Annotated in this window: 47 protein-coding genes and 2 tRNA genes (2 of these 49 cut by a window edge); 28 read left to right on the top strand and 21 right to left on the bottom strand. The window is 69.8% G+C overall.

What is annotated here, in order from left to right; translation table 11 throughout:
• Nucleotides 1-1,277: the 5' portion of a magnesium transporter MgtE N-terminal domain-containing protein gene (locus IFU30_RS11310; protein WP_079705545.1), read on the bottom strand. The gene continues 37 nt to the left of window position 1, outside the view; 1,277 of the gene's 1,314 nt are visible here — the first part of the coding sequence; it begins with the start codon at nt 1,275-1,277; the stop codon falls past the left edge of the window.
• A gap of 68 nt (nt 1,278-1,345) precedes the next feature.
• Between IFU30_RS11310 and IFU30_RS11305 the strand changes: the two genes are divergently transcribed.
• Nucleotides 1,346-1,849, top strand: coding sequence for a general stress protein (locus IFU30_RS11305; protein ID WP_191940793.1), 504 nt, complete (start codon nt 1,346-1,348; stop codon nt 1,847-1,849).
• 42 nt (nt 1,850-1,891) lie between these two features.
• On the opposite strand, the gene IFU30_RS11300 is transcribed toward IFU30_RS11305, so the two are convergent.
• Together IFU30_RS11300 and IFU30_RS11295 are read right to left on the bottom strand one after the other, a co-directional pair.
• Nucleotides 1,892-3,289 (bottom strand): aminopeptidase P family protein, encoded by a 1,398-nt coding sequence (locus IFU30_RS11300; RefSeq protein ID WP_192005226.1) that lies wholly within the window; start codon nt 3,287-3,289, stop codon nt 1,892-1,894.
• 41 nt (nt 3,290-3,330) lie between these two features.
• Entirely contained in the window at nt 3,331-4,368 is a 1,038-nt protein-coding gene (locus IFU30_RS11295; protein ID WP_192005225.1) for an endonuclease/exonuclease/phosphatase family protein, read from the bottom strand.
• An 82-nt stretch (nt 4,369-4,450) separates the two neighbouring features.
• Here IFU30_RS11295 and IFU30_RS11290 point away from each other — a divergent pair, with 82 nt between their 5' ends.
• The gene (locus tag IFU30_RS11290; RefSeq protein WP_085510529.1) at nt 4,451-5,305 is read left to right on the top strand and encodes a PHP domain-containing protein; all 855 of its coding nucleotides are present in this window, start codon (nt 4,451-4,453) and stop codon (nt 5,303-5,305) included.
• A 237-nt stretch (nt 5,306-5,542) separates the two neighbouring features.
• On the opposite strand, the gene IFU30_RS11285 is transcribed toward IFU30_RS11290, so the two are convergent.
• The gene (locus IFU30_RS11285) at nt 5,543-7,102 is read right to left on the bottom strand and encodes a DEAD/DEAH box helicase (RefSeq protein WP_192005224.1); all 1,560 of its coding nucleotides are present in this window, start codon (nt 7,100-7,102) and stop codon (nt 5,543-5,545) included.
• 136 nt (nt 7,103-7,238) lie between these two features.
• On the opposite strand from IFU30_RS11285, the gene IFU30_RS11280 reads away from it, so the two are divergent.
• A complete protein-coding gene (locus IFU30_RS11280) occupies nt 7,239-7,958 on the top strand; it encodes a ferritin-like fold-containing protein (RefSeq protein ID WP_079705551.1) in 720 nt (239 codons plus the stop codon).
• Nucleotides 7,959-8,033: 75 nt separating this feature from the next.
• On the opposite strand, the gene IFU30_RS11275 is transcribed toward IFU30_RS11280, so the two are convergent.
• Complete coding sequence (locus tag IFU30_RS11275; RefSeq protein ID WP_079705552.1) at nt 8,034-8,333, bottom strand: hypothetical protein; 300 nt, start codon at nt 8,331-8,333, stop codon at nt 8,034-8,036.
• A 2-nt stretch (nt 8,334-8,335) separates the two neighbouring features.
• Nucleotides 8,336-8,560, bottom strand: coding sequence for a DUF3107 domain-containing protein (locus IFU30_RS11270; protein ID WP_064296179.1), 225 nt, complete (start codon nt 8,558-8,560; stop codon nt 8,336-8,338).
• A 141-nt stretch (nt 8,561-8,701) separates the two neighbouring features.
• Between IFU30_RS11270 and IFU30_RS11265 the strand changes: the two genes are divergently transcribed.
• Together IFU30_RS11265 and IFU30_RS11260 are read left to right on the top strand one after the other, a co-directional pair.
• Nucleotides 8,702-11,887 (top strand): UrvD/REP family ATP-dependent DNA helicase, encoded by a 3,186-nt coding sequence (locus tag IFU30_RS11265; RefSeq protein WP_192005223.1) that lies wholly within the window; start codon nt 8,702-8,704, stop codon nt 11,885-11,887.
• Nucleotides 11,884-15,159 (top strand): ATP-dependent DNA helicase, encoded by a 3,276-nt coding sequence (locus IFU30_RS11260; protein WP_342450851.1) that lies wholly within the window; start codon nt 11,884-11,886, stop codon nt 15,157-15,159. The genes IFU30_RS11265 and IFU30_RS11260 overlap by 4 nt, the downstream gene beginning before the upstream one ends.
• On the opposite strand, the gene IFU30_RS11255 is transcribed toward IFU30_RS11260, so the two are convergent.
• Entirely contained in the window at nt 15,069-16,328 is a 1,260-nt protein-coding gene (locus IFU30_RS11255) for a phosphotransferase (RefSeq protein WP_192005222.1), read from the bottom strand. The genes IFU30_RS11260 and IFU30_RS11255 overlap by 91 nt on opposite strands.
• 63 nt (nt 16,329-16,391) lie before the next feature.
• On the opposite strand from IFU30_RS11255, the gene nudC reads away from it, so the two are divergent.
• A complete protein-coding gene (gene nudC / locus IFU30_RS11250) occupies nt 16,392-17,330 on the top strand; it encodes an NAD(+) diphosphatase (RefSeq protein ID WP_192005221.1) in 939 nt (312 codons plus the stop codon).
• Between the two features lie 25 nt (nt 17,331-17,355).
• Complete coding sequence (locus IFU30_RS11245; protein WP_192005220.1) at nt 17,356-19,089, top strand: ATP-dependent helicase; 1,734 nt, start codon at nt 17,356-17,358, stop codon at nt 19,087-19,089.
• Here the strand turns inward: IFU30_RS11245 and IFU30_RS11240 are convergent.
• Nucleotides 18,977-19,846, bottom strand: a complete 870-nt coding sequence (locus tag IFU30_RS11240; protein ID WP_192005219.1) for a TOMM precursor leader peptide-binding protein — start codon at nt 19,844-19,846, stop codon at nt 18,977-18,979. The two genes, IFU30_RS11245 and IFU30_RS11240, sit on opposite strands and share 113 nt — an antisense overlap.
• Before the next feature lie 87 nt (nt 19,847-19,933).
• Nucleotides 19,934-21,286: a zinc-dependent metalloprotease gene (locus IFU30_RS11235; RefSeq protein ID WP_082916189.1), complete on the bottom strand. Its 1,353-nt coding sequence runs from the start codon at nt 21,284-21,286 to the stop codon at nt 19,934-19,936.
• A 165-nt stretch (nt 21,287-21,451) separates the two neighbouring features.
• Between IFU30_RS11235 and IFU30_RS11230 the strand changes: the two genes are divergently transcribed.
• The 3 genes from IFU30_RS11230 (at nt 21,452) to IFU30_RS11220 (ending at nt 25,796) form a co-directional block, all read left to right on the top strand.
• Nucleotides 21,452-22,582 carry a YlbL family protein gene (locus IFU30_RS11230; RefSeq protein ID WP_159878268.1) on the top strand — a complete coding sequence of 377 codons (1,131 nt, stop codon included), beginning with the start codon at nt 21,452-21,454 and terminating at the stop codon, nt 22,580-22,582.
• A gap of 71 nt (nt 22,583-22,653) precedes the next feature.
• Nucleotides 22,654-25,578: a UPF0182 family protein gene (locus IFU30_RS11225; RefSeq protein ID WP_192005218.1), complete on the top strand. Its 2,925-nt coding sequence runs from the start codon at nt 22,654-22,656 to the stop codon at nt 25,576-25,578.
• A 144-nt stretch (nt 25,579-25,722) separates the two neighbouring features.
• A tRNA-Met gene (locus tag IFU30_RS11220) sits at nt 25,723-25,796 on the top strand.
• Between the two features lie 83 nt (nt 25,797-25,879).
• On the opposite strand, the gene ald is transcribed toward IFU30_RS11220, so the two are convergent.
• Entirely contained in the window at nt 25,880-26,983 is a 1,104-nt protein-coding gene (gene ald / locus IFU30_RS11215; RefSeq protein WP_192005217.1) for an alanine dehydrogenase, read from the bottom strand.
• 169 nt (nt 26,984-27,152) lie between these two features.
• Here ald and IFU30_RS11210 point away from each other — a divergent pair, with 169 nt between their 5' ends.
• From IFU30_RS11210 to IFU30_RS11195, 4 genes are all read left to right on the top strand, one after another.
• Entirely contained in the window at nt 27,153-27,635 is a 483-nt protein-coding gene (locus IFU30_RS11210; protein ID WP_079705560.1) for an Lrp/AsnC family transcriptional regulator, read from the top strand.
• Nucleotides 27,636-28,032: 397 nt separating this feature from the next.
• Nucleotides 28,033-29,394 carry a quaternary amine ABC transporter ATP-binding protein gene (locus tag IFU30_RS11205; RefSeq protein ID WP_079705561.1) on the top strand — a complete coding sequence of 454 codons (1,362 nt, stop codon included), beginning with the start codon at nt 28,033-28,035 and terminating at the stop codon, nt 29,392-29,394.
• Nucleotides 29,391-30,398 (top strand): ABC transporter permease, encoded by a 1,008-nt coding sequence (locus IFU30_RS11200; RefSeq protein ID WP_192005216.1) that lies wholly within the window; start codon nt 29,391-29,393, stop codon nt 30,396-30,398. Before IFU30_RS11205 ends, IFU30_RS11200 begins: the two co-directional genes overlap by 4 nt.
• Before the next feature lie 72 nt (nt 30,399-30,470).
• Nucleotides 30,471-31,367, top strand: a complete 897-nt coding sequence (locus IFU30_RS11195; RefSeq protein ID WP_192005215.1) for a glycine betaine ABC transporter substrate-binding protein — start codon at nt 30,471-30,473, stop codon at nt 31,365-31,367.
• Between the two features lie 62 nt (nt 31,368-31,429).
• On the opposite strand, the gene IFU30_RS11190 is transcribed toward IFU30_RS11195, so the two are convergent.
• The gene (locus tag IFU30_RS11190; protein WP_192005214.1) at nt 31,430-32,626 is read right to left on the bottom strand and encodes an aminotransferase class I/II-fold pyridoxal phosphate-dependent enzyme; all 1,197 of its coding nucleotides are present in this window, start codon (nt 32,624-32,626) and stop codon (nt 31,430-31,432) included.
• 158 nt (nt 32,627-32,784) lie between these two features.
• Between IFU30_RS11190 and IFU30_RS11185 the strand changes: the two genes are divergently transcribed.
• The 6 genes from IFU30_RS11185 to IFU30_RS11160 all read left to right on the top strand — a co-directional run bounded on the left by IFU30_RS11185 (nt 32,785) and on the right by IFU30_RS11160 (nt 39,979).
• A complete protein-coding gene (locus IFU30_RS11185; RefSeq protein ID WP_192005213.1) occupies nt 32,785-34,446 on the top strand; it encodes a trypsin-like peptidase domain-containing protein in 1,662 nt (553 codons plus the stop codon).
• A 121-nt stretch (nt 34,447-34,567) separates the two neighbouring features.
• A complete protein-coding gene (locus IFU30_RS11180; RefSeq protein ID WP_079705566.1) occupies nt 34,568-35,635 on the top strand; it encodes a glycosyltransferase family 2 protein in 1,068 nt (355 codons plus the stop codon).
• Nucleotides 35,636-36,463, top strand: a complete 828-nt coding sequence (locus IFU30_RS11175) for a CDP-alcohol phosphatidyltransferase family protein (RefSeq protein WP_079705567.1) — start codon at nt 35,636-35,638, stop codon at nt 36,461-36,463.
• Nucleotides 36,463-37,347, top strand: a complete 885-nt coding sequence (locus IFU30_RS11170) for a glycosyltransferase family 2 protein (protein WP_079705568.1) — start codon at nt 36,463-36,465, stop codon at nt 37,345-37,347. Before IFU30_RS11175 ends, IFU30_RS11170 begins: the two co-directional genes overlap by 1 nt.
• 68 nt (nt 37,348-37,415) lie before the next feature.
• On the top strand, nt 37,416-38,717 hold the full coding sequence (locus tag IFU30_RS11165; RefSeq protein ID WP_192005212.1) for a CDP-glycerol glycerophosphotransferase family protein: 1,302 nt from the start codon (nt 37,416-37,418) through the stop codon (nt 38,715-38,717).
• A gap of 53 nt (nt 38,718-38,770) precedes the next feature.
• On the top strand, nt 38,771-39,979 hold the full coding sequence (locus IFU30_RS11160) for an acyltransferase family protein (protein WP_124769032.1): 1,209 nt from the start codon (nt 38,771-38,773) through the stop codon (nt 39,977-39,979).
• Here IFU30_RS11160 and IFU30_RS20890 read toward each other — a convergent pair.
• The 6 genes from IFU30_RS20890 to IFU30_RS20420 all read right to left on the bottom strand — a co-directional run bounded on the left by IFU30_RS20890 (nt 39,900) and on the right by IFU30_RS20420 (nt 45,612).
• Entirely contained in the window at nt 39,900-41,375 is a 1,476-nt protein-coding gene (locus tag IFU30_RS20890; RefSeq protein WP_192005211.1) for a glycosyltransferase, read from the bottom strand. The two genes, IFU30_RS11160 and IFU30_RS20890, sit on opposite strands and share 80 nt — an antisense overlap.
• Nucleotides 41,376-41,459: 84 nt before the next feature.
• Entirely contained in the window at nt 41,460-42,341 is an 882-nt protein-coding gene (locus tag IFU30_RS11150) for a hypothetical protein (protein WP_192005210.1), read from the bottom strand.
• Between the two features lie 74 nt (nt 42,342-42,415).
• Entirely contained in the window at nt 42,416-43,174 is a 759-nt protein-coding gene (locus tag IFU30_RS11145) for an ABC transporter ATP-binding protein (RefSeq protein WP_192005209.1), read from the bottom strand.
• The gene (locus IFU30_RS11140; RefSeq protein ID WP_079705574.1) at nt 43,174-43,941 is read right to left on the bottom strand and encodes an ABC transporter permease; all 768 of its coding nucleotides are present in this window, start codon (nt 43,939-43,941) and stop codon (nt 43,174-43,176) included. Before IFU30_RS11140 ends, IFU30_RS11145 begins: the two co-directional genes overlap by 1 nt.
• A gap of 117 nt (nt 43,942-44,058) precedes the next feature.
• Nucleotides 44,059-44,751, bottom strand: a complete 693-nt coding sequence (locus IFU30_RS11135; RefSeq protein WP_064296200.1) for a phosphocholine cytidylyltransferase family protein — start codon at nt 44,749-44,751, stop codon at nt 44,059-44,061.
• 399 nt (nt 44,752-45,150) lie between these two features.
• On the bottom strand, nt 45,151-45,612 hold the full coding sequence (locus IFU30_RS20420; protein WP_192005208.1) for a hypothetical protein: 462 nt from the start codon (nt 45,610-45,612) through the stop codon (nt 45,151-45,153).
• Nucleotides 45,613-45,667: 55 nt separating this feature from the next.
• Between IFU30_RS20420 and IFU30_RS20415 the strand changes: the two genes are divergently transcribed.
• The 3 genes from IFU30_RS20415 to IFU30_RS11115 all read left to right on the top strand — a co-directional run bounded on the left by IFU30_RS20415 (nt 45,668) and on the right by IFU30_RS11115 (nt 48,722).
• A complete protein-coding gene (locus IFU30_RS20415; RefSeq protein WP_441005550.1) occupies nt 45,668-46,804 on the top strand; it encodes an ATP-binding cassette domain-containing protein in 1,137 nt (378 codons plus the stop codon).
• Entirely contained in the window at nt 46,780-48,351 is a 1,572-nt protein-coding gene (locus IFU30_RS11120; RefSeq protein WP_192005207.1) for a hypothetical protein, read from the top strand. Before IFU30_RS20415 ends, IFU30_RS11120 begins: the two co-directional genes overlap by 25 nt.
• A gap of 95 nt (nt 48,352-48,446) precedes the next feature.
• Nucleotides 48,447-48,722, top strand: coding sequence for a DUF3039 domain-containing protein (locus IFU30_RS11115; protein WP_064296346.1), 276 nt, complete (start codon nt 48,447-48,449; stop codon nt 48,720-48,722).
• Between the two features lie 43 nt (nt 48,723-48,765).
• On the opposite strand, the gene IFU30_RS11110 is transcribed toward IFU30_RS11115, so the two are convergent.
• Nucleotides 48,766-50,094, bottom strand: a complete 1,329-nt coding sequence (locus tag IFU30_RS11110) for a nicotinate phosphoribosyltransferase (RefSeq protein ID WP_079705576.1) — start codon at nt 50,092-50,094, stop codon at nt 48,766-48,768.
• An 87-nt stretch (nt 50,095-50,181) separates the two neighbouring features.
• Between IFU30_RS11110 and murI the strand changes: the two genes are divergently transcribed.
• The 4 genes from murI to IFU30_RS11090 all read left to right on the top strand — a co-directional run bounded on the left by murI (nt 50,182) and on the right by IFU30_RS11090 (nt 53,378).
• Nucleotides 50,182-51,003, top strand: coding sequence for a glutamate racemase (gene murI / locus IFU30_RS11105; RefSeq protein WP_124769036.1), 822 nt, complete (start codon nt 50,182-50,184; stop codon nt 51,001-51,003).
• 16 nt (nt 51,004-51,019) lie between these two features.
• On the top strand, nt 51,020-51,754 hold the full coding sequence (rph, locus tag IFU30_RS11100; RefSeq protein WP_064296204.1) for a ribonuclease PH: 735 nt from the start codon (nt 51,020-51,022) through the stop codon (nt 51,752-51,754).
• Entirely contained in the window at nt 51,754-52,389 is a 636-nt protein-coding gene (gene rdgB, locus IFU30_RS11095) for an RdgB/HAM1 family non-canonical purine NTP pyrophosphatase (RefSeq protein ID WP_192005206.1), read from the top strand. The genes rph and rdgB overlap by 1 nt, the downstream gene beginning before the upstream one ends.
• A gap of 77 nt (nt 52,390-52,466) precedes the next feature.
• The gene (locus IFU30_RS11090; protein WP_192005205.1) at nt 52,467-53,378 is read left to right on the top strand and encodes a cation diffusion facilitator family transporter; all 912 of its coding nucleotides are present in this window, start codon (nt 52,467-52,469) and stop codon (nt 53,376-53,378) included.
• Nucleotides 53,379-53,431: 53 nt separating this feature from the next.
• Here IFU30_RS11090 and IFU30_RS11085 read toward each other — a convergent pair whose 3' ends face one another.
• Together IFU30_RS11085 and IFU30_RS11080 are read right to left on the bottom strand one after the other, a co-directional pair.
• Nucleotides 53,432-54,178: a DedA family protein gene (locus IFU30_RS11085; RefSeq protein ID WP_064296207.1), complete on the bottom strand. Its 747-nt coding sequence runs from the start codon at nt 54,176-54,178 to the stop codon at nt 53,432-53,434.
• Between the two features lie 52 nt (nt 54,179-54,230).
• A tRNA-Leu gene (locus tag IFU30_RS11080) sits at nt 54,231-54,312 on the bottom strand.
• A gap of 243 nt (nt 54,313-54,555) precedes the next feature.
• Here IFU30_RS11080 and IFU30_RS11075 point away from each other — a divergent pair.
• Nucleotides 54,556-56,469, top strand: a complete 1,914-nt coding sequence (locus IFU30_RS11075) for an anthranilate synthase family protein (RefSeq protein WP_192005204.1) — start codon at nt 54,556-54,558, stop codon at nt 56,467-56,469.
• Nucleotides 56,470-56,537: 68 nt separating this feature from the next.
• Here IFU30_RS11075 and IFU30_RS11070 read toward each other — a convergent pair whose 3' ends face one another.
• Nucleotides 56,538-56,707 carry the end of an NAD(P)H-hydrate epimerase gene (locus tag IFU30_RS11070; RefSeq protein ID WP_124769040.1) on the bottom strand. The gene runs 574 nt beyond the window's last position, so the window shows 170 of its 744 coding nt (coding positions 575-744); its start codon lies beyond the right edge, outside the window — the gene reads right to left on this strand; its stop codon occupies nt 56,538-56,540.

Genomic DNA, 56,707 nt, shown 5'->3' with positions numbered 1-56,707 from the left:
CCGTTCGATCCGAGCCGCTGTTCCGACGCCGGGAGTTCATCGTTCTCGTCGATGCTGCGCCAGTCGTCCGGGAGCAGGTAGTCGAGGACGTCGTCGATCGTCACGACCCCCAGGAGCCGGTGCTGTTCGTCGACGACGGGCACCTGGACGAGGTTGTAGCTCGCGAGGATCCGCGAGACCTCGGCGGCGGAGGTCCGCACGCCCACCGGATCGAGGCTCTGATCGAGCAGGGTCCCGAGGCGCTCGTGCGGTGGGTACCGGAGCATGCGCTGGAAGTGCACCATCCCGAGGAAGCGTCCCGTCGGCGACTCGTACGGCGGCAGGGTGATGCAGACGCCGGCTGCCAGCGCCGGCGCCAGCTCGGAGCGTCGGATCGACGCGAGGGCCTCCGCAACGGTGGCGTCGGCGGAGAGGATGATCGGCTCGGTCGTCATGAGGCCACCAGCGGTCTCCGGGTCGAACCGGAGCAGCATGCGGACGTCCTCCGCCTCCTCCGGCTCCATGAGCTCGAGGAGGTGCTCACCGCGGTCCTCGGGGAGCTGGGCGATGAGGTCGGCCGCGTCGTCCGGCTGCATCTGATCGAGGACGTCGGCTGCGCGGTCGTCGTCGAGCTGGGCGAGGATCTGCACCTGGTCCGTCTCGGGCATCTCCTCGAGCACGTCCGCGAGGCGGTCGTCAGACAACTCCTCCGCGACCTCGATCATCCGGTCGCGCGGGAGGTCGAGGAGCGTGTTCGCGAGGTCGGCCGGTTTCAAGTCGGCGTAGGTCGCGATGAGCTGCTCGGCGGACTGGGCCTCGCCGAGCTCCTGCTCCTCGCGCAGCTCGTTCCAGGTGGCGAAGGTGGTCGGGCCCTTCACGAAGGGGGAGGCGGTGGTCTTCGGGCGGCGGACGAACAGCTGCGACACCTGCCACTCGCCGGGGCCCTGCTCCTCGATGGCGACGTCCTCGATTGTCGCCTCCTCACCGGTGGCGCGGAAGACGACGCGTCGGCCGAAGAGTTCGGCGATCACGCGCACCTCGCCACCGCGCTGCTCGAACCGGCGGACGTTGATGAGTCCCGTGGTGATGATCTGCCCGGCGCCGATGCTCGTCACGCGGCCGATCGACACGAACACACGGCGTTTCCCGGGGATCTCGACGATGAGGCCGACGACCCGCGGGGGTTTGCCGGTGCGGTAGACGACGAGCACGTCCCTGACCTTGCCGACACGATCACCCGCGGGGTCGAAGACGGTGCACCCGGCGAGCCTGGCGACGAACACTCTGGTTGCACTCACGACTACTAACCTACCCGCCGGTGGTCGGCCTGGAGTGCCCGCTCGGGGCGGGGTGAGAGGATGGAGGCATGAGTGATCCGCGACAGTTCGGCCGGAAGGGCGCCCCGGCGCTCGGCGTCATCCCGCGAGGCGAGACGGTGGCCAGCTACGAGAGTTACGAGTCCGCGCAGGCCGCGATCTCGTCGCTCGCCCACACCGATTTCCCGGTCAAGGAGATCTCGATCGTCGGCAGTGATCTCAAGAGCGTCGAACGCGTCACCGGTCGCCTCAGCTACGGCCGTGCTGCGGGAGCCGGTGCGGTCAGCGGTGCCTGGCTGGGACTGTTCCTCGGGCTCGTCCTCGTCATCTTCAATCCCGAGACGAACCTCATGCTGCTCGGAGCCGCGGTGCTCATGGGTGCCGCGTTCGGCATGCTGTTCGGCATCGTGTCGTACTCGGTGACCCGCAAGCGGCAGGAGTACACCTCGGCCACGCTCGTCGTGGCGACGCGCTACGACCTCATCGTCGGCGGTGAGCTCGCGAACCGCGCACGCAACCTCCTGGAGCGCGGCCCGGAGACCGACGCGAGCTGATCCAGCCGCGTCAGGCTCCGAGCCGTCGCCCGGCGGACGGGCTCAGCGCGCGAGCCAGGCCTCGACCTCGTCCGCGGTGCGCGGGATGCCGGCCGACAGGTTCTCCGCGCCGTCCTCGGTGACGAGGATGTCGTCCTCGATCCGGACGCCGATGCCGCGGTACTCCTCGGGGACCGTGAGGTCGTCGACCTGGAAGTAGAGGCCGGGTTCGATCGTGAAAACCATGCCGGGCTCGATCACGGCGTCGGCGTACATCTCGCGGCGGGCCTGGGCGCAGTCGTGCACGTCGGTGCCGAGGTGGTGGCTGGTCCCGTGCACCATGTACCGCCGGTGCTGCTCGTTCTCCTTCAGGAGCGCTTCCTCGGCGGTGACGGGGAGCAGGCCCCATTCGGCGGTCTTGCGTGCGATGACCGCCATCGCGGCCGCGTGCACCTCGCGGAACCGGATGCCGGGGCGGACGATGGCGAAGGCCTCGTCGGCCGCCTCACGGACGGCCTCGTAGACCCGTCGCTGGACCTCGGTGAACGTGCCGGACACCGGGATCGTGCGGGTGATGTCGGCGGTGTAGTAGCTGTCGAGCTCGACGCCGGCGTCGATGAGGATGAGGTCGCCCGGGACGACCCGTCCGTCGTTGCGCGTCCAGTGGAGGATGCAGGCGTGCGGTCCGGCGGCGGCGATGGTCTCGTACCCGACGCCGTTCCCGTCGGCTCGAGCCCGCCCGGCGAAGACGCCCTCGACGATGCGCTCGCCGCGCTCGTGAGCGAGGACCTTCGGGAGTTCAGCGACGACGTCGTCGAAGCCGCGGGCGGTCGCGCCGACGGCGAGACGCATCTGCGCGATCTCGTAGGCGTCCTTCACGAGGCGCATCTCGGACACGGCGCGCGTCAGGTCGTCGTCGACGTCGACCGTGAGATCGGCGGCGTCGGCGGTGAACGCCGAGAGGTCGGCGGTCGCGACCGCGAGGTCGGCTGCCACCTGGGCGAGCGACGGACGCGCGCCGATCCAGAACTCGCCGATCGCGGCGTTCGTGTAGAACTCGTCGGTGTCGCGGCCCGCTCGCTCGCGGAAGTACAGGGTCGCGGTGTGGCCGGACTCCTCGGGATCGAGCACGAGGACGCTGTCGGGCTCGGTGTCGGCCGCCCAGCCGGTGTAGTACGAGAAGGCGGAGTGCGCCCGGTACAGGTAGTCGGTGTCGTTCGACCGTTGCTTCATCCCGCCCGCGGGGAGGACGAGACGCTGACCGGGGAACTGGGCCGAGAGGCGTTCACGACGAGCCGCTGCGAGGCCGGCGGTCTCCCGCGGCTCCGGCAGGACCTCTGGGCGGTCGGCCCACCCGGTGCCGATGAAGGCGCGGAAGCCCTCGGACCAGGCGGCCGCCCGGTTGGAGGTCGCCTCGGTCTGGACGGTGTTCGAATTGGATGTGTCTGCGGAAGTCGCCATGCCTCCATTGTCGCACTGCGGTCGCGACAGGCACCCGACGCTCAGCTCGCCGTGCGGGGGAGCAGCGTCGCGACCACGGGCCGGTGATCACTGCCCGTGCCGTCGACGTCGGTCAGCACGTGAGCCGACACCGTGACCCATCCCGGTGTCGCCATGACGTGGTCGATCGGTGCGCCGAGGACAGCCGGGAGCCCGGTCGGCCAGGTACCGAGCCCGGCTGCCGTGTCGGCCGCGGCGGCGTCGTGGCACGCGCCGAGGTCGCCGACGCCGCGCAACCCGGCGAGGTGGTCGAGCGTCGCGTTGAAGTCACCGGCCATGATCACGTCCGCGTCGTCGGTGCAGCGGCCGGCGAGATCGGCGAGCTCCGCACGCCAGTCGTCGAGCCGACTCGGCAGTGGGGCCGTGGTGTGGACCGCGACGAGGGTCGGTCCGCGGCCGAGGACCGGATCGGCGATGAGGGTCTCCGAGCGCTCGATGGCGGTCGGGCCGGTCACCGTCGGTGCACGGACCGCGTACTCGCCGAGTCCGGTGCTGATGAGGAGGCTCGTCCCTCCTGCGTCGGCGTCGGTCGAATGCGCAACCATCGGCCGTCCGGCGGCGGTCATCGCGGCGGCGACGACCGCCGCGGTGTCGGACGAGGTCTCCGGCAGGGAGACGACGTCGGCGCCCTCACGCACCGCGATCGCCGCGATCGTCCCGGGGTCGACGGCGTCGCCGAGGGTGTTCCAGGCGAGGACCGTGACCTGATCCGCGAGATCGGTCGCCTCTCCGGCGACCATCTGGTCGTCGATCCCGCGGTTGGCGGTGACGACGGCGCCGGTGACCGAGACCGCGGCGAGGACGACCGCCAGGATGGCGGGGAGCACGCGGCGGGACCCACGGACGAGGATCGCCGTCACGAGGCAGAGCAGGGCGCCGCCCGCGGCGGCGATCGCCACGAGGAGGCGGAACGCGCTCAGCTGGACGACGACCTGGGCCTGCTCGAGACCGAACGGCCCGGGGAGGACGGCCACGACCAGCAGGGCCGTGGTCGCGATCGCGAGCACGGCCGCGATGACGCCACCGACGGTCTTCAGCACCCGCGTCAGCGTAGGCGAGCGGTCTGGGAGTCCTCGGGGCAGGACCTGCGACTAGGGTGGAAGCGTGGTGAGCGCTCGAGACATGCACGGCCCCGCCGATCTGCACACGCACTCGAGCGTCTCGGACGGCACGGAGACGCCGACGCAGCTGATGCGCGCGGCCGGTGCCGCGGGGCTCGGCACGATCGCCCTCACCGACCACGACTCCACCGCCGGCTGGGCCGAGGCGGCCGTCGAGTCGCGTCGCCAGGGCATCACCCTGCTCCCCGGAATGGAACTGAGCACCCGCTACGAGTGGCGGAGCGTGCACCTGCTCGCGTACCTCATCGATCCGTTGAACGGCGACCTGCTCCAGGAGACCGCGAAGATCCGGGAGTCCCGGCTCCGGCGGGCCGAAGGCATCGTGGCACGCATCGGCGGCGACTACCCGCTGTCCTGGGCGGACGTCCTCGCGCAGACCCGCGAAGGTGCGACCGTCGGCCGGCCCCACATCGCCGACGCCCTCGTCGCCCTCGGGATCGTGGCCGACCGCGGTGAAGCCTTCGACGGCATCCTGCATCCGCGCACCGGCTACTACGCGCCGCACTACGCGCCCGACCCGCTCACCGCGGTCAAGCTCGTCCGCGCCGCCGGTGGCGTCCCCGTGATCGCCCACCCGGTCCCGGCCGGCCGCGACCGGATGCTGCCGGAGCCGTACTTCCGCGAACTCGCTGACGCGGGCCTGTTCGGGCTCGAGATCGAGCATCGCGAGAACACCGAGGAGGGCAAGGTCGTCGTGCGGCGGATCGCCTCCGAGCTGGGCCTCGTCGCGACCGGTTCGAGCGATTATCACGGGACCGGTAAGCCGAACCGCCTCGGCGAGAACACCACGGACATCGACGTGGTCCGACGCATCGTGGCTGAAGCCACCGGCTCGGCACCCGTCCTGCCTGACTGATCTGCGGCGCGTCCGGAGTGCCCTTCGACGCGCTCAGGGACCGGGTGTACTTCTCCCGGTCACTGAGCTTGTCGAAGTGCCCACGGGGGCGCAGCGGATGTGAAGGGACGCCGGTCGGAGCACCCTTCGACAGGCTCAGGGACCGGTATCCTTCGGTCACCAACCGTGTCGAGCGCAGCGCTCGCGACATGCAGAACGCCCGCATCCGGAAGGGTGCGGGCGTTCTGCGTGGCGGACCTACGCCGTGGGAGCCGGGGGAGCGGTGCGGCGCGTCCGGCTCCGACGGCGGGGAGCGCTGTTGCCGTCGCGGTGCTCCGGACCGTGGCCGTCGTGGGTGCCTGCTGCGGGCGCGCTGCGGTCGACGGTGTCGGTCGAGGCGGCGTCGTGGGTCCGCGAGTGGGCGCGGGTGCTCGGCTGGGACTCGAGCCGGGTGCTGGTCGGCTGCGTGCGGTCGCCTCCGCGTCCGCCGCGCTCACCACCGCGACCGCCGCTGGTCCGTGAACCGTCGCGTCCGCCGCCGGTCCGCGAACCGTCGCGTCCGCCTGCGCTCCGCGAACCCTCGCGCCGCGGGGCGGGCTCGACGGCCTTGGCGGGCTTCAGCCGGCCCTTCGTGCCCTCCGCGATCCCGAGGTCGGTGAACAGGTGCGGGCTCGAGGAGTAGGTCTCCGTCGGTTCCGGCTGACCGAACTCGAGGGCGCGGTTGATGAGCGCCCACTTGTGGAGGTCGTCCCAGTCGACGAACGTGACGGCGATACCCGTCTTCCCGGCGCGACCGGTACGGCCGACGCGGTGGAGGTACGTCTTCTCGTCCTCGGGGATCGTGTGGTTGATGACGTGGGTGACGTCGTCGACGTCGATGCCACGAGCGGCGACATCGGTGGCGATCAGGACGTCGCGCTTGCCGGCCTTGAACGACGCCATCGCCCGCTCGCGCTGCTCCTGGTTCAGGTCGCCGTGCACCGCCGCGGCGTTGAACCCGCGGTCGGTCAGTTCCTCGACGAGCTTCGCGGCGGCACGCTTGGTCCGCGTGAAGATCACGGTCTTGCCGCGACCCTCGGCCTGCAGGATGCGCGAGATCACCTCGTCCTTGTCGAGCGAGTGCGCGCGGTAGATGAGGTGCTTGATGTTGGCCTGCGTGAGCCCCTCGTCGGGGTCGCTCGCGCGGATGTGGATCGGCTTGCTCATGAAGCGGCGGGCCAGGGCCACGATCGGACCGGGCATGGTCGCTGAGAACAGCATCGTGTGACGCGCGGCGGGGGTCTTCGAGAAGAGCTTCTCGATGTCGGCGAGGAAGCCGAGGTCGAGCATCTTGTCGGCCTCGTCGAGCACCATCTCGGTGATGCCAGAGAGATCGAGGAGGCGCTGGTTGTTGAGGTCGATGAGACGGCCGGGCGTGCCGACGACGATCTGGGCGCCGGCCTTCAGCTGCTCGATCTGACCCTCGTAGGCCTTGCCGCCGTAGATGGAGACGAGCGTCGTCGACCGGTTCGAGATGAGGATCTCGATGTCCTCGGACACCTGGACGGCGAGCTCACGGGTCGGGACGACCACGAGGGTCTTGACGCCGGGAGCCGGGTCGAGGCCGAGGCGCTGGACGATCGGGATGCCGAACCCGAAGGTCTTGCCCGTGCCCGTCTTGGCCTGGCCGATGATGTCCTGGCCGGCGAGCCCGAGGGGGATCGTCTGCTCCTGGATGGGGAATGGTTCGATGATGCCCTTGGTCGTGAGGGCGTCGACGATGTCCTGGTCGACACCGAGATCAGAGAAAGTCACGGAGATACCTGTCAGTGCAGTCATGGTCTACACCTTCGATTGCACACAGGTGTAGGGCCCCGATCCGACGCCGGGGCACGGCTATTCTACCCGGGACGTCCCGAGAGGCCGCTGGGCGCGCGGAACACGGCGATCGGCGCGCTGCGGATAGGGTGGTCGCATGGCTCGTTGGTTTGCACGACGTCGGCGTCCCGGCACCCAGACGCCTCGTCTGCGCTCGCGGGAGGACGCCGTTCAGGCGACCCGCGTCGACCTCCACGAGCTCGCGCCCAGCACCGCCGACTACCTCGGTCAGGTGGCGCAGCTGCAGCTCGGGTTCTTCATGACGCTGTCGTTCGCGGTCGAGCACGCTCCGAACGACGCCGACCGGGAGACCGTCGCCGAGGCCGCTGCCACGGCGCTGCGCAAGCACCAGGCGCTACTTGCCTGGCTCCGCCGGACGAGCGACGACCCGGGCGCCGTGCTCGAACCCTATGCACGCACGCGGGACGAGTTCCAGGCGATCCTGCGCACCGGCACCTGGGACGAACTCCTGCTGGGCGTCCTCGTGGCGCGGGGCTTCCTCGACGAGTTCTTCGCGCAGCTCGCGCGCGGCCTGGACGGGGCGGACGCACGCGACCTGGCCGCGATCGTCGCCCCCGGTCCGGAGGAGGACCCGCTCGTCGGGATCCTGCACCGGGTGATCGCAACGCACCCCGAGCGCGCTTCGACGCTCGCGATGTGGGGCCGTCGGTTGCTCGGCGACACCATGCTCGTCGCCAGGTCCGCCCTCGTGACCGAGAGCAAGGCGCTGCCGGACGACGCCCGGGTCGAACCGGTCTACACGGAGCTCATCGCGAACCACACCAGACGGATGGACGCGCTCGGGCTCACGGCCTGACCGGTCGTCCCCTCCGACACGACGACGCCGCCGCTCCGGGTGGAGCGACGGCGTCGATCGATCGAGCGCCTCGGGTCAGGCGGCGACGCCCTGCTGCAAGCGGGTCAGCATCGCCTCGTCCGACGAGGTGCGGACGCGGACGAGCACGAGGTCGACCACCACACTCACGACGACGGACGCGCCGAAGGCGAGCACCCAGATCCAGCCGCCGTCCCACGCCATGCCTGCCCACGTCGCCGCGACCCAGACGACGGCGGCGACGAGCGTCGCGACCGCCGGGATGAGCGCGGCCCCGTGCTGGTCGCGGCCGGGCAAGAGGTAGCGGACGGCGAGACCGAGGATGGCACCGCCGAGCACGACGAAGAGGAGTTCCATGGTCAGCCGACGAATCCGATGCGGCGGGATTCCTCGGTTCCGAGCTCGACGTAGCCGATGCCCGCGGTCGGGATGAGGTAGCTGGTGCCCTTGTCGTCCTTGAGCGCGAGCAGCTTGGCGTCCGTCTCGAGCGCGGTCTTGACCGCCTGCTCGATCTCCGACGCCGGCTGCGAGGTCTCGAAGCCGATCTCGCGAGGGCTGTTGAGGATTCCGATGCGAATTTCCACCTTGAGTGCCTTTCGGTTGCGTAGGGCAAGACTACGGGAGTCGTGGTCCTCCGACCGGCGCGGGTCGGCTGCTGTCAGCGAACAGCGGAACGCCGGTCGGCCGTCGCGGCGATGTCGGGAGGCTCCGGTAACGTGCGGACCATGACGGTTCCCGACGCCTCCGACGATCCGACGGGTGCGGTCCGTGACGCGGACCGCGCGCCCGTCGGCAACCCGGCTGTCGGCACGGGCGTCCGGCTCGACGACTCGCAGGAGGCCGTGCTGCGGCTCGCGGACGACCGGTCCGCCGTCGTGCTCGGGGCTCCCGGCACGGGCAAGACCACGACGCTCATCGAAGCGGTCGCGGAACGCGTGCACTCGCGCGGTCTGCGCACCGACGAGGTGCTCGTCATCGCCTCCTCCCGGTCATCGGCGCAGGTCCTCCGCGACCGCCTCGAGGCACGGGTCGCACGCGCCACACCCGGATCCCTGGCGCGCACCGCCATCTCCCTCGCGCTCGAGGTCATCGCGGGCTCCGGGGCGTTCGCCGGTTCAGGACGACCGCGGTTGCTGACGGGCGGCGAGCAGGACCAGACCATCGCAGAGCGACTCCTCGGTGACGAACAGGACGCGACCGGTCCGCTGTGGCCCGCGGAGCTCGGTCCCGAGGTCAGGCGCCTGCAGGGGTTCCGCACCGAGCTCCGGAACCTCATGGAACGCAGCGTCGAACACGACGTCGCGCCTGCCGAGCTGCGTCGGCTCGGTACGGAGCACGGGCGTCCGGAGTGGGTCGCGTCCGCGGGCTTCATCGAGGGGTTCCTCGCCGACGACTGGCGCGGACACCTCACGCCCGCGGCGGCCCTCGCCCGCGCCGTCCGGCTCCTCGACGAACAGGAACCGGGAACGGGCGTGCTCGGCAGCCTGCGGGTGGTCTTCGTGGACGACGCCCAGGAGGCGACCCACGGCGTCCTGCAGCTGTTCGCCGCGCTCGCCCGACACGGGGTCACGATCGTCGCGTTCGGCGACCCCGACCTCACGACGGGTGCCTTCCACGGTGCCCGAGCCGACGCCCTCGGGCGGTTCGCCGAGGTGCTCGGTCGCCCGGTGGACACGCTCGTCCTCGGGCAGGTCCACCGCGGGACACCGGACATCCGGGCGACGGTCCGCGGCGTCGCCGAGCGCATCGGCACGGCCGGTGCCGGACTCCACCGCACGGCCGCATCACCGGTCGATGACGCGGAGACGCCCGAACACTCCGTCGTCACCGTGGCGGCCGGTTCCCCGGCCGAGCAGATCGCGGTCATCGCGCGCTTCCTCCGCGAGCGCCACGTCCTCGACGGCGTCGCGTGGGCCGACATGGCGGTGGTCGTCCGCAGCGGCGGGCTGATCCCGGCGATCGAACGGGGCTTGTCCTCCCTCGAGGTGCCCACCCGGGCGAGCACCGGCGGAGCACCGCTGCGCGACCACCCGTTCGTCAGGTCGGTCCTCCTCGCCATGTCGGTGGCACTCGGGCGCACGCCGCTCGACGCCGAGGTCGTGACCGAACTCCTCCACAGCGCGCTCGGTGGACTGGACTCGATCGGGGTCAGGCGACTCCGAGCCGCGCTCCGCCACGCGGATCTCGCTGAGGGCCTCGACCGCAGCGCGGACCGCCTGCTGGAGGAGGCGTTCGCCGTCCCCGGTGCACTCATCGGACTCGAGACGCCCTCCGCCGCCCGCGCCCGCTCACTCGCCGACAGCCTTGCCGAGGCGAGAGCGCAGGCGGCGGCGGGCGCTTCGGCCGAGGAGCTCGTCTACGGCCTCTGGTCGCGGAGCAGGCTCGAGCGCCCCTGGGTCTCGCTGTCGAAGGGCAGCGGTCAGGCCGCCGAGGAGGCGAACCGCGACCTCGACGCGATCACCCAGCTGGCCGATGCGGCACGTACCTTCGTCGAGGCGGAGCCCGACACCCCGGCCTCCGTCTTCCTCGACCGCCTGCTCGAACAGACGGTCGGCGACGACTCCCTCGCGCCGACGGGCCGCCGGGAGGCGGTCACGATCGCGACGCCCGCCGCCCTGGTCGGGACCGCGTTCGACACGGTCGTCGTCGCCGGCATGCAGGACGGCGTGTGGCCCAACCTGCGGGTCCGCGACTCACTGCTCGGCGCTTCGGAGCTCGTGGAGCTGCTGGAGGGCACGGCCACCGCGACGGCGGACGCACGACGCGCGGTCCTCCACGACGAGCTCCGACTCTTCGCCCAGGCGACCTCTCGTGCGCACCGGTCGCTCATGGTGGTCGCGGTCGTCGACGACGACCACCAGGCGAGCCCGTTCCTCACGCTGCTCCCGGAACCCGATCCGCACCGGGCATCCCTGTCGCCCCTGTCGCTCCGGGGGCTCGTCGGCACCCTGCGTCGCTCGCTCACCCGCCGGATCCGCCCCGCGGACCCGGCCGAGCGTGCCGCGTCCGCCTCGGCCCTGGCCATCCTCGCGACAGCGGGAGTCCCCGGCGCTCCGACCGAGGAGTGGTACGGCGTGGCCGCACCGAGCTCGACGGCACCGCTGCACGACCCCGCCGTCGAGGAGCTGCCGGTCTCCCCGTCCCGCATGGAGGCCTTCGAGGAGTGCCCGCTGCACTGGGCGATCGCCCGACTGGGCGGCGGTGCCTCCGGGTTCGCCTCCGGTCTCGGCACGATCGTGCATGCCGCGCTCGAACACGCGGAGTCCTCCGACGAGGCCGCGCTCTGGGCCGCGGTGGAGGACCGCTGGGACGAACTCCACTTCGAAGCGGACTGGGAGGGCGCGGCGACGAAACGGCGTGCGGCGGAACTCGTCCATCGGCTGTCCGCGTACCTCCACGACGCGGAGCGCGCAGGAGTCACCTCGATCGGCAACGAGAGCCGGTTCAGCCTCCGCATCCCCATCGGTGAATTGGGCGGCGCGGCCGTGCTCGGCGGCTCGATCGACCGCGTGGAACTCGTGCCCGACGCCGACGGGACTCGACGCGTCGTGATCGCCGACCTCAAGACCGGCGGCTCGGCGCCCAGACAGGACCGGGAGGTCGCCGACATGGCGCAGCTCGGTGCCTACCAGCTCGCGCTGGCGTCCGGTGCGATCACCGGTACGGAGGGGCTGCTGAGCGGTGGCGCGAAGCTCATCGTCGTGTCGGCCGGCACGAAGCGCAAGGAGTACTACGACCCGGCCCAGCCCGCCTTCGACGACGAAGCCCTCGAGCGCTTCCGCGAGCGTGTTCTGGCGGACGCGGTCGGCATGGCGGGCGCGGTGTTCGAGGCCCGTGTCGGGACCCACTGCCACGACCCGTTCGCGTTCGGCGAGTGCGCCATCCACGTCATCCCGGCGGTGAGCTCGTGAGCACGGAGGAGACCTACTCGGCCGAGATGCTCGCCGGCCTGCTCGGCCTCCCACAACCGACGACGCAGCAGGTCGAGGTCATCGAGGCCCCCATGGCGCCCGTGCTCGTCGTCGCCGGTGCCGGGAGCGGGAAGACCGAGACCATGGCGTCACGCGTCGTGTGGCTGCTCGCCAACCGGCACGTGAGCGTCGACGGGATCCTGGGGCTCACCTTCACCAGGAAGGCCGCGGGCGAGCTGGCGGCGCGGATCGGCAAGCGGATCGCGGCCCTGCAGGACATCGGGATCCTGGATCCCGCGGCCGACGCGCTCTTCGACCGTCCCGAGGTGTCCACCTACAACGCCTATGCGAACGCCCTGTTCCGCGACAACGCCCTCCTGGTGGGCCGTGAGCCCGAGTCAGTGCTGCTGTCGGAGGCGTCCGCCTGGCGACTCGCGAGGCGCGTCGTGGTCCGGCACGGAGACGAACGGCTCGCGACCCTCGGTAAGTCCGTCGACCAGGTGGCCGAGCTCGTCCTCTCGCTGAGCCATGAGCTCGCCGAGATCGACGGCACCATCGAGGAGCTGCTCGGCTTCGTGGAACGGTTCGTCGGCATCGGCGAGCTCCCCGACGGTGGTCGCGGTGCCTACGCGCAGATCGACCAGGCCGTCGAGGTCGTGGGTGCCCTGCCGGTCCTGCTCGACCTCGCGCACCGGTACGCCGACGAGAAGCGCCGGCAGGGACTCGTGGAGTTCTCCGACCAGGTCGCCCTCGCCCTCGCCGCCTGCGAACGTTCACCGAAGGTCGCCGCCGTCGCACGTGATCGCGCGGGCGTCGTCCTGCTCGACGAGTACCAGGACACCTCGGTCGTGCAGACCAGACTGCTGTCGACCCTGTTCGCCGACCACCCCGTCATGGCGGTCGGCGACCCGCACCAGTCCATCTACGGCTGGCGCGGCGCGAGCGCGGCGAACCTCGCACGGTTCTCCCGCGACTTCGGTCGGGAGGTCGCCGCCACCCAGTTCAACCTGTCCACAAGTTGGCGGAACGACCGCACGGTCCTCGAAGCCGCGAACGTCCTCGTCCGCCCGTTGCAGCGGCAGGCGCAGACGGCGGGGAAGCTGCGAGTCCTCGACCTCGAGCCGAAGCCCGGCGCCGGGGCCGGCTCCCTCGCCGTCGAGTTCCCCGAGACCGGTGCCGAGGAGATCCGGGTGGTCGCCGAGTGGTGCGCGGACCGCTTGCTCGCCGAACGCGGGGGAGATCCGGCCGGTTCGGCCGCGATCCTGTTCCGGGCGCGTCGACCGATGCAGGAGTTCGCCGACGGCCTCGCGGCGCTCGGCGTCCCCCACCACATCCTCGGCCTCGGCGGTCTGCTCGCCTCGCCGGAGATCGTCGACGTGACGGCGGCACTGCGGGTCATCCACGATCCCGGTGCCGGCTCCTCGCTCATCAGACTCTTGAGCGGGCCTCGCTGGCGGATCGGCGTCCACGACCTCGGACACCTCGTGGAGGTGGCCCGGTACCTGCAGGCCATCGACTGGAAGACGAAGCGGTACGACGCCGAACTGGCCGCCCGGCTCCGTGAGTCGGTCGCCGACGACGACGGGCGGTCGATCATCGACGCGCTCGACTTCATCGCCGCGGACCGCGTGCCGGCGGGCCTCGCCGCAGGGTTCACCGACGAGGCGCGTTCGCGTCTCCGGGAGGCCGGACTGGTGTTCGCCTCCCTGCGGCGTCGTGCGGGCAGCGGCCTCCCCGATCTCGTCAGAGCGGTCGAGCGCGAGTTGCGGCTCGACATCGAGGTCGTCGCGAACGAGTCGACCGGCTCCGCGGCGCGCGCTCCGGCCAGACTGCAGGCCTTCCACGACGAGGTCATCTCGTTCATCCAGGCGGAGGAGCAGGTGACGCTCGGCAGCCTGCTGGCGTGGATCGACCGATCGCTCGCCCGAGACGACCTCGGACCGGCGAGCGACGCACCCGACCAGGGTGCGGTCCAATTGCTCACCATCCACGGTTCGAAGGGCCTCGAGTGGGATCATGTCGCGATCCCGCGGCTCGTGGTCGACGAACTGCCAGCCAAGCCGAAGGACGGCAAAGGCTGGGTGCGTCTCGGGACACTGCCGTACGACTTTCGAGGCGACGCGGCGGAGCTGCCGGAGTTCGCCTGGCGGACGGCCGAGACGCGGAAGGAGGTCGTCGACGCTCAGCTCGCCTTCTCGGAGGCGCTCGGCGAACGCGCGCTCGACGAGGAACGCCGGCTCGCGTATGTGGCGGTGACCCGCGCCAAGCACGACCTCCTGCTCACCGGCTCGTTCTGGTCGGGCGATCGCAAGCGGCCCCGTGCTGCGAGCACCTACCTCCTGGAGCTGGCCGCGGCGGGCGTCATCGCACCGCTCCCCGCAGCCTCCGCCTTCGAGGAGAACCCGGTCGACTCCGGTGCTGCGGTCCTCGACTGGCCACTCGATCCCCTCGGCGCGCGTCGGAGCGTCGTCGAGCGGGCGGCGGCCGAGGTCGACCAGCGGCGCGGACGGCCCGAGGCCGAGCTGCTGGCGACCCTCGGTCCCCTCGAGAACGAGCTGACGCTGCTCCTCGAGGAACGACGCCGTGCCGCGACGACGACCGCGCGCGGTGAACTCCCCGTGCGCATCCCCGCGTCCAAGTTCAAGGAGTTCGTCACGGAACCGGAGGCCGCACTCGAACGTCTGCGTCGCCCCGTCCCGCAGCGGCCCTACCGGCAGACCCGTCTCGGCACCCGGTTCCATTCGTGGGTCGAGGCGCACTACGAACGCTTCGGATTGCAGGAGCTGGTCGACGCGCTCCCCGAGGAGCTCGACGTCGAACGCCCGGGGCCGGACGCGTCCGAGGGGATCGGGTTCGACGAGCTCACCGAGCGGTTCCTCGCCTCGGAATGGGCGGACGTACGACCGATCGAGGTCGAGACCGAGATCCACGTGCCGCTCGGCGACACCGGACGGGTGGTGGTCTGCAAGCTCGACGCGGTGTTCGAGCGCGGGGACCGGTTCGAGATCGTCGACTGGAAGACCGGCGCAGTACCCACGACGCCGGAGGACGTGCGGAACGCCTCGTTCCAGCTCGCGCTCTACCGTCTGGCGTACGCGCACCACCGTGAGGTCGACCCCGAGCGCATCGACGCCGTGCTCTACTACGTGAGCCACGACGTGCAGCTCCGGCCGGAACGCCTCTACTCGGAGGAGGAGCTCCTGTCGGAGTGGGAGCGGTCCTTCGGGGAGGCCGCCGAGTCCCAGAGCTCGAACGACGAGGTGTCGATCTGATCCGTGGCGTTCGCGTCCGCGTCGGTTCCAGCGTGGTCGCGATCGTCGTCGGCCTCACCGTCGTCGGTGTCGTCATCGCCCGAGCCGCCGGGATCGCGGCCGAGGGCGCGCTCGAGCTCTGACCGGTCATAGGTGTCGGTCTGCATGGCGATTCCGGGGGAGGACGAGCCGATCGGCGTGCGGTCGAGCATGTCCTCGACCTCGTCGACGTCGAGGACGGGTCCGGTCGTGGTGCCGAGGGGGTCCGTCACGTCGCCGAGCACGCGGTCGACGAGCCCGTCGAGCATCGCGACGGCGTCGTCGACGATGGTCTCGTCATGGCTGTCGCGACCGTGCAGGAGCCAGCGGGCGATCTCGAGTTCCGCGTACAGGCGGGCGCGGAGCGTGACAAAGCGGTCGGGTCCGCGGGAGCACGAGGCCGCGTAGGCGGACAGCGCCTGCTCGCCGGTCGCGCCGAGCGTCGCGATCCAGTGGAGGTCGAGGGCCGGGTCGCCGACCCGCAGCGAGCCCCATTCGATGACGCCGTTGACCAGGCCGTGGCCGTCCTGACGGATGACGAGCACCCGGTCGGCGGCGAGGGATCCGTGGATGACGGTGGGCTGGAACTGCCAGAGTGAGTGGTCCTCGACGGCCGCCTGCCAGCGCTCCCGGACGGCGGTCGGGAGAAGCCTCGTCTCGGCGGCGCGGGACACGATGCGGTGTGCGTCCGCCCGGATGAGCTCGGTGGACAGCAACGGGAGGCCCGCTTCCGCGATGAAGGCCGTCGGGAGGGAGTGGATCGCGGCGACCGCGGCACCGAGCGAGTCCGAGAGGACCTCGTCGCGGCCGAGCGCGGTCGGGTCGAGGTGACTGCCGGCCACGAAGTCGAGCACCACGGCGCGAGTGCCGTCGACGGGCAGTTGGCCCACGACGGTCGGGGCGTCGAAGGGCAACCTGCTGCGGATACCGGGCGTGAGTGCGCGAAGGGCGATGAGGTCCGCGGACTGCTCCGTCTCGGCCTGCTGTGAGGTCGGGATGCGCACGATGAGCTCGCGCCCGTCAGCCGTCACGAGACGGGCCGCGTCGTAGTTCCCCTCGCCGCCGGCGGTGTGCGCGCCGGACCCGCGGACCTGGAGGTCGGCGACGGCCGAGGTGGCCAACGCGGCTAGAGTGAGATGGGATCTGGCCATGACATCCAGGGTACGGGGCCGTCCCGGTGAGCCGCGCTCGCCACGCCCTCAGAGAGGTTGTCCATGACGATTCAGGTTCGCGCACTCGCCGGTCTACCGCTTGCGAGAGGCGGACTCGACCGTCACGGCGAGCTCCGTTCACGACCGGACGTGCTCGACGGACTGCGGGTCGATCCGAACGCCCGAGCCGTCGTCCTCCGCGGCCGGCGCGCACTCGTGACCGGCGACGCGCTCGACCTCCTGGATCCCTCGGACCTGCCCGAGCCGGAGCTCATGGTCTACCTCGGAAGCACCGTCGAGGACACCCCGGAAACCCCACCGGGCTCCGACATCCTGCTGTGGGTCCTCGCCGACGCCGATGCCGACGCGATCACCGAGGATGAGGACCGCTGGTTCGACCTCCGCCGGAGCGGACACCGGCTGTCCGACCGCGACGTCGGGATCCTGGCGACGTCGCTGGCGATCGCCGGCTGGCACCGAGCCGAGCCGTTCTGTGCGCACTGCGGCTCGCCGACCACCGTCCGCAACGCCGGCTGGGCACGGCACTGCCCGGTCGACGGCAACGAACTCTTCCCGCGCATGGATCCCGCGGTCATCGTCGCGGTCGTCGATCCTCAGGGACGGATACTGCTCGGGTCGAACGCGATGTGGGAGCACAACCGGTATTCACTGCTGGCCGGCTACGTCGATGCCGGCGAGTCTCTCGAGCAAGCCGTCGCCCGCGAGATCTTCGAGGAGTCGGGGATGCGTCTCGGCACTCCCGTCTACCTCGGTTCGCAGCCGTGGCCGTTCCCGCGCTCGCTCATGCTCGGCTTCGTCGCCCCGCTCGCGGAGGATCAGGATCCGGAGGCGCTCGTCCCGGACGGCCAGGAGATCCTCGACCTCCGGTGGTTCACGCGGGAAGAACTCGAGGACCCGGCCACCGACGTCATCCTCCCCGGACCGTCGTCGATCGCACGAGCCGTGATCGACGAGTGGCTTCGCGGATCCTGGTCTCGATGAGGCGCGGCACCACCGAGGGGCCCCGATGAGCAGTCCGGCCGAACTGCTGGCCGGACTCGACCCCGACCAGGCCGTCGCAGCGGAGGCGCTCCGCGGACCCGTGTGCATGCTCGCCGGCGCAGGCACCGGCAAGACCCGCGCGATCACCCATCGCATCGCCTACGGGGTCGCGACCGGGACCTACACGGCGTCGCGCGTCATGGCGCTCACCTTCACCAGCCGCGCCGCTGCTGAACTGCGTGGTCGGCTCCGGGCGCTCGGAGCCGAGGGCGTCTCGGCCAGGACCTTCCACGCCTCCGCGCTCTCGCAGCTGAACTTCTTCTGGCCCCAGGTCGTCGGCGGTCAGGTGCCCGCGCTCGTCGAGAGCAAGGGCCGGGTGCTCGGGCACGCGGCCGAACGGCTCCGGTTGCGGGTCGACACCGCGACCCTGCGCGACGTGGCGGGCGAGATCGAATGGCGCAAGGTGTCCGGCCTGACCCTCGAGCAGTATGCGGCGTCGAATCGGCCGCTGCCGGCCAAGCTGTCCCTCGAGCAGGTCGTCTCGCTCCAGGAGACCTACGAGCAGTTGAAGGACGAGCGCCGACGCATCGACTTCGAGGACGTCCTGCTCGCCTGCGCCGGCATGATCGAGACCGAGCCCGCCGTCGCCATGCAGGTGCACGAGCAGTACCGCTTCTTCGTCGTGGACGAGTACCAGGACGTCTCGCCGCTGCAGCACCGACTCCTCGAACTCTGGCTGGGCGGTCGACGGGACGTGTGCGTCGTCGGCGACGCGAGCCAGACCATCTACTCCTTCGCCGGTGCCCGTTCCGACTACCTGCTCGACTTCCCGACCAGGTACCACGACGCCACGGTCGTCCGGCTCGAGCGCAACTACCGCTCCGCCCCGCCGGTCGTGGCCGCGGCGAACACGCTCATGCGGGGGCGCCCGGGGGCGTTGCACCTCTCAGCGGCCACCGCACGCGACGACGAGGGCACCCAGACCGCACGCCCTGAGACGCCGGCGGTCGGCCTGCGGCAGTACCCGAACGAGCTGTCCGAGGCGAGAGGCGTCGCCTCGGAGATCCTCGTGCAGCTGCAGGCGGGCGTCCCGGCCTCGGAGATCGCCGTGCTCTACCGGATCAACGTCCAGGCGGCGGCGTTGGAGACGGCCCTCGGCGAAGCCGGCATCCCCTACGTCATGCACGGCTCCAAGCGCTTCTTCGAGCTGCCCGAGGTACGGCAGGCCCTGCTCCAGCTCCGCGCTGCCTCCGTCTCGATCAGTGGTGAGCCCCTGTTCAAGTCCGTGAGCGACGTGCTCCGGTCGCTCGGCTGGAGCCAGGACCCGCCCGACGGCGGCGGCGCGGTGCGCGACCGCTGGGAGTCGCTCAACGCGATCATGGGGCTCGTCGACCAGGCGCCGGAGGGGACCTCGTTCCGTGCCTTCACGGATGAGCTGCAACTGCGGCAGGCCGCGCAGCACGAGCCGACGGTCGAGGCGGTCACGCTGGCGACCCTGCACTCGGCGAAGGGCCTCGAGTGGGAGGCCGTGCACCTCATCGGGCTCTCCGAGGGGTATCTGCCGATCTCGTACGCGAAACAGTTCGAGCAGGCGGACGAGGAACGGAGGCTCCTCTACGTCGGCATCACGCGCGCCAAGCGGTTGCTCAACCTGTCCTGGTCCGAGACGCAGCAACGCGGTGGTCGACGCGAGCCGTCGCGATTCCTGGCAGAGCTCGGCATGCGCACCTCGAGTGCTCCCGGACGACGCGGCGCCTGACCCCACCGGTCGCGGCGTCGACCACCAGCTGGGTGCTCGCGAGGATGGGCTGGGACGCGTCGAGGTGTCGGAGCACCAGACGGGTCACGCGGGTCGCGACCTCCGCACCGAGGAGCTGGGTGTCGAGTGGCGAGCGGTGCCCGAGAAGCTGGGAGGCGACGGCCGGCCAGGCCGGATCGTCGTCGGTGCGGTGCAGCTCGACGCAGTGCAGGCACGGCCCTGAGCCGGGTGTCACGAACGGCCCGATCCTCACGACACGATCGCTGAACACGACCGGCAGGTGCGGGACGTCGTCTCGCAGCCACCGCGTGTACCGACTCGGCGGGATGACGAAGTCGGCGACGAGGACGGCGACGTCGACCCGGCCGGGCTGCGACCCGGCTCCGGTCGACCCGGACTCCGGTGGCAGGAGTTCGACCGCCTCCTGCTCGGAGAGGAGGCGTCGGAGGAGCTCGGCCGCCAGGCTCGCGCCGTCCACGGCGACCCGGTGCGTCACGGCGTGGCCGGAGGTGGGGTCGCCGTGCTCGATCACCGCGTCGAGCGTCGAGAGGACGCGATGGATCTCGTGGGCTGGGATGTCGAAGGCGTCCGCGAGTCGTCGTTCGACCAGAGCCGGGAAGCCGGCACGCAGTGCCGCGACGACCTGCTCGGTCTCGGTCCGGACGCTGTCGAGCACGACCGCTTCATCGACTCCCACCTGCAGGCTGTGCGGGGTTCGCCAGAGCAGCGGTCTCCTGGGATCGAGGCGCGTCGTCATCCATCGATGATGGCGGGTCGACGACCGGTCGCGTCGGCACTCTCCACAGCCCGCCCGGAAGGACGAGCTGTGGAGCGTCGCCGTGGATCAGACCGGGGGGCCGCCGGCACCGTTCGGGCCGGAGGGCTCCGAACCGGGCTCGTCGTCGTGCTGGTCGCCGCGTTCCTCGCCACGGAGGAGGTCTTCGAGCGCGAGATCCATCTCGTCCTGCTCGGGACGCTCACCCCTGGCCTCAGCTTCGAGGCGCGCGATGAGCGCCTCCGGGGCGTCGATGTCGGCTGCGGTCGGCACGAGGTCGGGGTGCGACCACAGGGCGTCGCGCTGCGCGGTACCGACGGCGTCGGTGACCTGCTGCCACATCTGCGCAGCCTCGCGCAGCCGGCGGGGTCGCAGCTCGAGTCCCACGAGCGCACCCAAGGCCTGTTCGGCCGGCCCGCCGGCGGCGCGGCGTCGGCGGACGGTCTCCGCGATGGCCGCGGAGCGGGGGAGACGCTCGGTGGCTGCCGCGGTGACCACGTCGACCCAGCCCTCGATGAGGGCGAGCGTCGTCTCAAGTCGGGCGAGGCTCGCGTCCTGCGCCTCGGTTCGGGCGGGGATGAGCGCACCGCTCGTCATGGCTTCCCGGAGTTCTTCGGGGTTCGACGGGTCGAAGCTCTCGGCGAGCTCCTCGAGTCGCTCGGTGTCGATCCGGATGCCGCGCGCGAAGTCGGTGATCGAGGAGATGAGGTGCAGGCGGAGCCAGCGGGCGTGGCGGAAGAGTCGTGCGTGCGCGAGTTCACGGACCGCGAGGTAGATCTGGACCTGATCCGCCGGGATGTCGAGACCCTCGCCGAAGTCGGCGACGTTCTGGGGCACCAGGGCGGCCTCGTTGTCGTCGAGCAGTGGGATGCCGATGTCGCCGCCGGAGACGACCTCCTTGGAGAGCTGACCGACGACCTGTCCGAGCTGCATCGCGAAGAGCGTGCCGCCGATGCCGCGGACGAGCTGTCCGGCGTTCGCGATCATGCTCGACAGCTCCTCGGGCGCGCGTTCCGTGAGCACGCCGGTCAGGGCGTTCGCGATGTTCGTGGCCACCGGCTCGGCGAGCTGCGTCCAGAACGGCATCGTCTTCGTGGCCCAGCGCGTCCTCGTGTACAGGGCCGGTTCGCTCGACAGCTCGGCCACGTCGGTGACGTCGGCGAGCCACAGGGAGGCGATGTGGAACGCCTGCTCGAACGCCGCACGCTGCTCGGGCGTCGTGTCCTGGGAGCCGTCCCCGGCGATGGTCTTCGCCTGCTGGAGCGAGGTGTCCCAGTTGATGCCGTCGCCACCGGAGCGGAGTGCGCCCTGGAGCTGCGACATGAGCGCAGCGAGACTGGCCGGATCGCTGGGGAGGCCGGCGGCGCCGGCGAGCTGGCTCGGGTCGAACGAACCGTTGCCGGAGAGGAGCTCGCGGAGCATGTCGCGGAACTCGTCCTCCGGACTCTTGTCGGAATCCTCTGGCACGTCAGCCGCCTCTCAGATAGCTCGGTGCTGGGCCTTCTACGCTAGTCGCACCTCGCTGAAGAATCGCCGGGGTATGGTTGGTCGGGTTTCCGCCCACCGCGAACACTCCGGAAGGCTTGCATGTCGCTCTTCGCCGATGAGGCTCCCACCGCTTCGGCGCCGACCGGTCAGGGTCGCAATCGTCGCGCTCGGTTCGGTTGGATCGTGCTCAGCCTCTCGCTCGTCCTCCTCGGCGTGCTGTCGGCGGTTCCCGCGCCGTACGTCATCGAACAGCCGGGTCCCGTGTTCAACGTGCTGGGTACGACCGAGGGTGACGACGGCGACGTCCCGCTCATCGAGGTCCACGACGAGCAGACCTACGACACCGGCGGCACGCTCGACATGTTGACGGTCCAGCTGGTCGGGAATCCGCAACGGAGCCCGGGCTGGCTCGACATCGTCTCGGCCTGGTTCGACCCGAGCCGCGCCGTCGTGCCGATGGACCTCTACTTCCCGCCCGGCGTCACGACCGAGCAGCGCGACGAGCAGAACGCGACCCTCATGGTCGACTCGCAGCAGGACTCGGTCGCGGCGGCGTTGCGCGAGCTCGGGTACGAGGTTCCCGAGCACATCGTGGTGGCACAGATCGCTGAGGGTGCGCCCGCGCAGGGGGTGCTGCGGCTCGACGACGAGATCGTCGCGGTCGACGGCACGCCCGTGACCGGCCTGGCTGGCCTGCGGGACGCGATCAACGCCAACGGTACGGACAAGCCGGTCACGCTCGACATCGTGCGTGGGGGAGTGGCGAGCACCGTCGAGATCACGCCGACGACCGCGACCGCGTCCGACGGGACGACCTCGACCGTGATCGGCATCGGTACCAAGACCACCTACGACCTCCCCGTCGACATCACCATCCAGCTCGACAACGTCGGCGGCCCGAGCGCCGGCATGATGTTCGCACTCGGCATGATCGACCTGCTCACCCCGGGCGAGCTCAACGGCGGGAAGGACGTCGCCGGTACCGGGACGATCGACGCCGACGGGAACGTCGGCGCGATCGGAGGCATCCGGCAGAAGCTGTTCGGTGCGAAGGACGCCGGGGCCGAGTGGTTCCTGGCGCCGGAGAGCAACTGCGACGAGGTCGCCGGACACGTCCCGGACGGCTTGACGGTCTTCGCCGTGAAGACCCTCGACGATTCGCTCACAGCGCTCAAGGCCATCGCGGACGGCGCCGACACGAGCAAGCTGCCCACCTGCTCGGCCGGTTGACCACTTCGGGCGCTCTCCCAGCCCGGCCGCTTTAGGATGGGTGGGACGACCCCTATCTGAAGAGGCCACACGTGACATCCGCAGCAGCAGAGAAGCCCCTGTCCACTCAGCGCCGACGCGCCCCGATCGCGATCACGGTGGCGATCATCGCCGCGCTCCTCATCGGGTTCTTCGTGTTCTCGGGGTTCTACGCCGATCTGCTGTGGTTCCAACAGCTCGGCTTCACCCAGGTCCTGACCACGCAGTGGATCGCGGCGATCGCCATGTTCCTCGTCGGGTTCGTGGGGATGGCCCTCCCCGTCTGGCTGGCCATCGAGATCGCCTACCGGACCCGTCCGGTCTACGCGAAGCTCAGCTCGCAGGTCGACCGCTACCAGCAGGTGGTCGAGCCGCTCCGCCGACTCGCGACCTACGGCATCCCGGCGCTCTTCGGGCTCTTCGGCGGTGTCGCCGCGGCCTCGCGCTGGCAGCTGGTGCTGCTGTGGATGAACGGCACCCCGTCCGGTACCAAGGACCCGCAGTTCAACCTCGACGTGTCGTTCTACCTCTTCGACCTGCCGTTCTTCCAAGCCGTGGTCGCCTTCTCCTCGGCGGTCGTCCTGATCGCCCTCATCGCAACCGCCGTCGTCACCTACCTCTACGGAGGCATCCGGGTGGTCAGCCGTGAGGTCTGGATCTCCATGGCGGCCCGCGTGCAGATCTCGGTGCTCGCCGCGCTGTACCTGATCCTGCAGGCCGTCAGCCTCTGGCTCGACCAGTACACGACGCTGAACGACACCGGCACGCTCATCACCGGTGCCTCGTACACCGACGTCGCCGCGACCATCCCCGGTCGGGTCATCCTCGCCGGGATCGCGCTCATGGTCGCCGTCCTGTTCGTCGTCACCGCGTTCACCGGCCGCTGGCGTCTGCCGCTCGTCGGTACCGCGCTGCTCATCGTCGCGTCCCTCATCGTCGGCAGCCTCTACCCGTGGATCGTCCAGCGTTTCCAGGTGGAGCCGAACGCGAAGAGCCTCGAGACGCCGTACATCAAGCGGAACATCGACATGACCCGCGACGCCTACGGGATCGCGGATGTCGAGGAGGAGGAGTACGCGGCCACCACCGACGCGACCCCCGGAGCACTGCGTCAGGACGCCGAGACCACGGCGAACATCCGGATCATCGACCCGTCGCTCGTGAGCGCCTCGGTCGCGCAGCTCGAACAGTTCAAGCAGTTCTACTCCTTCGACAAGCAGCTCGACGTCGACCGCTACAACATCGACGGCAAGACGCAGGACGCCGTCGTCGCGGTCCGCGAGCTGAACGTCGCCGGCCTCGACAATTCGCAGTCGTGGATCAACAACACCGTCGTGTACACCCACGGGTACGGTCTGGTCGCCGCGTACGGCAACCAGCGCTCGGCCTCCGGTGAGCCGGTCTTCCTCGAGTCGGGCATCCCCACCACCGGCGCGCTCGGCGACTTCGAGCCGCGCGTGTACTTCGGTGAGCAGTCGCCCGACTACTCCATCGTCGGCGCTCCCAAGGGCGCGGACCCGGTGGAGCTCGACTACCCGTCGGGCACGCAGGGTGAGTCGCAGACCTACACGACCTTCGACGGTGATGGCGGGCCCAAGCTCGACAACGTCTTCAAGAAGCTCGTCTACGCGCTCAAGTTCCAGTCGGAGCAGATCTTCCTCTCCGACTCCGTGAACAGCCAGTCGCAGATCCTCTACGACCGCGACCCGTTCACCCGGGTCCAGAAGGTCGCTCCGTACCTGACGCTCGACTCCGACCCCTACCCGTCCGTGGTGGACGGTCAGATCGTCTGGATCGTCGACGGCTACACGACGAGCGCCAGCTACCCCTACTCGAAGACGGTGAGCCTGTCCGACACGATCTCCGACTCGGTCACGCCGGCGCAGAACTACGCGCTCGACGACGTCAACTACATCCGGAACTCGGTGAAGGCGACCGTCAACGCGTACGACGGCAAGGTGACGCTCTACAGCTGGGACGACCAGGATCCGATCCTCAAGACCTGGCAGAAGGTGTTCCCGTCGACGGTCAAGCCGATGTCGGACATGTCCGGCGATCTGATGAGCCACGTCCGGTACCCGGCCGACCTCTTCAAGGTCCAGCGTTCGGTGCTCGGCCAGTACCACGTCACCAACGCCGGTTCGTTCTACTCGAGCGAAGACGCGTGGGTCACCCCCAACGACCCGCAGTCGACCGACACGGAGAAGAAGTACCAGCCGCCGTACTACCTGACGATGCAGCTGCCCGAGCAGGACGCGCCGTCCTTCTCCCTGTACTCCACGTTCATCCCGCGTCAGGGCGGTGAGCAGTCGCGGAACGTGCTGACGGGCTACCTCGCGGTCGATGCGAACGCCGGCGCCGAGGACGGCAAGCGGAGCTCCGACTACGGCAAGATCAGACTCTTGACCCTGCCGAAGGACGACACCGTGCCGGGCCCCGGCCAGGTGCAGAACACCTTCGACTCCGATCCGAGCGTGTCGAGCCAGATCAACATCCTGAAGCAGGGTCAGACCGAGGTGCTGAACGGCAACCTGCTGACCGTGCCGGTCGGTGGCGGTCTGCTCTACGTGCAGCCGGTCTACGTGAAGTCCACCGGCGACACGAGCTTCCCGCTCCTGCAGAAGGTGCTCGTCGCCTTCGGCGACCAGATCGCTTTCGAGGACACGCTGGACGAGGCGCTCGACGTCCTGTTCGGCGGCGACTCGGGTGCGGATGCAGGTGACACGAACGTCCCGGGCGACAGCACGACGCCCCCGACGGACGGCACGGACACCGGCGGCGGAACCGACACGGGCTCGACCCCGAGCACGGGTGACCCGACGGTGGACGCGCAGATCAAGACGCTGCTCGACCAGGCGAAGGCCGCGATGGTCGAGAAGGACGCGGCCATGGCGAGCGGTGACTGGGCTGCCTACGGGGTGGCGGACAAGAAGATCTCCGACGCACTGGCGCAGGCGCTGGCACTGCTGAACGGCTGATTCCGAGCCTGCAATCCGAACGGCGTCGCCCTGACGGGCGGCGCCGTTCGGCGTTTCAAGAGGAGGGATTCGGCCAGAATCGGAGTGCTTGGCGGCACGCGATTTGCACGCCCTCAGAATGCATGCTAGGTTTATCTCTTGTGCCGCAGGGTGGAGCAGTTCGGTAGCTCGCTGGGCTCATAACCCAGAGGTCGTAGGTTCAAATCCTGCCCCTGCAACAGAAAAGATGAAATCCCGGTCTCCTCGAGACCGGGATTTCGTCGTTTCCGGGGATGGTCGCCCGCGGTCGGCGAGCGGTGGGTCAGCCCATCGTCGCGACGGGGAGGCCGAACGCCGCGGCCACGCCGGCGTTGGTGACCGCACCCGCGTGGATGTTGACGCCCGCGCGGAGCGCTGCGTCGGCCGCCACTGCTGCTCCCGTGCCCTGGTCGGCGATGGCGAGTGCGTACCGGAGGGTGGCGTTGGTCAGCGCGCGCGTCGAGGTCTCCGGGACGGCGCCGGGCATGTTGGCCACGCAGTAGTAGAGGCTGTCGTGGACACGGAACGTCGGGTCGTCGTGCGTCGTCGGTCGGGAGCCCTCGAAACATCCGCCCTGGTCGATCGCGATGTCGACGAGCACCGAGCCGGGCTTCATGTCCGCCACCATGGCGTCGGTGACGAGCTTCGGGGCCTGGGCCCCGGGGATGAGCACCGAGCCGATGACGAGGTCGGCGTCGCGGAGCTGCTCCGCGATCTCGTACGCCGATGACGGCCTGGTCTGGATCTGCCCGCTGAAGCGGTTCTCCAGCTCGCGCAGGCGAGGGATGGAGATGTCGATGATCGTGACGTCCGCCTGCATGCCGAGCGCGTTGGCTGCGGCGTGCTCGCCGGCGACCCCGCCGCCGATGACGACGACCTTCGCCTTGGGGGTTCCGGGCACGCCGCCCAGCAGGATCCCTCGGCCACCGGTGGCGCGCATGAGGTGGTAGGCGCCGACCTGCGTGGACAGTCGTCCTGCGACCTCGCTCATCGGCTGTAGGAGCGGCAGGGAGCGGTTGGGGAGCTGCACGGTCTCATAGGCGATCGCGGTGGTCCCAGAGGCGATCAGGGCGTCGGTGAGCGGACGGTCCGCCGCGAGGTGGAGGTAGGTGAAGAGCGTCTGGTCGGCCCGCAGGAAGTCGTACTCGGCGGCGACGGGCTCCTTCACCTTGAGCAGGAGGTCGCCCGCCGCCCAGACGGAGGCCGCTTCGGTGGCGATGGTTGCGCCGGCGGCACGATACGCCTCGTCGAGATTGCCGGACCCGAGGCCGGCGCCCGCCTGGACGACGACCTCATGGCCGTGTCGGACGAGTTCGTGGACGCCGCCTGGCGTCGCCGCGACCCGGTTCTCGTTGTTCTTGATCTCCGTGGGGATGCCGATTCGCATGGCTGGTTCCTCTCGCAGGCTGGGCCAAGGCTCGGCTCTCCCGCTCGTCGGTGGACGGTGTGGGACTATTCTGAGGTTGCTGCGTTTCAGCCAAATGAACACCGCAGTTTTTGCGGAATTCGTGTCTGAACTCGATGATGATTCGGCTGAAGAGGAGAGTGGGCGCAGCATGACGAACAATCTGCACGGACGCGCGGACCTCGACGACGTCGACCACGCACTCCTGCGGCTCCTGCAGGAGAACGCACGCATGACGAACGCCCGCATGGCGGAGCTCGTCGGCATCGCCCCCTCGACGTGTGTCGCCCGAGTGCGGTCGCTCGTCGACCGCGGCGTGATCACGGGGTTCTCGGCGCGTATCGATCCGGTCGCGGTCGGGCTCGGTCTTGAGGCGCTCATCAGCGTCAACATCAGGGCGGGGGCTCGCGCCCGTATCGCTGAGTTCAGCGCCGGCATCCGACAGCTCCCGGAGGTCGTGCAGGTGTTCTTCCTCGGCGGCTCCGAGGACTTCGTCATCCATCTCGCGGCGCGGGACAGCGCCCACATCCGCGACTTCGTCGTCGAGCACCTGTCGGCCGATCCGACGGTCGCCTCGACCCGCACGAGCCTGGTGTTCGATCACTCGTTCATCGGCGTCGCGGTGGGGGAGTGAGGGCGATCGGCGGCTGTACCGGCCGGGCGAAGGTCACGAACGCATAACGAAGGACTCGGGCGGAAAACCCTGACCATGTTCGGTTTTGCCATGGAGGCCGTGCGCGATGTCCGCCTTGTGGGGGATCGTCGATTAGCCAGCAGCTGTGAGTTTCGTTAGCGTTGTCGACGGCCCGCAAGGGCTGACCTACGTAACCGCGTCCCGCCCCCTGTCGCCCCGTGACGGCGTGCTGGACGTACGGTCGAACGCCACGCGGTAGCCGTTGTCGCCCCACGTGATCCGAGCCCGCGCGCTGTCCATCAGTGCGCCGATGGGGCGGATCGAGAGCCGTTCGACCCGGCCTGACGATCGACAGGAAGAGCGCACCGCGGTTCCGCGTGCGCTTCCAGGAGAACACATGACCGAAACGATTGCCGTCTCCGCGACGGGACTGTACAAGGTCTTCGGCAGGAAGCCGAAGGAAGCCGTGAAACGCCTGCAGGCCGGTGCCTCGCGTGACGAACTCGCCTCCGGCGGGACCACCGCAGCCGTCATCGACGCCTCGTTCGAGGTGAAGCAGGGCGAGATCTTCGTCGTGATGGGCCTCTCCGGCTCGGGCAAGTCGACGCTGATCCGGATGCTCAACGGCCTGCTCGAGCCGACGGCGGGCACCGTGACCATCGCCGGGAAGCCGATCTCGGGGGTGTCCTCGAAGCAGCTGCGTGCGGTCCGACAGGACAACATCTCGATGGTCTTCCAGCACTTCGCCCTGCTGCCGCACCGCACGGTGCTCGAGAACGCCGCCTACGGACTCGAGGTGAAGGGTGTTCCGGCCGCTGAACGACGCGAGCGGGCCCAGGCCGTCGTCGAGCGCGTCGGGCTCGCAGGCTGGGAGGACAAGCTCCCGGGCCAGCTCTCGGGTGGGATGCAGCAGCGCGTCGGCCTCGCCCGCGCACTCGCCTCGGACACCGACATCCTCCTCATGGACGAGGCGTTCTCCGCGCTCGATCCCCTCATCCGCCGCGAGATGCAGGAGCAGCTCGTCGAGCTGCAGGCCGAGCTCGGCAAGACCATCGTGTTCATCACCCACGACCTCAACGAGGCGATGTTCCTCGGCGACCGGATCGCCGTCATGCGCGACGGCCGGATCGTCCAGGTGGGCACCCCGAACGACATCCTGACCGACCCGGCGAACGACTACGTCGCCCAGTTCGTCCAGGACGTCGACCGCGCCCGCGTCCTGACCGCCGGTGGCGTGATGGAACCCGCGCGCTCCGTCGTCTCCGCATCCGCCGGACCCAGGGCTGCCCTGCGCATCATGCGCGACCTGCAGACCTCGACCGCCTTCGTGGTCGGTCCGGGTCGGCAGCTCCTCGGCGTCGTCCGCGACAAGGACGTGCTGCGTCTCGTCCGTGCGGGCGACCACGAGCTCGGCAGCGTCATCACCGCCGACCTCGCCACGGTCTCGCCGGAGGCGGCGCTCGTCGACCTCTTCGAGTCCGCCGTCGAGAGTGCCCTGCCCGTCGCGGTCGTGGACGAGCGGACGCGCCTGCTCGGCGTCGTCCCGCGGGTGACCCTGCTCGCCGCCGTCGGCAACGTCCCGACCAACACGGACGAGATCAGCCTCGTCGGGCCGCCGGCGACGGTGCCCGTCGAGCTCATCACGGCGACCCTGCGGTCGACCGCGGAGGACCCGCAGCACCCCGATGACGTGACCTCGTCGATCGAGACCAGCGCCGCCGAACCGGCAGCGATTCTGCCGGAAGGGAGTGTCCGATGAACGGCGTCCGTCTCCAGTCGTCCGGGTTCCTGGACGCCATCACCCGCCCCGAGATCGGTGCGTGGGTCGAAGCCTTCGTCGACTTCATCACCGACGTCTTCCAGCCCGTCTTCGACGTCATCCGGAGCGTCTTCCAGGGGCTGTACGACGGCGTCGACCTCGTGCTCAGCGGTCCGCCGTTCTGGGTGATCATCATCGTCGCCGCCCTGCTGGCCTTCGTCGCACGAGGCCCGGTGTTCGCCGTCGGCTCCGCGGTCGGGCTGTTGATCATCGTCGGCGTCGAGCAGTGGGACAACGCGATGGACTCGCTCTCGCTCGTGCTCGTGGCCGGACTCATCGCCATCGTGATCGGGATCCCGCTCGGCATCCTGGCAGCCCGCTCGAAGGTCGCGTCGTCGATCATCCGGCCGCTGCTCGACTTCATGCAGACGACTCCAGCGTTCGTCTACCTCATCCCCGCGCTCATCCTGTTCCGCATCGGCGTCGTCCCGGGCATCGTCGCGACGATCGTCTTCGCGCTGGCCCCGGCGGTCCGTCTCACGGAGCTCGGGATCCGCAACGTCGACCGCGAGGTCGTCGAGGCCGGCAACGCGTTCGGTGCTTCCTCGTGGCGGATCCTCCGCCAGATCCAGCTGCCGCTCGCGATGCCGAACATCATGGCCGGAGTCAACCAGGTCATCATGCTCTCGCTCTCCATGGTCGTCATCGCCGGCATGGTCGGCGCCGGCGGTCTGGGTGGCGACGTCGTCAAGAGCCTCTCCCGGATCGACATCCAGCTCGGCTCCGAAGCGGGCCTGTCGGTCGTCATCCTGGCGATCTTCCTGGACCGTCTCACGGCTTCCCTCGGCGGCGGTCGCAAACAGCGCGGGAAGCGCATGAAGGCTGCCCCGTCCTCGCCCGGCGGGATCCGACCGGCGCCTGCCTCGAGCACCACGACGACCGACAGCACCGCCTCAGGTGAGGAGCAGCGCACTCCCGCCGAGTCGCCGACCGCCGTGCGGTGACACACCGGCACACAGCTTTCCATCCGACGACACCGATCCCCGCGTCACGCGGGACGAAAGGAATCATCGAACATGCAGTACCGCACCAAGATCGCAACCACCATCGCAGCGGGGGTGGCGGCGACGCTCGCCATCTCCGGCTGCTCCGCGGGCGCCTCGGACGAGACGCTCGAGAACGGCGACAAGCAGGCGGTGACCATCGCCGTGTTCAGCGGCTGGGACGAGGGCATCGCGGCCTCCGAGCTGTGGAAGGCCGTGCTCGAGGAGCAGGGCTACGACGTCACCCTCGAGGAGGCGGAGCCCGCCCCGGTGTTCTCGGGCCTCAGCACCGGTGACTACGACCTGACGCTCGACGTCTGGCTGCCGACGACCCACGCGAGCTACATCGAGAAGTTCGGTGACGACGTCGTCGACCTCGGCGCCTGGAACACCGACGCCAAGCTCACGATCGCCGTCAACGAGGACGCCCCTGTCGACTCGCTCGAGGACCTCGCGGCCAACGCGGACCTCTTCGACAGCCGCCTCGTCGGCATCGACCCCGGTGCCGGACTGACCGAGGCCACCCAGGACAAGGTCATCCCCGAGTACGGCCTCGACGACTGGGAGTTCCTGACCTCGGGCACCCCGGCGATGCTCTCGGAGCTGAAGGCCGCGACCGACGCCGGCGAGAACATCGCCGTCACGCTGTGGCGTCCGCACTGGGCCTACGACGCGTTCCCGATCAAGGACCTCGAGGACCCGAAGGGCGCCCTCGGAGATGCCGAAGGCATCCACAGCTTCGGCAAGGCCGACTTCGCGGACGAGTACCCGACGCTCGCCGGGTGGCTGAAGGACTTCGACTTCGACTCGGAGCGACTGTTCTCGCTCGAGAACGCGATGTTCAACGAGGGTGACTCGAAGGACTACGCGCCGGTCGTCAAGCAGTGGATCAGCGACAACCAGGAGTACGTGGACTCGCTCACCAAGTAGCGGATCGATGAGACGACGGGCACCGGAGCGATCCGGTGCCCGTCGTCGTGTGCATCGGAGCGTCAGCTGCGGAGTCGGGCGAGGCCGTCGACGGCCCGCTCCAGCACCTCGACGCGTTTGCAGAACGCGAACCGGACCAGCGACGCGTAGTCCGGGTCGTGCCGGTCGAGACAGAACGCCGACAGCGGCACCGCCACGACGCCGGCGAGCTCGGGCAGTGCCCGGCAGAACGCCGCAGCGTCGTCGAAGCCCAACGGTGCCGCATCGGCCACGATGAAGTAGGTGCCGTCCGGCCGGAAGGTGTCGAAACCGGCGGCGGAGAGGCCAGCGCTCAGGAGGTCCCGTTTGCCGCGCAGGCCGTCGGCGATGGCCGTGAACGCGGCGTCGGGCAGTCGGAGTCCGGTCGCCATCGCCGGCTGGAACGGTGCGCCGTTGACGTAACTGAGGTACTGCTTGACCGTCGAGACGGCCGTGACGAGTTCTCGGGGTCCGCTCAACCAGCCGATCTTCCACCCGGTCGTGCTGAAGGTCTTGCCACCGGACGAGATCGTGAGTGTGCGTCCGGCGGCACCCGGCAGGGTCGCGATGGGGACGTGCCGGACGTCGAAGGTCAGGTGCTCGTAGACCTCGTCAGTCACGATGATCGCATCGTGGCGCTCCGCCAACTCGGCGACCAGGTCGAGCGTCGCGCGGTCGAGGACGGTGCCGGTCGGGTTGTGCGGCGTGTTGACCAGGATGACCCTGGTCCGATCGGTGACGGCGGCGCGGAGCTCGTCCGGGTCCGGCTGGAAGTCGGGGGCGCGCAGCTTGACCGTCCGGTGCCGGCCGCCGGCGAGGGCGATGAGTCCGCCGTACGCGTCGTAGAACGGCTCGAAGGTCACGACCTCGTCGCCGTGCTCGACGAGGGCGAGCAGGGTCGCGGCGAGCGCCTCGGTCGCTCCGGCGGTGACGAGCACCTCTCCCTGCGCGTCGGGCTGGAGTCCGTAGAACCGTCGCTGGTGCTCGCTGATCGCGGTGCGGAGGTCGAGGGTGCCCGGGCCGGGTGGGTATTGGTTCTCGCCGCGCTCAATGGCCGCGACCGCCTCGGCGAGGACCGCCTCGGGCCCGTCCTCGTCGGGGAACCCCTGGCCGAGGTTGACGGCTCCGGTCTGCAGCGCGAGCGCGCTCATCTCCGCGAAGATCGTCGACGAGACGTGTCCGTCCTCGTCAACGAGGCCGGCGCCTTCGGCGGTGCGCCGCCAGGGTCCGTCAACCACCATGTCGATCTCCCTCCGTGGCCGCGGGAGCGGGCCGCTCCCAATCTAGGACACCGTGCGCAGGTCCTTGCGGCGAAGCCCTAGCCGGCGCACAGCGGGCGCGAATGAAACACTCAGCTCAGCACGGGAAGCTGACTGCGCTTGGAAGGAGCAGAATCGCCATGACCGACACCGCAGACGGACAGCAGCCCGCCGAACACCCCCAGTCCACCCCGAACGGTGAGACCGCGCCGCAGTCCGCACCCGCTGAGCAGGCGGGCGGCACAGTGCCTCCCGCGGGCGAGGCACGGCCGTCGACCTCAGGAGCGTACTTCCCGCCCCCGACCGCGATGCCACCGGTCGCACCGCCCGCCGGTCAGCCGAGGCAGCAGCCGTACGGCGCGGCCCAGCAGGGCTCGCCGTACCAGCAGGCGCCGCAGCACCCGTCCGCAGCCTTCTCCCGTCAGCAGCAGCCGAACCCGTACGCCGCGTACCAGCAGCCCACCGGCCAGCAGCCCACGGCCCAGCCGCAGCCCGGTCAGCAGCACGGTCCCTATGGTGCGTCCCCGTACGCCCAGCAGCCGACCGGGCAGCACCCCGGCGTGCCGACGCCACCGGCAGCGCGGACGAAGAAGACCAACCGCCCGCTCGCGGGCATGGTCGCGATGCTCGCCGTCGGCGCCCTCATCGGAGGAGCGTCCGGCGCCGGGGCGACGCTCTGGGTCACGAACGCGACGAAGTCGAGTGTCTCGAGCAACGAGGCGGGCTCGAAGGCGTTCACCATCAACGACGACGCCGACGTCAGCCTGACCACGGCCATCGCCGCGACGGCCGGGCCGAGCGTCGTGACCCTCTCGGTCCAGGGCGGGCAGAGCGCCGGTACCGGTTCGGGGATCATCCTCAGCAAGGACGGTTACGTCCTGACGAACACGCACGTGGTCACCCTGGACGGCCAGGTCGCCGACCCGACCATCCGGGTCACCGATGCGAACGGCAAGCTGTACAACGCCAAGATCGTCGGCACGGACCCGATCTACGACCTCGCTGTCATCAAGCTCGAGGACGCCTCGGGTCTCAGCCCGATGGAGTTCGCGAACTCCGACAAGCTCAACGTCGGCGAGACAGCCGTCGCGATCGGTGCGCCGCTCGGACTGGCGGGGACCGTCACCGACGGCATCGTCAGCGCCCTCAACCGGAGCATCACCGTCGCCTCCTCCGCCGTTCCGGACTCCGGATCGAGTGACGACGGCGGGTCCGGCGACTCGAACGGCGACAACCAGAGCCCGTGGAACTTCGACGTCCCCGGGCAGACCACCCCGACCGCGCCGACCTCCTCGATCTCGATCGCGGTCATCCAGACCGACGCGGCGATCAACCCCGGTAACTCGGGCGGCGCGCTCGTCGACGGCACCGGCAAGCTCATCGGGGTCAACGTCGCGATCGCGAGCGCCGGAAGCACCGACTCGTCGTCGCAGAGCGGCAGCATCGGCGTCGGCTTCGCCATCCCGGCGAACATCGCCAAGCGCGTCTCGGACGAGATCATCAAGACGGGCAAGGCGACCCACGGCCTGCTCGGCGCGACCGTGAAGGACGCCTCGAGCGACGCCAAGAGCACGGTCGCCGGCGCGCTCATCGACAAGGTCACCGACAACGGCGCCGCGCAGGCCGCGGGTCTGAAGTCCGGGGACATCGTCACCGAGTTCAACGGCGTCCCGGTCACGGGTGCGAACGACCTCACCGCTCAGGTGCGGGCGCTCGCGGCGGGGGCGACGGCGAAGCTCACCTTCACCCGCGGCAACGACTCGCAGACCGCCGAGGTCACGCTCGGCGAGCTCGCGCTCTGACACCCGGGGCGTCAGGCCCCGGAGGACGCCCGCACGGCCTCCGTGCGGGCGTCCTCCGCGTCCGGGCCACCCCGACGACCGGCTGCTAGGCTCGATCGAACGAAACACGGAGTGAACCCCCATGTCGAACGACACAGGCCAGGCCGACGCACCGTCGTCGCCCGGAGTCTCCTACGTGATGCCGGTGTTGAACGACGTCCGCCACGTCCGGGCAGCCGTCGACAGCCTCCTGGCGCAGGACTACGCCGGCGACGTGGAGATCACGATCGCCGTCGGGCCGAGCATCGACGGCACGACCGAGCTCGTCCGAGAGCTCCAGGCGGCCGACCCGCGCATCCACGTGCTGGAGAACCGTGTCGGGTCGACCCCGGCCGGGCTCAACCTGGCGATCGCCGCGTCGACGCATCCGATCGTCATCCGGGTCGACGCCCACTCGGAGCTGCCCGACGACTACGCGCGACTCGCGGTCGAGACCATGCTCCGCACGGGGGCGCAGAACGTGGGCGGCATCATGGACGCCCAGGGGCGCACGAGCTTCGAGACGGCGGTGGCGCGGGCGTACGGCTCGCGCGTCGGGCTCGGTGGCACACCCCACCACGTCGGCGGTCGAGAGGGGCCTGCCGACACCGTCTACCTCGGGGTCTTCGACCGCGAGATGCTCATGCGGGTGGGCATGTTCGACGAGCGCATCAAACGCGGACAGGACTGGGAGCTCAACCGCCGGATCAAGCAGGCCGGCGGCCTCGTCTGGTTCACGCCCGCGTTGCGCGTCGTCTACCGCCCGCGTGCGAGCATGCGCGCCCTGGCGCGGCAGTTCTTCTCCACCGGACTCTGGCGCGGCGAGCTCAGCCGGAGCTTCCCCACCCGCGGCACGCTCCGTTACTTCGCGCCGCCGGTCCTGGTGCTCGGTATCGTGCTCGGCACGCTGCTCGGGCTCGGAGGCCTGGTCCAGCTGGGTGCGGGGGCGACGCCGTGGCTGCTCCTCGGGTTCGCGGCCCCCATCGCCTATGCGGCCATCGTGCTGCTCGCGAGCATCGTCGTCACCGGGCGGGACGGGGTACGCACGAGCCTCTGGATGCTCGCCGTCCTGCCGTGCATCCACTTCTGCTGGGGCACGGGGTTCGTGCTCGGCTACGGCTCGCTCGCGAAGGGCATCTCCGCGCTGCGCAATCCACCGAAGGCGGTCTAGATGTCGGATCCCAGCACGGCCGGAACCGGTCCGAGGCTCACGCCCCCGCGGACGATCGCCGAGCTCCGTGCCGTGGCGCAACCGCCGGAGGTCCGCGCGCGGAAGAACGCCGAGCACTGGACGGCCGACCTCTACCTGCGAGACCTGTCGCCGTACGTCACGTGGTTGCTGCTGCGCACGAGCATCAGCGCGAACGGCGTGACGGGTCTGATGATCCTGACCGGCTGGGCCACGGCCGCCGCGCTCCTCATCCCCGGATTCGGGGGCGCGGCCCTCGCGCTCGTGCTCGGCCAGACGCAGATGCTCGTCGACTGCTGCGACGGCGAGGTCGCGCGCTGGCGGCGGACGTCGAGTCCGGCCGGTGCGTTCCTGGACTCCGTCGGCCACTACTCCACCGAGTCGCTCATCGCGATCGCCCTCGGCATCCGTGCCGCCGCGTGGCCGGTCGATGCGCCCGAAGACCTCGTCTGGATCACCCTCGGATTCGCACTCGCGCTGTTCGTCGTCCTCAACAAGGCGCTGAACGACATGGTGCGGGTCGCCCGCGCCGGGTTCGGGGCGCCGAAACTCACCTACTCGACCGAGGAGTCGGCGCCGCGCGGCGGACTGCTCGCGACGGCGCGGACGGTGGCGCGGTTCCTCCCGTTCCACCGGCTGTTCCACTCGGTCGAGCTCACCATGGTGATCTTCGCCGCTTCCGTGGTCGGCCTGTTCGTCGGCGACGTCGAGGCGATGCGCTGGGTGCTCGCGATCCTCGTTCCGCTCGCGTTCCTGACGCTCGTCGGGCATTTCATCGCGATCGTCTCGTCGAAGCGGCTCCACGCGTGATGTCCGGCCCGATCCCGGTCACGCGCTCCGTCGGCGTCGTGGTCTTGACGCAGGGGACCCGCCCGGTCGAACTCACCGCAGCCGTGGAGAGCGTGCTCGCCCAGCAAGCGGTGGAGCTCGACGTGGTCGTGGTCGGCAACGGCTGGCAGCCGACCGGACTTCCGCACGGCGCTCGAGGCCTGGCCCTGTCGGAGAACCTCGGGATCCCGGCCGGCCGCAACCGTGGTGCCGACGCCGTGCAGGGGGAGTTCGTCTTCTTCCTCGACGACGACGCGACCATCCCGTCCACCACGTTCCTCCGCGACGCCATCGCGATGCTCGACGCGGACCGCTCCATCGGCCTCATCCAGCCCCGGCTCGCCGACGCGGACGGTGCAGCGACGCCGTCCCGCTGGGTGCCGCGCACCCGCGACAAGGACCCCGGGCATTCGAGCGCCGTGTTCTCCTGCCTCGAAGCGGCCGTCCTGTTGCCGCGGTCGGTATTCGACGCCGTCGGTGGATGGGCAGATCCGTTCTTCTACGCGCATGAGGGCATCGAGCTCGCCTGGCGGGTCTGGGACCAGGGGAGGCGAGCCTGGTACGAGGCGTCCCTCGAAGCGAACCACCCCGTGACCGAACCGACAAGGCACACCGCTTACTACCGGCTCAACGCGCGGAACCGGGTCTGGCTCGCGCGGCGGAACCTCCCGGTGCCGCTCATCCCGCTGTACGTGGGCTCCTGGACCGCGATCCAGGTGATCCGGTGGTGGCGGAAGCCGGAGGCCCTCCGTCCCTGGTTCGGTGGCTGGCGCGAGGGGTGGCGGACGGACCCCGGCGAACGTCGTCCACTGCGCTGGCGGACGGTCTGGCGGATGACGCGCGCAGGGCGACCTCCGGTCATCTGAGTGGCGGGGGCCCGTCGTGATCCCACCGTGACCTGGCGTCGTTACGCTTGACGGATGCTGGAGCTGACATGGGACTGATCACAGACGGTCGTCGTGCCATCACGCTCGCCAAGGACCTGCTCGCCAACCGCCGGGCCAGAGCCGTCCTCGCGGCGCAGATGCAGGCGGCTCCCGTGATCGAGCCGGGGCGCTACAAGGTGGCCGTGTACTTCGCGGACGGTGCCGTCAACATGTACCAGATCCGACAGTGGTACCGGCCGCTCGCCGAACTGTCGAAGCAGTGGCCCGTCCTCATCCTCAGTCGCGGTGCGACGGCTGCGGCGAAGCTGTTCGAGGAGTCGCCGATCCCGACGGCCTACGTCCGGACGGTCGTCGCCCTCGAGCGCACGCTGGCCGATCAGGACATCCGCGTCGTGCTGTACGTCAACCAGAACGCCAAGAACTTCCAGATGTTCCGGTACGGCTCCCGCTGGCACGTCTTCGTCAACCATGGCGAGAGCGACAAGATGTACATGACCACGAACCAGTTCAAGGCCTACGACTACAGCCTCATCGCCGGCCAAGCGGCGAGGAACCGGCTGGAGCGGGTGCTCTGGGACTACGACTTCGACAAGCGCGCGATCATGATCGGCCGCCCGCAGGCGGACCACTACTCGGGCGAACTGCCGTACACGCCCGACGAGCGGACCGTGGTCCTGTACGCGCCCACCTGGGAGGGCGACCGCGCGGCCGCGGCATACGGCTCGATCGCGAGCCACGGCGTGGCCCTCGTCCGAGCGCTCATCGCGACCGGGCGGCACCGCGTCGTGTACCGCCCGCACCCGAGGAGCGGTGTCGTCGATCCGGCGTACGCGAGCGCGAACCGCGAGATCATGGCCGCGCTCCAGGAGGCGAACCGAGCGGACGCCTCGGCCCAACACGTCGTCGACACGGGTGCCGACCTCGGTTGGCAGCTGGCGGCAGCGGACGCGGCGATCGTCGACATCTCCGCGATGGTCTACGACCGCCTCGCGAGCGGGAAGCCGCTCATGATCACCCGTCCCGTGAACCCGGAGGCGGAGATCGACACCGGAGGGTACCTCTCGTCGTGTGAATGGCTCGATGCCTCGGACGCAGCGGACATCGTCGACGGAGTCGACCGACTCCTCGGTGATCCCGAGACGGTCGCGCGACTGCAGCACTGGGTCGAGTACTACTTCGGCGACACGACGCCCGGGGTGACGACGGCGAGGTTCCACAGCGCCATCGAGCATCTGATGTCGGAATGGGAACGGTTCGCCCTTGCGCACGCCGATGGCCGGCCGGAGCTCGACGAGCATGAGGACGATGAGGACGAAGACGAGGATGACGATGACGAAGGACGCGCCTGAGGCGCCCTGAGCCGTTGAGTCCGCGCCCAGGAGAACCGCGTAGGGTCGGGCAGGTGAATCCGTCCTCCGGGCGACTGGCCTCCCTCGACGGAGTCCGTGGTGTCGCCAGCGTCGTCGTGGTGCTCTACCACGTGTCGTTGCTCGCACGACCCTTCGCGACGGGCCGGATCTCGGAGCCCGCCTGGGACATCGCGACCGAGACACCATTGAAGCTGCTCTTCGCCGGCACCGAGGCGGTGCAGGTGTTCTTCGTCCTGAGTGGTCTCGTCGTCGCGCTCCCGCTGTTGCGAGGCGGCGCGAGCTGGCCGGGGTTCTTCGCCGCGCGGTTCGTGCGGCTCTACCTCCCCGTGTGGGGATCGCTGCTGTTCGCCGCCGCACTCATCCTGCTCATCCCGAGGGATCCCGCCTCGGTGACCACCGGTGAGTGGATCGCGAACGCGAACGCGACGAGCGTCGACCCGCTGCACCTCCTGACGGAGGCCACCCTGACACCGGCGAGCTACACCCTGGTGAACACCCTGTGGTCGCTGCGCTGGGAGCTGATCTTCACGCTCCTCCTTCCGATCGCCGTCCTGCTCGCTCGGTTGCTGCGCCGCTGGGCGTGGCCGGTCGCTGCGTTGATGTCCGTGATCATGGTGCTCGGACGGGTCGCGGGACTGGACGCCGCCGTGTACCTGCCGGCGTTCTTCATCGGTACGCTGATCGCCGTCCGGCTCGACGACCTCCGCGCCTGGGCGGCGGATCGGTCCAGCCCCCTGCAGTGGGCGATGCTCACGGGCGGCTCCGCACTCCTGCTCGTCGCGAGCTGGCTCTCCCGACCGTTCGTCGAGTCCTCCTCCACGCTGGGTCAGGCGCTCTGGGGTCTGTCGGGCGTGGGAGCGGCCGGTCTCATCGTCGTCGCCATCGGAAGCCCGTTCGCCCGGCGGCTCCTCGAGACCCCGCCCGTCCTCTGGCTCGGCAAGGTGTCGTTCAGCCTGTACCTCGTGCACGCCCCGATCCTGGCCACGCTCGCCTTCATGTTCGGCGATGAGCGCTGGTGGCTGGTCGGCATCGTGGGCGTGCCACTCAGCCTGCTGATCGCCGCCGGGTTCTTCCAGCTCGTCGAGCGTCCGTCCCACGGCCTGGCGCGCCGCGTCGGCCGAGGGGTGCAGACCGGGGTCGCGGCGGTGCGCTCCCGGATGCTCAGCCGACGCGAGGGACGAGCGCGTTCCGCTTCTTCCGACGAGCGGCCGCGTGCAACTCCTGAGCCCACCGACGGGTGACGGCTTCGTCGTCGTACTGCTCCGCGGTCGTTCTGGCGTTGCGACGCATCGCGTCGACCTCGGTTTCAGGAAGGGCGAGCAGGCGCTCGATGGCGGCCGACACGACGGTCGGTTCCGCGGACGGCACGAGGAACCCGTTCCAACCGTCGCGGACGATGTCGGCCGGTCCGTAGGGGACGTCGACCACGATGGGAAGACACCCGGCTGCCATCGCCTCGATGAGCACGAGCGGGAAGCCCTCCGAGGTCGAGGTCATGACGAGGAACGAACCCGAGCCGAGCTGCTGCCGGGCGGAGCGGTCGTAGCCGTGGAGGACGACGCGGTGCTCCGGGTCTTCGGCGATGAGGAGCGACTGCAGTTCGTCGAGCAGCTCGCCGCCGCCGTAGACGTCGAGCGTCGGGGGAGGCCCGTCCGTGGACGTGGCGGCGAGGACGGCGCGGATCGCGTGCGCCGGCCGCTTCCGGGCCGTGAGCGAGCCGAGGAACATCCCGCGGCTGCGAGGCCGAGGAGCGCGTGCGACCTCCGGGGCGACGAGTTCGCGCGAGTTCGGGATGACACTGAGCGAGGCGTGCTCGCCGAGCATGGTCGTCACGTCCGCGAGCTGCCGATCACTGAGGAGCGCGACGAGGTCGAAGTCGTCGAGCGCCTCGAACACCGCTCGCCGCGACTCCCGCAGCCGACCGTGTGGCCGTTCCGTGCCCTGGAGGTGCGAGGCGTGCACGACGTGCGCGGTGACGACATTGCGCTTCCGGTAGCTCAGGACGAACGGGGCGATGGTCTTGCTGTCGACGATCATCCAGGCCGGCCCGCCCGCGGTGAGCGCGTCGAACCAGGCGCGGTACAGGGACCAGATGCGTCCCCAGGAGCGGACGGGACGACCCAGCTCGTCGCAGAGGACGACCGAGCGGCCGCCCTTCACACCCTGTTCACGCGTGTCGCGGCGGTCGGACAGGAGCAGGGCGCCGTCCGGTCGGTAGACGTCCACCTGCAGGATCTGACCCGCGTCGTCGTGTCGCTCGCGGCTGAGGACGGCGTCACCGCGGCGTCGTTCCGTGCCGACGTCGTCCAGGGGGAGCGGGGTGAACCCGTGGCGCGCCAGGTCGAGGGACCCACCCGGCAGAGGGTTGTCACGCAGCCAGTCCCAGAGGTTGACGACCCGGAGTTCGTCGATCAGGTCTCCGCGCGTGCGCAGCCGTGACGCCAACTCGGGGTAGTCCGGTCGGTGGTCGAAGGTGAGGACGTCGACCGGGGTGTCGGCCAGTCTGATGAACGCGCGGGAGCGCTGGAGCATCGCCTCGGTCATGCCGCCGAAGTCGTCCGACAGGCCCCAGGTCACCGCGAAGTGGCGACCTTCCGGGAACGGCTTCTGGGGGCGGCGCAGGAAGGGAAGTCTCACCCTCCGACGGTACGCGATGGACCTGGAGGGATGCCGCATCCCGGGCGGCCCGGTCGGGAGTGATCCGGAGCTCGCCTCGGGTGGTCAGGGGCGCTGCTCGGACCCGTCGCCGACGGCCGCATCGCCGCCTGACTCGATGGCCAGGTGCTTCCGGCGTCGGAACACCTGGTCGCGGATCTTCCCGAGGCCCGACCGGCCGGAGACGGCCCGCATCCGCAGCTCGAGGTCGAGTGGGACGACGAACGGCGCCGGTCCGAACGCCTGGCGCGCGGCACGGACGACCTGTCGGCCGAGCATGTGGTTGCCGATACCGCCGACGGCTGCTCCGACGCCGAAGGGGAGCGCCTTGCCGATGACGCCAGCGCTGCCGCTCGCCGCGAAGTGCTTCACGAAGCGCACCCGCAACTGGTCGGCGACGGGGCCCACGATCATCGACGGCAGGCCCTGGGTGATCGTCTGGCCCCAGAACGCCTGCCGCGGGACTCCCTTCCCGGCCGCCTGGGATCCGAAGTTGCGCAGGAGGTCGGTTCCGGCCTTGCCGAGCATCATGGTCATGACGAGCGCGCGCGATCGCATCGGATCCGCCAGGGCGATGCCGTGGACCTCGGTGACCGACTGGGCGAACAGGGCGGTCGCCTCGAGGAACCCCGCCGTCTCGACACCGGAGAGCGCGAGGGTCGTCGCCGTCCCGATCGCCGGGACCACAGCGGTCGCGCCGACGGCGGCCCCCGTCGTCGTCACCGTCGTGAGGTACCGGCGTTCCAGGACGCGGATGAGCTGGTCGGCCGTCGCGTTCGGGTACATCCGCCGGATCGAACGGATGTGCGCCACGACCACCGGTCGCTGGACCCAGAGCAGTCGGTCGAGCGCCCGCACCCATCCCGGCTCGGGCAGCATGGGCTGCTGTGCTGCGGCGGTGGGGAACTGGGCGGGACCCGGAACGGGTCCCTGCTGCGGTCCGGTCATGACGACCTCCTCGTGGGCGGGGCGGCCAGTCTACGTCGACCTGCTGCGGGTCGACTGACGCTTGCTGGCGGGCTTCAGCTGTTGTAGTCGGCGTTGTAGCGGTCGAGCACGTCGTCGATCGGGGCGTCGAGTACGAGCGCCCCCTTGTCGAGGTAGAGCCCCCTCGTGCAGAACCGCCTGAGGTCCTTCTCGTTGTGCGAGACGAAGAACAGGGTCCGCCCGCCCTCGAGGAGTTCCTCGATACGCCGATAGCACTTCTCGCGGAACGCCCGGTCGCCGACGGCGAGGACCTCGTCGACGAGGATGATCGGCTCTTCGAGCTGCGCGATCACCGCGAAGGCGATGCGGACCTTCATCCCGCTCGAGAGGTGCTTGTACGGGGTGTCGATGAAGTCGGCGATCTCGGCGAACGCGATGATGTCGTCGAAACGCCCGTCGATCTCGCGGCGCGACATGCCGTGAAGGCCGGCCGTCAGGTACACGTTGTCGCGGACCGTCAGGTCGTTGACGAAGCCACCGGTGATCTCGATGAGCGGCGCGACGCCTTCGCGCACACCGACGGTGCCCTCGTCGGGCAGGACGACACCGGCGACGAGCTTGAGCAGCGTCGACTTGCCTTGACCGTTCCGGCCGACGACGCCGATCGCCTCGCCGGGGGCGACATCGAAGGAGACGTGGCGCAGGGGCCAGAACTCGCCCGGCTTCGCGCGACGGTCGCGACCGGCGAAGAGGTCCTTGAAACTCCGCCGACCGCCACGGTTGCGCCGGAACCGGATGCCTGCGTCGGCGACCGAGATCGCCGGCCGACCCGCGGTTGCGTTACCTGTGGGCATCAGATCTCCTTCAGCACGGAGCGCTCGCAGCGCTTGAAGACGAGGAGACCGACCGCGAGGATGACCGCCGACATGGCGGCGGACACGCCCACGAGGTGCCAGTTGAGTTCCTGTGGGAAGAACGCGGAACGGTACAGCGCGAAGATGCCGCTGAGCGGGTTGAACGCCGCGAAGGGCTCGATCTTGTCGGGCAGCGCCGTCGTGCTGTAGATGATCGGCGTCGCGTAGAACATGAACCTCAGGATGAGCTTGACGGCTCGCTCAAGATCGCGGAAGAACACGACGAGCGGAGCGACGATCAGGCAGAGCCCGATGGTCAGGACGGCTTGGATGACGATGGCGAGCGGGAACAGCACGATGTCGAGGTTCACCTGCGCGCCGCTGAAGATCGCGAAGGCTGCGAGGACCGGGAGCGCCGCGAGGAACTCGATGCCCTTCGACAGCACGATCCGGTTCACCCAGATGGTGCGGGGGATCGTCGTCGAACGCACGAGCTTCGCCTCGCGCAGGAAGGCGCGCGTGCTGTCGGACACCGATCCGGTGAACCACATCCATGGCAGCAGGGCGGCGAGGAGGAACACGATGTACGGTTCCTCGCCGACATCGCGCCGGAACACCTGCGTGAAGACGAACCAGTAGATCCCGCTCATGACGAGGGGGTCGAGGATGGACCACACGTAGCCGAGCGCGCTCGTCGAGTAGCGCACACGCAGGTCTCGGACGGTCAGGATCCAGAGCGCGTGGCGATACCTCGCCGAACGCGACATCCTTGGCCGCGTTTCAGCAGAAGAACTCACGGGACCAACCTTATCGAGGCGACGCAGGAACGCCGCCCGCGACGCTCAGCGTCGGGACGGCGTTCGTGTGCGATGTGGACGGGGCCCTCAGACGAAGAGGTTCGCGCGCTCGAGGTCCTCGGCGAAGTCGACCTCGACCGCGTAGAGGTCGGAGATGTCGACCGGCTCGACGAGCATGCCTTCGCGCTCGATGGCGAGCTCGATGCCGCGCTCGAAGTAGTCCTGGTCGCCGACCTTGGTCAGGTAGCGGTGCAGCATCGTCTTGTCCTGCGACGAGATGTAGTTGATGCCCACGGCCTCTCCGAGCCCGCCGACGACGGTCTTCGAGAGCTCCTTGATGTAGCCCTCGGCGCTCGTCGTGTACTTGACCTCTTCGTCGGACACCTTGGAGGTGTTGACGGTCACGAACGAGCGGTCCTTGGCGATCATCGCGGCAGCGCGGTCGAGGACGGCCGGGTCGAAGACGACGTCGCCGTTCATCCAGAGCACGCCGCCGGCCTGAGACGCCGCGAGGGCGCGCATGAGGCTCTTCGAGGTGTTGGTCTGGTCGTACTGCTCGTTGTAGACGAAGGAGGCGTCGGGGAAGGCCTCGATGATGTGCTCGAGCTTGTAGCCGACGACGATCGTCACCTTGGCGCTCGCTCCGAACGCGTGGTGGATGTTGTCGAACTGCTGCTGCATGATGGTGCGGCCGTCGCTGAGCTCGGTCAGGGGCTTGGGGAGCGAGCGGCCGAGACGGCTGCCCATCCCTGCGGCAAGGATCACTACCTGGGTGGTCACGTTGTTCTCCTCAGTGTGGGTATGGAATCACGCGGTGCCACGATGCTGTGGACGATTCACCGAGGATTAACCAAGACGTGCATTGAAAGACACTCCGTTATGCCAAAATACAGGCTAGCCGCGGTGAACTCCGTCTGTCAGGGGTTCCCAGGGTCCGTTGTCGTTTTGTGATCGACCACCCGGCGTTTACACAGCTTGGGGGAGATGTGTCAACCGTTCATCCTGAGACTCCGCTGTCCGCTGCTGCCGCCGCTGTTGGTAGGTTTGCTTGGTGACTTCCACGACTCCGCCAGATCCCGCTCAGCAGCCCGCGCCTGCCGACGGCACGTCGACGAGTCCGGGCACGCCGAACCCCGCCGACGCCGCTGGTGCACCTGCGCCGACGACCGCTTCCGACGATCAGGGCGCTGCAACGCCGACGGCACCGAAGCGCGCACCCCGCTCGACGACGCCTCGGGCTTCCGCAACGGCGAAGGCCCCGGCGAAGCGGCCGAGCACGCCCCGCACCCGCACCACGTCGGCGAGCGAGACCTCGGGCGAGTCCGGGGACGCGACCACACCGGCGCCCAAGACGACCACGGCACGCTCGACGACCGCTCGGACCTCGACGGCGAAGACCACGGCCACCAAGTCGACGACGGCGCGAACCACCGCCGCGAAGCGCACGCCCGCGAAGTCGGCTGCTGCAGCCGGTAATGCTGAGAGCACTGAGTCGGCCGAGACGACCACCGCCCCGAAGACGCCCAGGTCGACGACGGCGCGCCCCGCAGCCGCGAAGCCGGCGACCAAGGCCGCAGGCGCCAAGACGACCACCGCCCGGACCTCGACGACGAAGTCCACGACGGCCCGGACGCCTGCCAAGCGCACACCGGCGCGCACCAGCGCCGCGAAGCAGACCGAACAGACGGCAGCCGCGGTGGCCGGCGTCCTCGACGAGGTCAGCGCACCGGGATCGGTCGACCGGGCGACGACACCGGCCCCGTCCGAGCAGCCGTCCCCAGAGGTCGTCGACCGGATCGCCGTCGACGAGCCTCGGCCCGACGACACGCAGACCGAGACCCCGACGACCGCGTCATCCATTGCCGAGCAGGCTGCGGACGACACGACCCGGCAGACGACGCCGTCACCGTCGGAGTCCGTGTCGGTGGCGCCTCCGCAGGAGGAGGTCATCGCTCCGGCGGCAGCCCCGAAGCGTCCTGTCGGTCGTCCCGCGGCGACCCCGCCGTCCGCCGCCCCCTCGTCGCCCGCAGCGACGACGGCGCAGCGCACCGAGGCTGCCGACGACGACGCACATCCCGTCGTCCTGTCGATCTCGGGACTCGTCAAGCAGTTCGGCGACACGGTCGCGGTCGACGGCGTCGACCTCGAGGTCCGCCGCGGCTCCTTCTACGGCATCGTCGGGCCCAACGGGGCCGGCAAGACCACCACGCTGTCCATGGTCACGGGTCTCCTCCGCCCCGACGCAGGTTCCATCACCGTCCAGGGCGTCGACGTCTGGCATGATCCCGCCGAGGCCAAGCGGGCGATCGGTGTGCTGCCCGACCGGCTGCGGCTCTTCGACCGCCTCACCGGCAGCCAGCTCCTGTACTACTCCGGCGTCCTGCGGGGGCTCGACCCCGCGACCGTCAAGTCGCGGACCGCCGATCTGGCTCGTGCCTTCGGCCTCGACGACGCGCTCGGTCGTCTCGTCTCCGACTACTCGGCGGGCATGACGAAGAAGATCGCGCTGGCAGCCGCACTCATCCATTCGCCGCGGCTCCTCATCCTCGACGAGCCCTTCGAATCGGTCGACCCGGTGTCCGCGGCGAACGTCATCGAGATCCTCCAGCGGTACGTCGCCAACGGCGGAACCGTCGTGCTCTCGAGCCACGGCATGGACTTCATTCAGCGCGTGTGCGATCACGTGGCCATCATCGTGCAGGGCAAGGTGCTGGCCGCCGGGTCCGTCGACGAGGTGCGCGGAACGGGCACGCTCGAGGAGCGGTTCGTCGAGCTCGCCGGGGGCCGCAAGTCGGCAGAGGGAATGGAATGGTTGCACAGCTTCTCCGACTGAAACTGCAGCTGACGCTCAACGCGTTCCGCCGCAGCCCCTGGCGACTGGTCGGGCTCGTCCTCGCGATCGCGGTCGGCGTGTGGATCGTCGTGCTCGCGAGCACCGGTCTCGTCGCGCTGCGCGGTGGCGATCCAGAGGTCACCCGCAACCTGCTCGTGCTGGCCGGATCGGCCGTCGTCCTGGGGTTCATCATCCTTCCGCTCGTCTTCGGTGTGGACGATCAGCTGGATCCTCGGGCGTTCTCCCTCTTCGGGCTGCCCAACCGCACCCTGTCCGCCGGTCTGCTCGTGGCGGCGCTCGTGTCGGTGCCGTCGCTCGTCCTCGCCGTCCTCGCGGCCTCGTCGGTGGTCACCTGGTCGCGGTCGCCGTTGCCCGCCGTCCTCGCCGTGGTCTCCGCCGTCCTCGGTGTGCTGCTCTGCGCGCTCCTGGCCCGGATCGCCACCTCGATCTCCGCGAGCCTCCTCTCGACGCGTCGCGCCAAGGAGGTCATGGGTGTCCTCGGGCTGGTGCTCATCATCGCCGTGGCCCCGGCGATCATCGCCCTCACCACCGTGGACTGGCAGCGCGACGGGTTCGCCGTCCTCGGCCGGGTCGCTGACATCCTCAGCTGGACCCCGCTCGGCGCCGTCTGGTCGTTCCCCGGTGATGCCGCACTCGGTGGCATCGCGCCGGCGATCGTCAAGCTGCTCCTCACCGCGGCGACCATCGCCCTGCTCTGGTTCGCCTGGCAGGCGTTCGTCGCCCGACTGCTCGTGGCGCCGGAACGCCTCGGGACGGGCCGCGACAGCACCGGTCTGGGCTGGTTCGACCTGCTCCCCGGTTCCCCGTCCGGAGCCATCGCCGCTCGGAGCATGACCTACTGGCTGCGCGACCCTCGGTACCTCGTCTCCCTCGTGATCATCCCGATCGCGCCCTTCATCTTCTTCGTGCCCATGCTCGTCGCCGGCATCCCGATGAACGTCCTCGCACTCGTCCCACTCCCGGTCGTGTGCTGGTTCCTCGGCTGGCTCCTGCACAACGACCTCGCCTTCGATTCGACCGCGGTCTGGCTGCACGTCGCCTCGGGGGTCCGCGGACGATCGGATCGGATCGGCCGGCTCTTCCCGGTGCTCCTCATCGGCATCCCGCTCATCGCGGTCGGGTCGACGCTGAGCATCCTGTTCTACGGCGACTGGGACGCCCTGCCGTCGATGATCGGCGTGAGCACGTGCCTGTTGTTCAGCGGTGCCGGTATCGCGAGCTTCGTGTCCGCGCGGTTCCCGTATCCGACGTCGCTTCCCGGCGACAGCCCGTTCCAGCAGCCGCAGGTCCCGGGCAGCAGCGGTATGTCCGCACAGTTCCTGAGCCTGCTCGGTACGGTGCTCCTCACGATTCCCGCCGGCTGGCTGGCCGTGCTCGGGCTCACCGGTGAGCCGAACTGGAACTTCGGGGCACTCGCGGTCGGTGCGGGTACGGGCATCCTGGTCCTCGCGATCGGGATCTTCGCCGGCGGTCGCGTCTTCGACCGTCGCAGCCCCGAGATCGTCGGCTTCGCCAGCTCGCACTGACCCGACGTCGGCGACCGGATCGGCCCGCAGGAGACCCGGGTGCCGTCCGGCGGTACCATGGAGCCATGGCGCAGCATGACAGCACGAAGCAGCAGATGAGCACGATCGATCCCGGTGGCACGCCCGACGGTGGGAGCACGGCGATCATGGATCGTGAGCTCGAGGAGCTGATCGAGAGCGAGAACATCGAGCCCGGCGATCACGAGCGGTTCTCGCACTACGTCAAGAAGGAGAAGATCCTCGAGTCGGCGTTGAGCGGCAAGCCGGTGAAGGCGCTCTGCGGCAAGAAGTGGACGCCGGGTCGCGACCCCGAGAAGTTCCCGATCTGCCCGGCCTGCAAGGAGATCTACGAGAAGCTCCTCCGCGACTGACGCTGGAGCGCACCGCGGCCGACGCTGAGACGCGTCGCCGCGGTCAGCCTTCGAGGTAGACGGTCGGAAGCACCGGGTCGCCGCGGGTGAGGCTGACGGCCCGAGGTGGCAGTTCCGCCACCGCCTGTGCCCGGTGTTCCCTCGCCTGACGCGTCCCCGCGGCGCCGAGGTACTGCTCGTCCACGAGTCCGCCTTCGACGAGCTGGACCATCAGGGGGCGTTCCGACGCGGCGTCGGCCGCACCCTCGTGTTCGCCCGCAGGTCCGTCGCCGAGGTAGATGCGCTCCTCGCGGGCGACCCCGTGCCGGTCGTAAGCGCGGGCAGCGGTCTTGCGGCCGCCGACGGTCGCCTTCTCCGCGGACTTCTTCGCGACGCTGATCCAGTCGCCCTGGTCATCACGGTGCGCGACGAGCTTGTAGACCATGCCCATGGCGGGGGAGCCGGAGCCGGTGACCACGGAGGTGCCGACGCCGTAGGAGTCGACCGGCGACGCGGCCAGGGCCGCGACGGCGTGCTCGTCGAGGTCGTTGGTGACCGTGATGCGGGTCGACGTGGCGCCGAGCTCGTCGAGGAGGCGGCGGACCTGGTCGACGACGATCGGCAGATCACCGGAGTCGATGCGTACGGCTCCCAGCTCCGGGCCGGCGAGGCGTACGCCGAGACGCACGGCCTCCTCGATGTCGTAGGTGTCGACGAGCAGCGTGGTCCCGGCGCCCATCGTGTCGATCTGGGCTCGGAAGGCGTCCTCCTCGGAGTCGTGCAGGAGGGTGAAGGAGTGCGCGGCCGTACCCATCGTCGGGATGCCCCAGCTGCGTCCGGCCTCGAGGTTCGAGGTGGCGCTGAAGCCGGCGATGTACGCCGCCCGGGCCGCGGCGATGGCCGACCGCTCGCCCGTCCGACGGGAGCCCATCTCGGCCAGGGGACGGCTGCCCGCAGCTGAGGTCATGCGCGCGGCGGCCGTGGCGACGGCGCTGTCGTAGTTGAACACGCTGAGGGCCAGGGTCTCGAGGATGACGGCTTCGGCGAACGTGCCCTCCACGACCAGGATCGGCGAACCGGGGAAGAAGGCCTCGCCCTCGCGGTAGCCCCAGATCGATCCCGAGAAGCGGTAGTCGGCGAGCCAGTCGAGCGCCGTCGTGCTGACGACGCCCTCGTCGCGCAGCCACTCGAGTTCCGATTCACCGAAGCGGAAGTGCTTGAGCAGTTCGAGGAATCGACCCGTGCCGGCCACGACGCCGTAGCGGCGGCCGCCGGAGAGGCGTCTGGCGAACAGCTCGAACAGGCACTCCCGATCCGCGGTGCCGCGGTGGAGGGCGGCGTCCAGCATCGTGAGTTCGTATCGGTCGGTGAGGAGAGCTGAGGACTCGTGCACCAGTTCAGCCTAGCCGCGAGCGTGCTGAGAACGTGGTGATCGGTCGGTCAGCGACGTCCATCGGCAGGGGCGGTAGGCTGGGTCATCGTGAACGACGCACCCATCGGCATCTTCGACTCCGGCGTCGGCGGACTCACGGTGGCGAGAGCGGTCAGCGACCAGCTCCCCGCCGAGTCCGTGATCTACATCGGCGACACGGCCCACTCACCCTACGGCCCGAAGCCCATCGCCGACGTGCGGCGCTACTCGCTCGAGGTCCTCGACTCGCTCGTCGACCAGGGCGTGAAGATGCTGGTGATCGCCTGCAACACCGCATCGGCGGCGATGCTCCGCGATGCCCGCGAACGCTACTCGGTCCCCGTGGTCGAGGTGATCCAGCCCGCTGTGCGGACCGCGGTCCGGAGCACGAGGAACGGGCGCATCGGCGTCATCGGGACCGAGGGCACGATCAACTCGCGGGCGTATCAGGACCTCTTCGAGGTCAATCCCGAGCTGACGGTGTTCGGCCAGGCCTGCCCCCGGTTCGTAGAGTTCGTGGAGGCCGGCGTCACGACCGGCCCCGACCTCCTCGAGGCCGCGGAGGAGTACCTGGCCCCGCTCCGGCACGCCGGCGTCGACACCGTCGTCCTCGGATGCACCCACTACCCCTTCCTCAAGGGCGCGATCAGCTACGTGATGGGTCCGCAGGTGTCGCTCGTCTCAAGCGACACCGAGACCGCGAACGACGTCTACCGCGTGCTCGTCACCCGTGACCTGCTGCGCGACAGCAGCGAACCTGCCACCCACCGGTACGAGGCGACCGGGAGCAGTGCCGACGACTTCATAGCCCTCGCCAACCGTCTGATGGGCCGGGAGATCTCCACCGTCTCGCTCGTCCAGACCGGCGTCATCGACCTTCCATCCCATTAGTTCGAGGAGCACATCCATGAGTGACATCGCGCGCGCCGACGGCCGCACCAACGACCAGCTGCGTCCCATCACGATCGAGCGCGGTTGGAGCGAGCAGGCCGAGGGTTCGGCGCTGATCAGCTTCGGCCGGACGAAGGTGCTCTGCACGGCCTCGTTCACCAACGGCGTGCCGCGCTGGCTGAACGGCAAGGGTCGCGGCTGGGTCACCGCGGAGTACGCGATGCTGCCCCGTTCCACCAACGAGCGGATGGACCGTGAAGCGGTCAAGGGCAAGATCGGCGGTCGTACCCACGAGATCTCGCGACTCATCGGTCGGAGCCTCCGCGCCGTGATCGACACCAAGGCCCTCGGCGAGAACACGATCGTCATCGACTGCGACGTCCTGCAGGCGGATGGAGGCACCCGCACGGCGGCGATCACCGGCGCCTACGTCGCCCTCGCCGATGCGATCGAGTGGGCGCGCGGCAAGAAGTTCATCTCGCAGAAGGCGTCTCCCCTCACCGACAGCGTCTCGGCCGTCTCGGTCGGCATCATCGACGGCGTGCCCATGCTCGACCTCGCCTACGTCGAGGACGTGCGCGCCGAGACCGACATGAACGTCGTCGTCACCGGCGGCGGATCGTTCGTCGAAGTGCAGGGGACGGCCGAGGGCGCCCCGTTCGACCGTCGCGAGCTCGACTCCCTGCTCGACCTCGCCGTCGGTGGCGCTGCGTCGCTCAAGGCCATCCAGTTCGAGGCCCTCGGACGCTGATGAGCGTCGAGATCGTCCTCGCGACGCACAACCAGCACAAGGTGGAGGAGTTCCAGCGGCTCGTCAGCCGCGACGTCCCCGGGATCACGGTCCTCGCCTACGACGGCCCGGAGCCCGTCGAGGACGGCACGACCTTCAGCGAGAACGCGTTGATCAAGGCGCGGGTGGCCGCGGCCCACACCGGCTCCATCGCGCTCGCCGACGACTCCGGCATCGGCGTCGAGATCCTGGGTGGATCGCCGGGTATCTTCTCGGCGCGTTGGGCCGGCTCGCAGCACGACTCGACCGCGAACCTCGCCCTCCTCCTCGATCAGCTGCGGGACGTGCACGAGGAGCATCGTGCCGCCTGGTTCGCCTGCCACCTCGCCCTCGTGGTGCCACCGGGGATCGATGGGACGGAGCCGTTCGAGCACGTCGCCGTCGGCACCTGGCGCGGAGCCCTCGCGACGGAGCCGAGCGGGACGAACGGCTTCGGCTACGACCCGGCGTTCATCCCGGACGGTGAGCAGCGGACGGCGGCGGAGCTGTCACCGGCGGAGAAGAACGAGCTGAGCCACCGCGCGCTGGCCTTCCGAGCACTCGTCCCGGTGCTGCAGCGGCTCGTGCCCGAGGGGCCCGCGTCGACCGCCAGCTGAGCATGATACTCAGGACCATTCCTATCTCGGCATGAACCCTTCCGCGGGCGCTGGGAAGCTCCTACGGTTGATGCATCATGGGTCACGATCACGCACACGCCGGCACCGCCAACCGCAGGAGACTCGCGGTGGCGATCGCCATCATCGCGACCGTCCTCGTGGTCGAACTCGTCGGCGCCTGGGTGAGCGGTTCGCTGTCCCTCCTCGCCGACGCCGGGCACATGCTGTCCGACCTCACCGGGCTGATCATCGCGCTCGCCGCCACGATCGTCGCCGCCCGACCGGCCACCGACCGCCAGACCTTCGGGTATCAGCGCGCGGAGGTGTTCGGCGCGCTCATCAACGCGCTCATCCTGATCGCGGTCGCGGTGTCGGTCCTCATCGAGGGCGTGTCCCGCCTCGTCGAGCCGGCGGACGCGGAGGTCAAGAGCCTTCCGATGTTGATCGTCGCCGTCATCGGTCTCGTGGCGAACCTCGCCGCCCTGCAGGTGCTGCGCGGCGGCCGTGACACGTCGATCAACATGCGCGGCGCGTACATCGAGGTCCTCGGCGACCTCCTCGGTTCGATCGCCGTGATCATCGCCGCGGTGGTCATCATGGTGACGGGTTTCGCTCAGGCCGATGCCATCGCGTCGCTCGCGATCGCCGCGATGATCGTGCCGCGGGCGTGGTCGTTGCTCCGCGACGTCGTCCACGTCCTCAGCGAGTCCGCACCGTCCGACACGGACGTGCAGGAGATCAGGGACCACCTGCTCGGCACCGACGGGGTCGTGGCCGTCCACGACGTCCACGTCTGGCAGATCACGTCCGGCCAGCCGGTCTTCTCGGCACACATCGTCGTCGATCAGGAGGTGTTCGCCGATGGTGGCACGGGGGAGCTGCTCGACCGTCTCGGTTCGTGCCTCCACGACCACTTCGACGTCGAGCACTCGACGTTCCAGCTGGAACCCGAGGAACACGCCTCGCACGAGGAGTCGCACCACCGCTGACGCGTGGGCGGTCCGCCTGTCACGATCGCTCGTGCGAGCGTCGCCACCGGTGATCAGACCGTGTCGTTCCCGCGGTCGCGCTTGAAGACGTCCTGGTCGGCGAGCTTCGAAGCCGCGGCCCGACGCTCCTCCTCGGTGATGGTGCCCTGCAGCGCCTTCGCCTTCCGGCTGGACTGGATGTAGTGCCAGGTGGTCGGGATGAGGGTGAGGACGACGGCCCCGATGAGGATGACGTCGATGTAGTTCTGCACGAAGGTGGCGACCGGGGGGATGTATCCGAGCAGGTAGCCGAAGAAGGTGAGCCCTGCGCCCCAGATGAGCGCGCCGATGAGGTTGTAGAGCGAGTACTTCTTATAGTTCATGTGGCCGATGCCTGCCGCGACCGGGGCGAAGGTCCGGACGATCGGGACGAAGCGCGCCAGGATGACCGCGAGGGCGCCGAAGCGCTCGAAGAAGGCGTTCGTCCGCTCGACGTTCTTGATGCTGAAGAGGCCGGACTCCTTGCGTTCGAACACCTTCGGCCCGAGCTTGTGCCCGATGAGGTATCCGACCTCGCCGCCGAGGAACGCCGAGAACCCGATCGCGAGGCAGACCCACCAGATGTCGATCTCGATGACGCGGGCGGAACCGAACGCGAGGAGACCGGTGATGACGAGCAGGGTGTCGCCGGGGAGCAGGAATCCGACGAGGAGGCCGGTCTCGGCGAAGACGATCGCGCAGACCACGACGAGGGCCCAGGGACCGACGGCCGTGATGATGCCCTCCGGGTCGAGCCAGGGGATGAGGGCGGTGTGGACCATGCGGAGCTCCTGCTGTAGGGGGAGGGATGGAACGGCGTACGACGATGTCGCGTGCGGGAGAAGGGACTTGAACCCTCACGCTCGAAAGCACAGGAACCTAAATCCTGCGTGTCTGCCAATTCCACCACTCCCGCGGCCCGCTCAGTCTACGGGAGCGAGGTCGGGAACGTCCTGAGCTTCGGGGGAGGAGCCATGGCCAGCGGAGCCCGGGTCGGCCCGTGTATGCTCGGCTCCATGCGAACGACGTGTGCAACGAGCTGGTGGCCCGCCTCCTAGGCGGACCGCGCACGTGCACACACGACGACTCGACCGCCTGACAGGGCGGTCGTTCTCGTTCGGAGGCCCTGTCGGATCGGTCCCAGCCTGAGGACACCACCATGACCACCCTGCTCCACCGCGTGCTGCACGCCGGCCCCGACTTCCCGTTCGCGGTGCTCCGCAGACACGGCAGCGACACCGTCGACCTCTACACGGGCGACGTCGTCGACGTCGAGTCGCTCGCCGACATCCCGCTCGGATCCGCCGGCGACGACCACCAGCCCGAAGTCCTCACCCTCGTGCCCTATCGCCAGGTGCGCGAGCGCGGCTTCGCAGCGATGGACGACGGCGCTCCGCTGCGCTGCCTCGTGGTGAGCGAGCGTGAGACGGTGACGCTCGACGAGCTCTTCGAGCGACTCCCCGCCGACGCGGTCCCGCTGGTCGACGGTGGGTTCGACGTCTCCGACGAGGACTACGCGTCGATCGTGCGCCGCGTCATCGAGGATGAGATCGGACGCGGCGAGGGCGCCAACTTCGTCATCCGCCGCGAGTTCACCGCGACGACCGAGGTGCCGGCCGAGCGCGCCGTCCTCGCGTGGTTGCGCGCGCTCCTGTCGGGGGAGACCGGCGCCTACTGGACCTTCGCCGTGCACACGCCGGGCGTCTCGATGGCCGGTGCGACGCCCGAGCGCCACGTCGCGGTCGCCCGCGACGCGTCGACCGGTGAACGCACCGTCACCATGAACCCCATCAGCGGCACCTTCCGCCACCCGCGCTCCGGCGCGACCGGCGACGACTTCCGCGCGTTCCTCGGCGACGTCAAGGAGACGGAAGAGCTCTTCATGGTCGTCGACGAGGAGATGAAGATGATGAGCCGGGTGTGTGCCTCCGGTGGACGCATCCTCGGCCCCTACGTCAAGCAGATGTCGCGCCTCACCCACACCGAGTACCTGCTCGCCGGGACGAGCGAACTCGACGTCCGCGAGGTCCTGCGGTTGACGATGTTCGCACCGACGGTCACCGGCTCGCCCATGCAGAACGCGTGCTCGGTGATCGCCCGCCATGAGCGGAACGCGCGCGGCTATTACTCCGGCGTGCTCGCGCTGTTCACCCCGGTGGGCGACGGTGACTACGAACTCGACGCACCGATCCTCATCCGCACCGCCTATGTCGACGACGCAGGCCTCGTCCGCGTTCCCGCCGGTGCGACGCTCGTCCGTCACTCGGATCCCGAGTCGGAGGTCGCCGAGACGGCGGCGAAGGCGGCCGGCGTGTTGACCGCGCTCGGCGTCATGGCACCCGCCGAGCTCGGCCCGACCGTCGACCTCGCGGCGGAACCCGGAGTACAGGACGCGCTCCGAGCGCGGAACGAGCGGTTGGCGTCCTTCTGGTTGCAGCCGCAGCACCCGGCACCCGTCGGTTCACTGTCGGGCCGTACCGCGGTCATCGTCGACGCCGAGGACGAGTTCACCGCGATGCTCGCCCACCAGCTGCGCCACTTCGGGATGACCGTCAGCGTGGAGCACTGGTCGGCGGTGACCGACGCGCTCGTGGACGTCGACCTCCTCGTCGCCGGTCCGGGTCCGGGCGACCCGCTCGACCTCGCCGAGCCGCGGGTCCGCCGGATGCACGAGATCGTGTCAGCGCGCCTCGCCGCCGGAGCGCCACTGCTCGCCGTCTGCCTGAGCCATCAGGTGCTGGCGATCCAACTCGGGCTGCCGATCGAACGCCTCGACGCGCCCCGACAGGGGCTGCAGCTCGACCTCGACCTCTTCGGTGAGCAGTCGCTGATCGGGTTCTACAACACCTTCACCGCACGGCTGGCGGGTGAGGCTCCGGTCGGTGGAGTCGAGATCGCTGCCGATGCGGCGTCCGGCGACGTGTTCGCGATGCGTGGTCGCGGGTTCGCGTCGGTCCAGGGGCACCTCGAGTCGGTGCTGTCGCGCGACGGACTCCGGACCCTCGGGTCGCTCGCAGGCCACGCGCTCGCGGGTGTCGCGTCCGGGCGATCGGCTGCCGCCGTCCGCTCCTGAGCGTCAGGCACTGCCTTGGTGGTCGGTGTTGCCGATCGCCCAGGCGACGGGCCGGGCTGAGCAGTCGGTCAGGCGTCCGCCTGGTCGAGCGTCGTGAACGGCGTGACGTCGGCCAGCTGCGGCCCGAGACCGATGTCGATGAGGCGGACGTCGCCGGCGTAGGCCGAGCCGGGCGGGATGAGGAGCCCGGCCTTCACCGCGCCGAAGGTGACCGTGACCTCCGCCGGGAGGACGGCAC

This window comes from Plantibacter sp. CFBP 8798 (assembly GCF_014841195.1).
Classification (GTDB): Bacteria; Actinomycetota; Actinomycetes; order Actinomycetales; family Microbacteriaceae; genus Plantibacter; species Plantibacter auratus.
Note: the sequence above shows the minus strand (reverse complement) of the source record. Positions and strands in the feature narration are given on the sequence as shown.

What these genes read in the sequence shown, in the direction of transcription:
- rdgB (WP_192005206.1), top strand. Translation starts at nt 51,754, where the DNA reads ATGAGCGTCGAGATCGTCCTCGCGACGCACAACCAGCACAAGGTGGAG.
- IFU30_RS11305 (WP_191940793.1), top strand. Translation starts at nt 1,346, where the DNA reads ATGAGTGATCCGCGACAGTTCGGCCGGAAGGGCGCCCCGGCGCTCGGC.
- IFU30_RS11145 (WP_192005209.1), bottom strand. Translation starts at nt 43,174, where the DNA reads ATGCCCACAGGTAACGCAACCGCGGGTCGGCCGGCGATCTCGGTCGCC.
- IFU30_RS11285 (WP_192005224.1), bottom strand. Translation starts at nt 7,102, where the DNA reads ATGACTGCACTGACAGGTATCTCCGTGACTTTCTCTGATCTCGGTGTC.
- IFU30_RS11195 (WP_192005215.1), top strand. Translation starts at nt 30,471, where the DNA reads ATGCAGTACCGCACCAAGATCGCAACCACCATCGCAGCGGGGGTGGCG.
- IFU30_RS11245 (WP_192005220.1), top strand. Translation starts at nt 17,356, where the DNA reads ATGAGCAGTCCGGCCGAACTGCTGGCCGGACTCGACCCCGACCAGGCC.
- IFU30_RS11290 (WP_085510529.1), top strand. Translation starts at nt 4,451, where the DNA reads ATGCACGGCCCCGCCGATCTGCACACGCACTCGAGCGTCTCGGACGGC.
- IFU30_RS11175 (WP_079705567.1), top strand. Translation starts at nt 35,636, where the DNA reads ATGTCGGATCCCAGCACGGCCGGAACCGGTCCGAGGCTCACGCCCCCG.
- nudC (WP_192005221.1), top strand. Translation starts at nt 16,392, where the DNA reads ATGACGATTCAGGTTCGCGCACTCGCCGGTCTACCGCTTGCGAGAGGC.
- IFU30_RS11165 (WP_192005212.1), top strand. Translation starts at nt 37,416, where the DNA reads ATGGGACTGATCACAGACGGTCGTCGTGCCATCACGCTCGCCAAGGAC.
- IFU30_RS11265 (WP_192005223.1), top strand. Translation starts at nt 8,702, where the DNA reads ATGACGGTTCCCGACGCCTCCGACGATCCGACGGGTGCGGTCCGTGAC.
- IFU30_RS11115 (WP_064296346.1), top strand. Translation starts at nt 48,447, where the DNA reads ATGAGCACGATCGATCCCGGTGGCACGCCCGACGGTGGGAGCACGGCG.
- IFU30_RS11085 (WP_064296207.1), bottom strand. Translation starts at nt 54,178, where the DNA reads ATGGTCCACACCGCCCTCATCCCCTGGCTCGACCCGGAGGGCATCATC.
- IFU30_RS11180 (WP_079705566.1), top strand. Translation starts at nt 34,568, where the DNA reads ATGTCGAACGACACAGGCCAGGCCGACGCACCGTCGTCGCCCGGAGTC.
- ald (WP_192005217.1), bottom strand. Translation starts at nt 26,983, where the DNA reads ATGCGAATCGGCATCCCCACGGAGATCAAGAACAACGAGAACCGGGTC.
- IFU30_RS11240 (WP_192005219.1), bottom strand. Translation starts at nt 19,846, where the DNA reads ATGACGACGCGCCTCGATCCCAGGAGACCGCTGCTCTGGCGAACCCCG.
- IFU30_RS11200 (WP_192005216.1), top strand. Translation starts at nt 29,391, where the DNA reads ATGAACGGCGTCCGTCTCCAGTCGTCCGGGTTCCTGGACGCCATCACC.
- IFU30_RS11235 (WP_082916189.1), bottom strand. Translation starts at nt 21,286, where the DNA reads ATGCTCCGCGAGCTCCTCTCCGGCAACGGTTCGTTCGACCCGAGCCAG.
- IFU30_RS11300 (WP_192005226.1), bottom strand. Translation starts at nt 3,289, where the DNA reads ATGGCGACTTCCGCAGACACATCCAATTCGAACACCGTCCAGACCGAG.
- IFU30_RS11280 (WP_079705551.1), top strand. Translation starts at nt 7,239, where the DNA reads ATGGCTCGTTGGTTTGCACGACGTCGGCGTCCCGGCACCCAGACGCCT.
- IFU30_RS11140 (WP_079705574.1), bottom strand. Translation starts at nt 43,941, where the DNA reads ATGTCGCGTTCGGCGAGGTATCGCCACGCGCTCTGGATCCTGACCGTC.
- IFU30_RS11185 (WP_192005213.1), top strand. Translation starts at nt 32,785, where the DNA reads ATGACCGACACCGCAGACGGACAGCAGCCCGCCGAACACCCCCAGTCC.
- rph (WP_064296204.1), top strand. Translation starts at nt 51,020, where the DNA reads ATGAGTGACATCGCGCGCGCCGACGGCCGCACCAACGACCAGCTGCGT.
- IFU30_RS11150 (WP_192005210.1), bottom strand. Translation starts at nt 42,341, where the DNA reads ATGACCGGACCGCAGCAGGGACCCGTTCCGGGTCCCGCCCAGTTCCCC.
- IFU30_RS11120 (WP_192005207.1), top strand. Translation starts at nt 46,780, where the DNA reads ATGGTTGCACAGCTTCTCCGACTGAAACTGCAGCTGACGCTCAACGCG.
- IFU30_RS11255 (WP_192005222.1), bottom strand. Translation starts at nt 16,328, where the DNA reads ATGGCCAGATCCCATCTCACTCTAGCCGCGTTGGCCACCTCGGCCGTC.
- IFU30_RS11170 (WP_079705568.1), top strand. Translation starts at nt 36,463, where the DNA reads ATGTCCGGCCCGATCCCGGTCACGCGCTCCGTCGGCGTCGTGGTCTTG.
- IFU30_RS11275 (WP_079705552.1), bottom strand. Translation starts at nt 8,333, where the DNA reads ATGGAACTCCTCTTCGTCGTGCTCGGCGGTGCCATCCTCGGTCTCGCC.
- IFU30_RS11190 (WP_192005214.1), bottom strand. Translation starts at nt 32,626, where the DNA reads ATGGTGGTTGACGGACCCTGGCGGCGCACCGCCGAAGGCGCCGGCCTC.
- IFU30_RS11075 (WP_192005204.1), top strand. Translation starts at nt 54,556, where the DNA reads ATGACCACCCTGCTCCACCGCGTGCTGCACGCCGGCCCCGACTTCCCG.
- IFU30_RS11230 (WP_159878268.1), top strand. Translation starts at nt 21,452, where the DNA reads ATGTCGCTCTTCGCCGATGAGGCTCCCACCGCTTCGGCGCCGACCGGT.
- IFU30_RS11090 (WP_192005205.1), top strand. Translation starts at nt 52,467, where the DNA reads ATGGGTCACGATCACGCACACGCCGGCACCGCCAACCGCAGGAGACTC.
- IFU30_RS11210 (WP_079705560.1), top strand. Translation starts at nt 27,153, where the DNA reads ATGACGAACAATCTGCACGGACGCGCGGACCTCGACGACGTCGACCAC.
- IFU30_RS11205 (WP_079705561.1), top strand. Translation starts at nt 28,033, where the DNA reads ATGACCGAAACGATTGCCGTCTCCGCGACGGGACTGTACAAGGTCTTC.